A 57,293-nucleotide genomic window follows, 5' to 3' on the forward strand; every position below is an offset into this window, starting at 1 on the left:
GCCCCACCGTATAGACCGTACCCGAAACCGACACAGGTGGTCAGGTAGAGTATACCAAGGCGCTTGAGAGAAGTGTCCTGAAGGAACTCGGCAAATTGCCTCCGTACCTTCGGAAGAAGGAGGCCCTCACTATGCGCAAGCACTTTGAGGGGGCACAGGCCAGGGGGTAGCGACTGTTTAGCAAAAACACAGGGCTCTGCTAAGTCGGCTTCAAGACGACGTATAGGGCCTGACGCCTGCCCGGTGCCTGAAGGTTAAGTGGAGGGGTGCAAGCTCTGAAATGAAGCCCAGGTAAACGGCGGCCGTAACTATAACGGTCCTAAGGTAGCGAAATTCCTTGTCGGGTAAGTTCCGACCTGCACGAATGGCGTAACGACTTCCCCACTGTCTCCAGGACATGCTCAGCGAAATTGAATTCTCCGTGAAGATGCGGAGTACCCGCGGTTAGACGGAAAGACCCCGTGCACCTTTACTGCAGCTTCAGAGTGGCATTAGGAAGAAACTGTGTAGCATAGGTGGGAGGCTTTGAAGCATCGGCGCCAGCTGATGTGGAGCCATAGGTGAAATACCACCCTGTTTGTTTCTGATGTCTAACCTCGTTCCGTAAGCCGGAACAGGGACCCTCTGTGGCGGGTAGTTTGACTGGGGCGGTCGCCTCCTAAAGAGTAACGGAGGCGCGCAATGGTGGGCTCAGGACGGTCGGAAACCGTCTGTTAGAGTGCAATGGCATAAGCCCGCCTGACTGCGAGACTGACAAGTCGAGCAGAGACGAAAGTCGGTCATAGTGATCCGGTGGTCCCTCGTGGAAGGGCCATCGCTCAACGGATAAAAGGTACGCCGGGGATAACAGGCTGATAACCCCCAAGAGCTCATATCGACGGGGTTGTTTGGCACCTCGATGTCGGCTCATCACATCCTGGGGCTGGAGCAGGTCCCAAGGGTTTGGCTGTTCGCCAATTAAAGTGGTACGTGAGCTGGGTTCAGAACGTCGCGAGACAGTTTGGTCCCTATCTGCCGTGGGCGTCGAAATTTGAGAGGAGTTGACCCTAGTACGAGAGGACCGGGTTGAACATACCTCTGGTGTACCAGTCGTTCCGCCAGGAGCGCAGCTGGGTAGCTATGTATGGACGGGATAACCGCTGAAAGCATCTAAGCGGGAAGCCTCCCTCGAGATAAGATTTCATAGAGCCGTCGGAGACCACGACGTTGATAGATCGGATGTAGAAGTGCGGTAACGCATGGAGCTAACCGATACTAATTGCTCTATTCGCGCTTGAGAGTCTCACACCATCAATGACAACACTGGGCCTAGCCCAACGCGTCTGATGCGTGCGGATGATTAAGACGACGCCAGATTGCCAATCCCCTCGCCGTCGAGGGATTGGTCCAAATACCAATACACCAGCACTCGGTGTTCCGAGAAGTTGGTCTACAAAATGCACGGTATCGATTTTAAAACCCTCAGGCTTTGCAGTAATGCGAAACCCGAGGGACCCAGATATTCACAGTCACGCATGTCGCACCGGCTTCATTGCCTGGTGGCTATAGCGTCGGTGTCCCACCCGATCCCATTCCGAACTCGGCCGTGAAACCCGACTGCGCCAATGGTACTATCGCTCAAGCGATGGAAGAGTAGGTCGTCGCCAGGCATTGAAGCCCGTGCGACATGCAACGCACAACACAATATCAAAACCCATTCACACACGTCTCATACCCCTTCGCTAACGCGAATGTCGCGGGGTGGAGCAGCCCGGTAGCTCGTCAGGCTCATAACCTGAAGGTCACAGGTTCAAATCCTGTCCCCGCAACCAACCTTACACAACGCCTCCTCGGTCCTTCTCGTGGGGTCTTTCTGCGTTTCCGCTCCAGCACATAGCGATAGCATCGACGCAAGCTCGCCGCGCAACTCGATTTGGCGCATGTGCCGTAGACTCCTGATCGGCGACGATTGATCTCATCCCGGGATTGGTCACCACTCTAACACATCCGGCGGTTGCCCTACGCTTTGATAGGCCGCGCAGGCGACGCAAAATACCTGTTTGTCACGCATCCGTGATGGCGACAGGGTTTTCCGTCATCTCTAGGGTCGGCGCATCGTCGAAGAGCTAGTCGGCAATGCCGGCTCTGGCCGCGAACACTTCCTTGGCTGAAAAAAATCCGTTGAGTGCGGCAGGGAACCCGGCATAGACCGCCATCTGCATCAGGATTTCCGTAATTTCGTCGCGGGTCAGACCGACGTTCAATCCCGCCTCAATGTGCACTTTGAACTGTTGAGCGGCGTTTCCCATGACTGCCAGTGCGGCGATCGTCGCGATCTCCCGATCACGCGGGCCCAGGCCGGGCCGCGAGTAGATGTCGCCGAATGGAAACTCGATCAGATAGGTTGCAAAATCCGGCGCAATATCCGCGAGGGCCGCAACGACATTCTGACCGGTCTCACCATCGATGGCGGCAAGTGCGCGCTTCCTGCGTTCCAACCGGCTTGAGCTACTGCCGGTCCCATGGACACGAAGTTAGGCTACATGCGCTTGCCGCTCGAAGTCCATGGGGCTGAGATAGCCCAGCGTCGAGTGCCGGCGTGTCGGGTTGTACAAGCGCTCGATATAATCGAGCACGTCCGCCTTCGCGTGATTGCGCGTTCGATATGTCTTCCGGCCGATCCGTTCGGTCTTCATCGACGAGAAGAAGCTCTCCATTGCCGCGTTGTCCCAGACGTTGCCCGACCGGCTCATCGAGCAGGTAACGCCATTGTTGGCCATCAGTCGCTGGAACTGCTCACTCGTATATTGGCTGCTCTGGTCCGAGTGGTGCAGCAGTGCGTCGGGCTTTCCGCGTCGCCAGATCGCCATCATCAGCGCATCGGTCACGAGCTGAGCGGTCATGGTGTCGCTCATCCGTGTCCTGAGCGAAGTCGAAGGGGACCATCAGACCACGCAGCGCGAGAACAGGTCGATGACGACAGCGATGTAGAGCCACCCTTCGGCGGTCCAGATGTAGGTGAAGTCGGCGATCCACCTCTGGTTAGGCGCCTCGGCGGTGAACTGGCGGTCGAGGATGTTGTCGGCGATGACCGACCGCAGGCGTCGTCCTTGGGCAGGCCACGACGTCGCGGACGGGCCCTCAGGCCATGGACACGCATCAGCCGTTCGATGCGATGCAGACCACATGAAAGGCCTTTGGCCAGAACGTCGTGCCAGACGCGCCGCGCGCCGTAGGTGCGATAGCTGGAGATGAAGCTCGCGCGGACTCTGGCGCCGAACTCCTCATCGCTACGGGCGCGCTTGCTGGGCGCCCGAACTAGCCAGGCTTGAAAGCCGCTTCGCGAACCACCGAGCGCTTCTCAGATCCACGACACCGGCCAGATCCCTCGGTGCTTCGCGATGAACTCGAACCTCCTATCGAGTCCCTGGCGAAGTAGGCCGCCGCTTTTTTTAGGATGTCGCGCTCTAGCCAAGCTAGGAGCGTCTTCCTGGCAGGCTCCACCCGTTCGGAGTGCACAGGCCGCTTCGTTTTCTGTTGTACGACGATAGCACGGTTGCGGACGCGTCCACCGGCGACAAGATCGCCGATCCTGACTTTGACCACGTCACACCCGCGAAGCGTACTATCTATCGCGAAGTCGAACAGGGCCCGGTCGCGCAGACGTCGGTGCTGATCGCGCCAAAAACGTATGGCCCAAACTTGCTGGGCCTTCAGCGCCAGTTTGGCGCCAAGCACGCAGCCCTCGTTCCAGGGGCGCAGTTGCTGGAAAGCGGGATCCAGCGAAGAATGTCCCATCGCTCGCCTCCATCGCGTCGGGTCGTACTCAAAGGTACATGAATAAGATGAAGTGTTGGTTTATCTTTGTGATCTGCGGTGGCGAAAGAATGAAGCTGATTGTCTGATTAGGGCTGCATGAAGCACCATCCCGTACCGGACAGAGATTTCGGTTAATTCAGGTTCGGTGCAGGCCTCAAGTTCTGTTGGTAGGCCACATCGCCAATACTAGTTCAGCAAAACGGCATACAGTTTGGCAGGAGTAGGCGGCCACTGGCCAACAGTGAGAGGGCGGCCTTGCATCTTACTCCAGGGAACCAATCAATGCCCGCGTCACATTCCCCATGATTTGCATCCGCGCAACGATGGGACGGCGCGTGCTGCCGATCATGACTGCTACCGCATAGGTGTGGCCGTCCGGCGCCTTCAGCAATCCGACATCATTATACCCGGTCGACAAATTGCCGAGATCCTGTCCGGTCCCCGTCTTGTGCGCAAAGGTCCAGCCGGGGCGAAGTCCGGATTTCAATCGCAACGGGCCCGTCTTGCTCGCGGCCATCAGCGTCAGGAGGTGCACGGTCGAGCGGTTGCTGAGCAGTTCGCCACGCTGAAGACGGGAGAGCCCAAGCGTGATGCCGTTCGCCGACGCGCCGTCATAAGGCGCGGCGAGATATCGGGTCAGCGCCTTGTTGCGATCCTCGAAGCTCATCGTCGCCCGCGCCTGGAGGAACCCCCAGCCGCCGACCCATTCCGGTTTCCAGTCCAGACCTGCGGTTTTAGCCTGCAAAATCCGCTCACCGGGGCCGAAACCGACGCCAGCGATGCCCTTTTGCGCGAGCATTCGGCGGATTGCCGGTGGACCGCCGACTTTCCACAGCAACACGTCGTTGCAAGTGTTGTCGCTGCGCGTCATCGCGCCTTCCAACAGCGCAGCGACCGTGGTCCGATATCCATCGACGCCCACCAGCGGACGGATAGGCTGGTGGAAGACCGTCAAGTCCGATCGGCGAACCGTGACGACGTCGGACAGCGAGAGCGTTCCACGATCGACCGCGTCCATCACTGCGATCGCGACCCATAGCTTGCTGACGCTCTGCTGTGGCAACAAGGTGTCGGCGTTGTAGCCGACAACCCACCCTTCCGTGACATCGCGTATCGCGATGCCGACCTTGCCCTGAAATCCGGCGCCTAGCGCTTGCATCGCGTTGAGGAGGTCCGCGGGCGGTTGATCACGACGCTTGCCGGGCAGCGCCGGGGATGTCGCGACGGACAATCGCGTCGGCGCAGACGGAGTCGGTCTGCCGGGTGCGGAAAGGCGGGGTGGCGCTCCGGCTGGAACACATCCAGCCACGCCGACACTTGCACCGAGCATTAAAACCGCTGCTCGGCGTATCAGGAAATTACGCAACATCACATTCTCGCACCGTCGTCGAATCTTGAGCCGGCAGCGTCGAGTTGCACCGGCGTATGTCAATCATCCTGTCCCTTATGGCACCGGAGCGATCGTTTGTCTTAAGCCGTGCGGTCAATCGGCTGCGTCGACGACAATGGCGCATTGCGCCCTGGCAGGATCAGAACGGGAAAAAGGTGTGCGTCGCGGTGATCGCGACGACCGCGGTGATCAGGTTTAGCGGGAGTCCCACGCGCAGGAAGTCGGTGTAGCGATAGCGGCCGAGTTGATAGACGATGACGTTGGTCTGGTAGCCGAACGGGGTCGCGAACGAGGCGCTGCCGGCGATCATGACCACGACGATGAAGGGACGCGGGCTGACCCCGAGGCTTTCGGCCAACGCTACCGCGACCGGCGTGACCAGTACCGCGACGGTTGCGTTCGACAGCAACTCCGTCAGCACCATCGTCAGGCCGTAGAGCACGATGAGGGCGGTCAGCGGACTGACCCCTTCAAGCGACGATATCAGCGTGGTCGTAGCGGCGCTTGCCAACCCGCTTTGCGCCATCGCGATGCCGAGCACCACCATCCCGGCAATCAGGATCAGGATCTGCGGACGAAGGCCCCCATAGGCTTGGTCGGCCGAGATGACGCGCAGGAGGATCAGCAGCACCGCGCCCGCGAACGCCGTCGCGGCGATCGGCGCGACGTTGAGCGCGGCCAGCAGGATCGCGCCCACGAACGTCGCCAGCGCGATGGCCGCCTTTACCGGCTGCAACGGACGGCGTTCGGCGAACACTTCGGCATCCCCGACCTGTCCGCCGGCGACGGCGATGGTCGCCTCCGGACGCCCATCGTCGGGATCGAGCATCCGCGTTCCCATCAACTTGCCGCTGAACAGCAGCAGATAGAGACCGCCGACCAAGGCGACGGGCAAGCCTACCGGCGTGATCTCGAAGATGCCGAAGCGGCTTTGCCCGGCAATCCGCGCCATGTCGTCGACCAGCAGGTTGGTCGACGTTCCGAGCAACGTGCAGCACCCGCCGAGGATGGTGATGTACGACAACGGCATCAGATAGCGCTTGGCCGATAGCTGCAAGCTCGCGGCGACGTCCTTGACGACGGGGGCGGTCAGCACGACGATCGGGGTGCTATTCAACACGCTGGAAAAGAGCCCGGCGATCCCCAGCAACAGCCAGACCCCCGTCCCGCCGAGGCGGCGGCACATTGCGACGGCGGCCTCGATCGCGCGATCGAGCAATCCGGACAGTTCTAGCGCGTAGGAAATGACGAAAAGCGAGGCGAGCGCGATGATCGCGGGGCTGGCGAAGGCACCCTGGACATCGACCGGTCGAACCACGCCGGTCATCAGCAATATGGCTGCCCCTGCGAGAGCGACGACGTCGGCGCGAACCTTGTCCCAGATCAGCGCGGCCACCACGCAACCCAGCACGATTAGTGTAATGATCTGGTCGAATGTCATAAACGCCTCATCGGCAACCAGAAAACGACGCTTCTCATTCGGACTCCCATGCCACGCGGTATGGAGCATCGCGAGAATTTTGCTACAGTTCGCTTATGCATGAGCCATCCCCCCGCACCAGTCGCCTTGTCGTCGCCGGCTCGGCCGCCGCGATTATTCTCTTGGGCGGTGGCGGATTCCTGTTCGGGCGCAGCACCGCGCCGTCTCCTCCGCCGTTAGCCGTAACCCCGGCGGCGGCGCCGGTCTCAGCACCCGTGGTCGTGCCCGAGTCGCCTGTCGCCCGCGTTCTTGCTCGCGCCGATATCATCGAGATCGCCAACGCCGCTGCGGATGCGACCTCTTCGGGCGCGAAGATGCCCGAGCGAGTGGGTGCCGCGGAGGGCGCGCAATTCGAGGTCGACCTGCCGTTCGGTTGCGACGGCCCGGCCGCTGAAAACAGCCGTGAGCCGTTCAGATGGCGGTATGATTCCGAATCGTCGTCGCTCAAGATTTCCGTCACACCTGCCGTGTTCGATCCGGGCGAATGGCTGGGCAAGCCGTCATCGGAAAGCGCTGGCACCACGCCGGCGGCCGCAAGCGAAGAGGCTATCGAGGGCTTCTGGATTGCGAGGCCGTGGTCGTCGCGAGGCACGTGTGAAGCTGGGTCGCCCACGACCGTTCCGCTCGGCATCGACGCCGTGACGCTTCCCGGTCAGACGCTTGGGCTCGCGCAGATTTTTACCGACGAGGGCTCGAAAAACGCCAGACGAGGCGGCAAGCCTTATGAAAGCGTAAGCCGGATCGGCGAGAACGATCTGAAGATCGATCAGGGATTGTGGGTCCGGCTTCGCGGGCGCGTCGCCCGTTTCCCCGATGGATCGACGGTTCGGTGTCGTCAGCCCGCCGGCAAGGAGCAACGTCCGATTTGCCTGGTTGCCGTGAGCTTCGACGATGTCAGAATCGGGAATCCTTCGACGCAGGACACGATCGCGACCTGGGCATCGGCGAGCCGGACGTGACGCCGATGACAATCATCGCGAAGCCCGCTGCCGCATGAGCGGCGCCGAAGAGACCGGTCCGAACGCGCGAACCGCCGTCTCCGAAGTCGAGAAGAGTCCCGAGACCCGTATCTTGGCCGCGGTCAGCGGGTCGGGGAGCGGACAGCGCGTGGTGGAGATCGCAGCCGATCTGGCCACCGCGCTGGACGCGAGTTGGCACGCCGTCTTTATCGAGACGCCCAAGTCGGCCCGCGATCCGGCGGTTGCACGGCGGGCGGCAGACGCGCTGTCCTTTGCGGTTCGTCATGGTGCCACGGTTAGCAACGAACCCGACGATGACGTCGTCAGCGGCCTTGTCGCGCATCTCACGGCCATGCCAGCGGACCATCTGGTGATCGGAACCCCGTCTGCGGCAAGGCCCGATCGCTGGCTCCGGCGATCGGTGATGGCCTCCGTCCAAAAGCGATTTCCAGCGCTCAGCCTCCACATCGCTCCCGTTGCGGTCTTGCCGACGAAGAGCGCCGATGTGCCGGACGCTGCCCCAAAGCCAAAGCCCGACCTGCGGCAGCATCTCTGGGCGCTGGGTCTCGTGGCGATCACGCTTGGCCTTGCCGAGCTGGTCAGCATGCTCCTCGGCGGACGGCCGCTGAACCTGTTGTTCCTGTTTCCGGTGATCGCCGCCGCCGCACGCTTCGGGTTGGCTCCGGCACTGACCGCGACGGTCGCCTCGGTGCTCGGTTTTGATTTTTTCCTGCTCCAGCCACGGTTTCATCTGGAGCCGGCGGCGCCGATCATGGTGGTAACGCTGGTCGCGCTGCTCGCTGTTGCGGTCTATACGAGCCTCGTGACCCAAGCGCTTCGCGACCGGGTAGCGCTCAGCGATCGCAGCGCGAAGGAAAATGCGCGGATCGCAACCTTCTCGCAGATCCTCGCCCGCGCGGCGAACTGGGAAGAAACCGCTGGCGCGATCTGCGAGGAGTTTGCCGGCGTGTTGAAAGCCGAGGTGGCGGTCTTTCGCGAAAACGGCGGCAAGCTGGAGCGTGTCGGTGCGACGATGGAGCCTTTGGTGTGGGGACCGATCGATCAGGCGGCGCTCGAATGGTGCTGGGAACGGGGAGAGGCCGCGGGGCGCGGAACGACTGCGGTCGCGTCCGCGGAATGGCGGCTCGAACCTTTGCGCACGTCGCTCGGCACGCTGGCTGTCGTGGCGTTCGCGCGTCCCGATGGCCGCGATCCGATCAGGGCCGATCGGGGCGTGTTGTTCAACACCATGGTCAGCCAGGCAGCGCTGGCGCACGAACGGCTGATCCTCGAGGATCGTCTGCGACTTACGTGATCCTGCTCAATCGCCGAGACCAATATCCGATAACGCCATACCGAGCGGCGGCTTGCGGGAACGATCTGCGGGCAACCGACATCCGGTGCCGGTCGTTGGCTGTGATGTGCTCCGTCGTCTTGGTCGAATTCGGGTGAAATATCTGGCAGCAATCGGTCTGCTGGCGTGCTCGACGGGGTGCGCGACGCTGCCGCCGGCGCTGATGCAAAAATGCGTGCCGTCTTCGGGGGAGCCGGTGTCGGTCTCAACAGACGGCGTTCGTGCCAGCACGACATTCGATGTCTTGACGTTCAATATCGAGGGTCTGGGTTGGCCGGCACGCGGGAAGCGTGGTCCGGCGCTCGAGCAGATAAGCGCCGCTCTCAGGCGGATGGAGGCGCGGGGCGACGCGCCGGATATCGTCATGGTGCAGGAGATGTTCAGCAAGGCCGCGGTCCGTGCCGTCACGGGCATCGGCTATCCCAACATGGTTTCGGGGCCGTCGCGCACGCAATCCAAGAGCTTGCCGAGCGCGGATCGGATGCCGGGGCCGTACCGATGGAAGAAGGGCGAACTGGGCCTGCACATGGTCGGCTCGGGCCTGGCCATCCTGAGCCGGTATCCGATTCTGGAGACGCGATCGGAGCCGTTCGGGCGCCGGCGGTGCGCCGGTCTGGACTGCCTCAGCAACAAGGGTGTGCTGTACGCGCGGGTGGCGATCCCCGGCGTTCCCGGCGCGATCAACCTCTTCAACACCCACCTCAACTCGCAACGCTCGTCGCGCGTGTCGCCCCGGCGTCATGCCCGCGCGCATCGTCTGCAGGTCGAAGAACTCGGCGCCTTCATCTCGGCGGTGGGCGACCAGAATGTTCCGACCATCCTTGGTGGTGACTTCAACATGAAGGATTCGGCCATCCGGTTCGAACGGTTCCGGAATGTGACGGAGCCGTTCGAGATCGTGCAGGAATGGTGCACGGCCAATCCGCTGCCCTGCGATACGCGCATCTCATGGGACGGCGACGAGCCCTGGATGGACACCCAGGATCTCCAGCTTTTCGAGAGCGGCTCGACCGTCGTGGTGACCCCGATCCGCGTCGAAGCGGTCTTCGACGGTTCGGCCGACAGCCCCCAACTGTCGGATCACGACGGTTTCCGGGTCACCTACCGGGTGACTTGGCCGGCGCGCCTTTCGCCAGGGACGGGCGGCCTGGGTGCTTTGCCGAAGTGCAACTGAGGGGACAAAGCGGGCATGGCCGGGGTTGCTGGGTTGCGACGACAGGCGGACCCGCTATTCTTGGAGCGGTTCCGTTGACGGCGCCGTTTGCTGCCCCGGCATAGGGTGAAAGCGCAGATCGCGCTGGGGCACCGGCATCGTGACGCCGTGTTCCTTGAACAGATCCCAGATCCGGAAAAACACGTCGCTGGTGACATTGCCGACGCCTGCCTCGGGGCTGTCGATCCAGATCCGCAGATCGAACTCGACGCCATTGTCGCCGAATTCCTTGATCCAGCAGACCGGGGCGGGTTCGGTGAGCACGCGCGGCGAGATGGTCGCGGCCTCGACGGCGAGCCGTTGCGCCAGCCGCAGATCACAATCGAACGACACCCGAAACCCGACATGAACCCTCACGTCACGGCTCGAGAAGGACCAGTTCTCGACTTCGTCGGTCATCAGTCGTTCGTTCGGGATCAGATGCTCCTTGCCGTCCCGCGTCAGCACCGACACCGCGCGGACACCGATCTTGTTGACCCAGCCGAAGGTATCCCCGACCGCGATGACGTCGCCGGGCTTGATCGATCGGTCGAGCAGCAGGATCAGGCCAGCGATCAGATTGCCGAGCGTCTTCTGCAACCCGAAGCCGATCGCCAGACCGAACGCACCCGAGAACACGGCCAGCGCCGTAAGGTCGATACCGAGAAGGTCGATCCCGACGAAGATCGCGACCGTGACGACCGCGATCTGGGCAAGCTTCTGGAACAGCACGCGCTGCGCTGCATCGAGGAGGCGGGACTGTCCGATCCACCGCAGGATCGAGGCGAGCAGCGCGCGGGCGGCGAGGAACAGCACGAGCGACAAGCCGACCGCGTTGACGATGTCGAGCAGCGAGATGCGGCGGGTCCCGAAGCCCATGCTGGCGCGATCCAGCCCTTCGATCAGCGGGGTAAGGCCGCCCAGTCGGCTTGCGAGCACGATAACGAGTAGCGCGAGCGCGATCAGCGACGCCGCCCTGCTTTGCAGACCAAGCGATCGGGCAATCTCATAGGCTAGCGCCGCAACCGCGATGCCGAGGCCGGCGGCCAAGACGAGATCTGCGCCGGGGTCCAGTCCGCGGATGCCGAGGAAGGCGGTCAGCACCAATGCCGTCACGCCGGACCGTGTCAGCGCCATCAGTCGCGGCGATATCACGCTGGCATGCCTCGGCGCCAAGGCAGGAATGAGGTATCGGCAGGCAAGACGCCCCGCGGCGACGCCCAGCAGCAGCGCAACGCTCAGGATCGCGACGGCCGCGATCAGGTCGTGGAATGGCAATGCCGTCCATCGATCCAGAAAGGGCTGCCACCAAGCGTCGTGTTTCAATCGATCCTCCACTGCGCGCTATTCAGCGCCGTTCGCCGGAGTATTACGACGCCCGGCGAGTCTGTTAGCAGACTCGGCGCTCCGGTCAGCCCCTGTCCCAAACTTGACGGTTTGGTAGGCGCGCGTTCTCTGGGTCGGTTCAGGGTAGCGCGTCTGCCTGTTCCGGGGCGGAGCTCACGCTGCGAAGCAAAGCGTAGCCAAGCAGTCCCGAGAGGAAGGAACCGGCAAGCACGCCGAGCTTTGCCTCCGCCTGCAAAATCTGGTTGCCGGGGAACGCGAGCAAGGTGATGAAGATGCTCATGGTAAAGCCGATCCCGCACAACAATGCGAGACCGAGCAACTGCCGCTTCCCTGCGTGAGCCGGCATATCCGCCAGACCGAAACGAACGGCCAGCATGGAAAAGCCGAATACGCCTGTGACTTTGCCGAGCAACAGCCCAAGCGCAACGCCAAGCGTGACGGGCGCAACCAGTGCCTCGGCGGGCAGGGTGAGGACGGCTACGCCGGCATTGGCCAACCCGAAGATCGGCACGACGAGGAAGCCGACCGGAAGGTGCAGGGCATGCTCGAGCGTGTGCAACGGGCTGTCCGAATCCCAGTCTGGGCGACTGGGTGTGCACTGCATGGGGATGGTGAAGGCGAGGATCACCCCGGCAAGCGTGGCGTGGATACCCGAACGGAACACGAGCACCCAAAGGATCGCACCCACCAGCAGATAGGGCGTCAGGCGGCGTACACCGAAGCGATTGAAGCCGATCAGGACCATGACCGCGGCGGCCGCTCCTGCCAGGTCTGGTATCGATAGCTTCGCTGTATAAAAGATCGCGATGATCATTACTGCGCCGAGGTCGTCGAGGATTGCCAGCGCAGCCAGAAATATTCTCAGCGACGCAGGAACGCGGTTGCCGAGCAGCGCGATCACGCCGAGCGCGAACGCTATGTCCGTGGCCGCGGGAATAGCCCAACCGGCAGCAGTGGGACCCGTGTTCAGGGCGAGATACACCAGGGCGGGTACCATCATGCCGCCAGCCGCCGCGATCCCCGGCAGTACACGCCTGGGCCAGGACGAAAGCTGGCCGTCGAGGACTTCGCGCTTGATCTCCAAACCGACGAGCAGGAAAAAGATCGCCATCAGCGCGTCGTTGATCCAATGCGCGACCGACAGCGGCCCTACATACGCGTGAAGGATGGTTTCGTAGTCCGGCCCGAGCGGGGAGTTGGCGATGACGAGCGCAGACGCTGCCGCCGCCATCAATACCAGACCTGCGGAGGACTGACTTTCGAGAAAGCGGCGTATGGCACTTGGGTTTACGCGGCGTATCAGGCCCATAATGTAGTCTCCGGACGCAGATTTTTCGCTGGCGGCCCGACCAACGCACAAACCTGTCCGCAGCATTAACGAACACCCATCCGATGCTATGGCATTTCGGTCCTGATCGAACAACCCGATTTGGCTAGCGTGCGCTCTTGCGCATGGCCTGCCGGTCGCCATCGAAGGCAAGGGCCTCTGCCGCGCGAAGTCTTGCCGCGTCTGCATTGCGGCGAGCGGTTTCGCCCAACACGCCCGGGGCATGGGTTGCGAGACCGTTCAGGGTCGCCAGCAGACGCAACTGCACCTCGATGATCGACGCCCCGTCCCGTGCGATCGGGCGAAAGAAGTCGTCGAACATATCATCGACCTCAAGGGCAGGCGCGTGCACGCGAAGATGCTCCACCTTTGCTCGCCGTTTGGTATCGACCAAATCGGACAGGACCCGCTGCCCCGCGCCCAATACGCGAATGGCGGTTCCCGGATCGTTGACAGCGGGGGACAAGGCGCGGGACGCGATCTCGGACAGGACGATCAGACCAAAGCGGGGATCCTGTTCGAATTCCCTGTCGGTTAGAATCGAGAACGTCTTTTCGATGGCCGCTCGAACCTTGTCGTCGATCACACCGGCGACGTGCGCCAAGGGCCGTTCGGTGAAGACGAACGCGCCCGGGAGTTCGGCGATGTGGATCGTCAGCGTATGCCGGTCTGCGATCCGCGCGAGCCCGGCCACGTCGATGTGCGCGACATAGCCGATTTCCGCCGGATATACCGGCGACGTTTCGGGCGGGATGGCGACGGGTGCTTGCGCGCCGAGATGCGGTGCTTCTGCCCAGGCCTGCATTGCCCGGCGCGCGACCGTTTCGACCCGCTCGATCGTATCGCGAACCCGGCCGAAACTCGAGAGGTGTTGGATCCAGCGCAACAGCGTGATGGCGATTATCGCGACGATCACGATCGTTGCGAAGAAAAGCACGACGCGTCCTTGCGCGCCGTACAGGCCGGTCGTCAGTGCGATGATGCCGACGATGCTGAACAGGAACGCGCCGACGAACGTCGACAGCGCGTTCTGCGTGAAGCGATCGTCGACCAGCAACTGGGTCGCGCGCGGCGTCACAGCGCTTGTCGCGGATCCGTAGGCAGTAACCGAGGCGGACAGCGCGAAGGTGGTGACGGCCAGCATGCTCGATGCCAGGATCGTCAGAATGTTGTCGACCGCCTTGCCGCCCACCCGCAGGCTGAGTTCGTAGGGAATGAGGGGCGCTATCCAGGCGGCGACCAAAGCCGTCACGATTGCCGCGACGCTGAACAGCGACGCGCGAAACCAGATGCGCTTGGTGACCTGGCGCAGGATATAGATACCGCGGCTCGCCAGATAATCGCCTGCCATGCCGTCGGTCCTTCTTGAAGCGCGCAGGTGTTGCCGTGGTCAGACGAAGCGGAAGTCTTATCGATCCATGGTCGGGGCGGATGTGGGGGCGTTGCGGGGGACCACTTCGACGATCAGGTCGTCCGCTTCCAGGCGCTGTGCTTCGGGTTCCCAGAAGCCGAAGTCCTGGTGCCCACGATAGATGCGGTGGCCGAGGCCGGTCGCAATCCCGGCGAGCGGCTTGCCGACCTCGTCCGCGGTCACTGTGCGCTCGCGCAGCGCCACCCGGCCGCCCGTCGCGGCAAGGTCGGCCATGTAATCCGCAATGTGCGGACCATGCGTCGAACCCGCGAGCAGGAGCCCGGCGAAACTGGCCGGATTGATGACCACGGTAGCGCCCGCCTGATGCGCGATCGCTTCGTTGTCCTCGGACCGGATGACCACGCTGATCGGCAGGTCGGGCGCAATCCGGCGCGCCGTCAGCACGATCAGGATCGAGGTGTCGTCGCGCCCTGCGGAGACGATCAGCGCCCGTGCACTCGCGATCCGGGCAGCCTCCAGCGCGGCATTACGCGTCGCGTTGCCTTCCATCACGGTCGTTCCGCAAGCCTCAGCCGTGCGCAGCGCAGCGGCATTCGCGTCGACCACGACGATCATCCCCGGATCCGCGCCGCGCCGGACGAGTTCGCTGACCGCCTCGGACCCGCTCGTCCCGAAACCCGCGACCACGACATGGCCCTCGAGGTGCCGCTGGATCACCGACATACGCCATTTCTCCCAAACGCCCTTGAGCAGGAAATCATACGCCGTCCCCAGAAAGATGAGCCATACGAACAGCCGGATCGGCGTGACCACGAAGGTATCGAACATCCGCGCCTGCTGCGTCACCGGCACGATGTCGCCGTATCCGACCGTCGTCACGGTGATCATCGTAAAATACAGGATGTCCGCGAACGTCACCGGCGCGCCCGAGTTCTGGCGCAGGCCGTCCCGATCGAACCAGTGGACCGCCAGCGCGATCCCGATCAGCCCCAGGGCGACCAGCGCGCGCCACGACAAGGCTAGCCACGCCGGAGTTCGGCTCTGGCGACGTAGGCGGTAGTGCACGGTGTCAGCATCATCGTAGTGCATGCGGTGCTTGTGCTACGCGAAGGGAGCGATGTGAAGGCGTTCAACGGTTCACCGATGAAATCTGGGTGTCCGTCTTCGACGATGTCGAATGCCGCCGCCGCCAGCCGGACTCTCTGCCAAGCGCTCGCTGGCTGTGATGCACTGCATCGACCGGACGGCAGTCATTCTGCGTCGATCGCGAAGTTGACCCTGAACGGATGGCCGAAGTTGGGAAGCCAAAAACAGTCCGCCAATGTCGCTTTATGAGGTAGAAGCCGGGCCCCGTCGTTGCCCAGTCGGTTAGTACCAGACGCAGGTTGCCATCGGCGACATGCTTTGCAAACAGTGGCTCAAGCCCGAACGTCAGACCTGCACCGTTGAGGGCCATTGCGAGGGTCGATCGGCTGTCGTCGGCGGTCATCGCGCTTTTGATGGGCACATCGAAGTCACCGTCCGGCCGCTCGAACTCCCAGCGGTAGATACTGTCGTCACCGAGCCGAACCCCGAAGCAGCGGTGGTGCTTCAACTCATCCGGATGGGTCGGCGTACCATGTTCGTCCAGATAACGCGGGGATGCCGCGACGACCCATCTGAGGTCGGCGGAAAGACGCTGCGCGATCATGTCTTCGGGAACGGTGCCGCCATAGCGCATGCCTGCGTCGAACCCTTCACCGACGACATCGACGATACGGTTTCTGGACACGAGGTCGACCTCGATATCGGGGTGGCGGCGAGACAGCTCGGCGAGCACGGGGCCAAGGACTAGCGTTACCGCATCGACGACGGCGTTGATGCGGATCTTCCCACCCGGCGTGGTGCGAAGCTGATCAAGCCCCTCAAGTGCAGCACCGCTGAGGTCGACCATCAAGGTAACTTCTCCAACGTAATTTACTGCCGAGAAGATCGGTCATGTTGTGAAGCTGCAGCATGAAAGGGTGAGGCAGGCCGAGCGGGTAAGGCAGGGTGCGATCCAGCCACCGAATGCAGCTATCGCTACACTACCGCATGCCTATAGTAACCGATCGAACAAGATGGCGACGAAAGCTCCACGGAATTGACTGTCAAAGGGCGGCACATCGCCATCATCGCGCCGCCGACCGCGGGGCACATTAATCCGCTCGCAGCGTTGGGAACAGCGCTCGTCGAATCGGGCCGTAGAGTCACGGTCATTCACATGGCTGACGTCGCCGCGCTGGTACCCGATTGCGGCGTGGGTTTTGCGGCGCTCGACCACCCCGCGGACCGCCAGGGCTTGTTGGCAGACTATTACCGTAAACTGGCACAGCCATCGGGACCTATCGGACTACCCAGGATGATCCGCGGGACCGCATCGATGACGGAATTGCTGCTGAAGGCTCTTCCAGCGGCGCTAACCAGGCTGGGCGTCGATGCGGTGCTCGCGGACTCGGTCGAGCCGGCTGGTGCGCTGGTGGCACGACATCTCCGTTTGCCGTTCGTGACCGCCGTTACGGGTCTGCCCTTGCTCAGGGAGCCAACGGTACCGCCGCCTTTTCTCGGCTGGACATATCGTCCAGACGCCGTGGGGCGGAATCGCAACAGCGGCGGGTATGCGGTCAGCGACCTGTTGATGCGGCCGATTACGACGATGGTGTCGACCTATGCCCGTCATTGGGGGCTTGATCCCGACCCCCGGCAGCTATGGTCTGACCGCCTGCAGATCGCGCAATGCCCGGCGGGCCTGGATTTCCCACGCTTGGCGTTACCCGAAAGCTTTCGGTACGGTGGGCCGTGGCGGCTGGACGAGCGCGAGCAACACCTTCCAGAGAGTGACGGCCGCCCTCTCATATTCTGCTCGCTCGGATCGTTGCAGGGGGCGCGCCGATCGCTGTTCGCGGCGATGACGGCGGCCTGTGCGGCGGTCGGTGCGCGTGCGGTGGTGGCGCATGGTGGCGGGCTGAGCGACCGCGAGGCTAATTCGCTCCCCGGAAACCCGCTGGTACGGGCATTCTGGTGTCAGACCCGCATCCTGCCGTTCTGTTCCGCCGCGATCCTGCATGGCGGGTTCAACACGGTGCTGGACGCGCTGGCTGCCGGCGTTCCGATCGTCGCCGTGCCATTGGCGTTCGAGCAACCGGCAACCGCGGCGCGCCTGAAACGGATCGGCGCTGCCCGCATCGTCTCTGCAGCCGATGCGGGCAGGGGTGGCCTCGAACCGGCGTTGCGGCTTGTGCTGGACGATCCGCAATACAGACATGCGGCGCGGCTGCTGGCGACGGATATGGCTGGGGCAGGGGGCGCGGTCGAGGCGGCGGCGCTGGTCGATGCGGCGCTGTACGACGATAGCGACGTCAGGCCGGCATGGCCGACCCCGTCGGATGGGACGGCTGCCTGCGCCGCGTGAGGTGGCGCGCTGCGATGATGGCAGGCGGGGCTAGGATGATCCCCATGATGACGTCGACGCCGTAGTGACCGCCAAAGACCGGCGTCGCGACGATCGTGAGGATCGCCCATGCCCGCCCCGGCAGCGCAAGACGCGGCAACGCGCCGAACGCCCATATGAAGATGGCGGCGAGCGTCGCATGGAAACTGGGAAAGCTCACGATTCCCATGAGCATGGTGAGATCGAGCACGCGTAGCGATCCGTCTCGAAGCCCGGATATCAGCCCTTGTTCCAACCATGCTATGGACGGCCAAAGATGCACGTAGCGGGCTGGGTCGAAGAGATTGCCCATCGCCGGGGTCAGGCCCGAAATTAATATCGTGAAGAAGCCGGACAGGATCGCGGCACACACCATCGTCCTGAGCGTGTTGAATCTCCCCATGCCGCTCAACGCCACGATGACGACGATCATCTGCACGGTGAGGCTGTGATAGGCGAGCCCCAGTAGCCAGATCACCGGAGGGCATGTGTCCAGCAAGGCGAGCACGACCGGCCAGTCGAAGCCGATCGCGCGATCGGCAGCCGCCAGGCGGGCATCCCACAAAGGTCCGGAATTCGCGGCTAGCGCATAGGCCAGCACGACTCCGAACAGCGTGAAGAGCGTCATCTGAAGAAAGGCGGTCGCACCGGCTGCCAGGCGGGGACGCGCGGTGTACCGACCGATCGCCAGCGCGCCGCCGAGCGTCATCAGCGACGCGATCGCAGGCGCCGCGCGGATCGGATCGACCGTGAAACGGTGATGATATTGGGCCGCGAGAAAACTCAGCAGCATGGCTGCGAGCAACAGCCATGACGGCGTGTCTCGGTGGTCGGCGCGGAGCACTGGGGCGATCATTGCGGTCGAACGCAGCGTACCACCCCGCGGTGCCCAAGGTGATGGTTTTGGCGCGTTTTAGTTGTGCATCTCCTTGCAAATGTCCCGCGGCGCGTCTCGGCCGGTGGCGGGACACATCAAACACTGAGCGGCCCAAAGGCGATGCGGCACGAAAACGGCACGACCGTAACCTTTATCGGCCGAGATTTTGCAGCGGAGCGCCCTCGCATCGGCCGCTGGTAAGGGTTATATATGCAGGATGTTGAATTCGTTGCACCCGATCATCGTCACTTCGTGCGATCGCGCTACGTGACCTGGTTCGAGAAACTCGCAATCGTCGTCTTCATGGTTTTGTTCATGGAGTGCTTCGCTTGGGCGGCGCATCGCTACGTCATGCACGGCTGGGGGTGGGGCTGGCACAAGTCGCATCACGAGGATCATGACGGCTGGTTCGAAAAGAACGATCTGTATGCGGTCGTCTTCGCCATCGTGCCGATGGTGATGTTCGTCGTCGGGCTCTGGTGGGCACCGCTGTGGTGGGCGGCGCTGGGCATCACCGTGTACGGCGGCATCTATGCGTTCGTTCACGACATGCTCGTGCACCAACGTGGCGGCTTCCGCTGGGTGCCCAAGCGAGGATATTTCAAGCGCCTGTTGCAAGCGCATCGCCTGCACCATGCGGTCGAAGGCAAGGACGGTACCGTCAGCCACGGCTTCCTGTTCGCACGCAAGCCCGCGGTGCTGAAGGCGCAGTTGCGGGCGAACGCTAATCCGCAGCGGCGTGCGGTACGTCCCGATGAAACCGGAAACCTCATGTCGGCAGATGCGCGCAAGTGAGCGTGACGGTCCCCCGATCGGAGGCTCTCACGCGCCAGACGCGGATCGGCGTGGCGCTGTCGGCCGCGATCGTCCTGGCGTGGCTTGCGATCCACGTCACCGGCATCTTTTTCTGGCGTTGGAGCCTCGATACACTTCCCTTGGCCATCATGATGGTCATCGTCCAGACGTGGCTGAGCACGGGGCTGTTCATCGTCGCGCACGATTCGATGCATGGTGCGCTGGCGCCTGATCACCCACGGCTGAACCGAGCGATCGGAGCGACCTGTCTCTCTCTCTATGCCTGCCTGTCCTATGCCGCACTGCTGCCGCAGCATCATCTGCATCACAAGGAAACGGGGCGCGCCGGCGACCCGGATTTCCATGGCGGCGATCCCAGCCTGCTCGGTTGGTTCCTGCAGTTCTTCAAGACCTATTATTCCCACGGACAGATCGTCCGGATCACCGTGATGGCGCTGATCTACACGATGCTGCTTGGCGCGCCACTCGTCAACATCGTCATCTTCTGGGCACTGCCGGCCTTGGGCGCCGTGGCGCAGCTGTTCGTTTTCGGGACGTGGTTGCCGCACCGGGAGCGCGAGGCGCCCTTCGCGGATTCCCACCGCGCGCACAGCCTCGAAATAGGTCCGGTATTGTCACTGCTGACCTGCTTCCATTTTGGCGGCTATCATCACGAGCACCATCTGTCGCCCGGAACGCCGTGGTGGGGGCTTCCCTCGCGACGACGTGCCCTCGCCGTGCGTGCCATCGATCGCAAGGCGGCCGATCGCAGTGTCGCCGAGGATCCCGCATGACGCTCGCCATCATTCTGTCCGCGGTCGCGATGACCGTCATCGTCGGCGTTCGCTATCTCCTGGTTTCGGGCGCGTTCGCCTGGATCACGGTACGCAAGCATCCGGGACTGTATCTCGGGCTGGACCCGCAGGTCCGTCGCGAGATCATCTGGAGCCTCGCGTCAGCAGCGCTCTATGGCATCCCGGCCGGCGTCGTCGCCTGGGGGTGGCAGCATCATGGCTGGACACAGGTCTATGCCGACATCCATGCCTATCCGCTCTGGTATTTGCCGGTTTCGGTGTTCCTGTATCTGCTGCTGCACGATGCCTGGTTCTACTGGACGCACCGCTGGATGCATCGACCCAAACCGTTCAAGCTGGCGCATGCGCTGCATCATGCCAGCCGTCCTCCGACGGCATGGGCGGCGATGGCGTTCCATCCGATCGAGGCGTTGACCGGCGCGGTGGTCATTCCCCTGCTGGTCTTCGCCGTTCCGATCCATATCGCCGGTCTGGGCGTCGTGCTGACGATCATGACGGTAATGGGGGTCACCAATCATATGGGATGGGAGATCTTCCCGCGCTTCATGTGGACGGGCCCGCTGGGCGGGTGGCTGATCACGGCCAGCCATCATCAGCGCCATCACGAACTCTATGGCTGCAATTACGGCCTGTATTTCCGGCATTGGGATCGACTGTGTCACACGGACCGCGGCGTCGGCGATTTCACGCGTGAGCACGCCCGCGCTGCGCGCCGGGCTGATTTGGCAGAGTCTTAAGGCCGGCGCTCTTCGATCAGAGCCCGTGGACGCGACCGTGACAAAGATCCGGTTGGGCATCGATAGAGTGAGCGAGGTCGCGCGCATTACCCGATCGCAACGCGCTCACTCACCCGCGTGCGGCAACGCTTGAAGCCATATCGAGCAGGCCTCAAGCGCGCCGTCGCCCCGGGCCGATCCTCAGGCGGCCTTTGCCGCCAATCGTGCAGCGAGTTTCTCTTCCTCGGTCCAAACCTTGCGGACGCGCTCCTTGGGCGCCTTGACCTGCTTGACCGGGCCACCGCCGAGCACGGGCGCGCGCTTGGTCGAGTGTCGCGCGACTTCGCAGTGCCATTCGTGGTCGTCCTGAACGGTCAGCGTGCGACCGATCTCGCGCTCGACATCGTGCAGCCAGGCGCGCTGCTCGGCATCGCACAAGGTGATGGCGAAGCCGCTGCGCCCGGCGCGACCGGTCCGGCCGATCCGGTGGACATAGCTTTCGGGCAGGCTCGGCAAATCATGATTGAACACATGCGTCACCGTGTCGACATCGATGCCGCGCGCCGCGATATCCGTCGCGACGAGGACCTGGACGGTGCCGGCGCGGAAGGCGTCGAGTGCACGCTCGCGCTGTCCCTGCGACTTGTTGCCGTGCAGCGCCTCGGCCGTGATGCCTGCCTCGCCGATAAACGCGCAGACATCGTTGGCGATGTTCTTCTGCAGCGTGAAGACGACCGCCTGGCCCATATCCGGCGTCCGGAGCAAGGCCAGCAGCGCTGCCTTCTTGTCGGCGGCGTCGAGGAACATCACCGACTGGTCGATCCGATCGACGGTGGTGGACGGTGGGGCGATCTCGACCTTGGCCGGATCGCGCAGCAGGCTGTCCGCCAGCGTGGCGATCGACTTCGGCATCGTCGCCGAAAACAGCAGCGTGTGCCGATCCTTCGGGAGCGTCGCGACGATCTGCTCGATCGGCTTGGCAAAGCCCATGTCGAGCATCTGATCCGCCTCGTCGAGCACCAGCGCCTCGAGCTGCGACAGGTCGCACAGGCCCTGCTCGATCAGGTCCAGCAGACGTCCGGGGGCCGCGACGATGATGTCGACACCCGCTTCGAGCGCCTTGACCTGGTGGAACTGGCTGACGCCACCGAAGATCGTCATGACGCGTGGCTTCTGGTGGCGGCCGAAGCTTTCGAACCCGGCGGCGATCTGCGAGACGAGTTCACGCGTCGGCGCGAGGACCAGGATGCGGGCGCCGCCCTTGGGCGCCGGGCGCGGGTTCGCGGCAAGGCGGTGCAGCAGCGGCAGCGCGAAGGCTGCGGTCTTGCCGGTACCGGTCTGCGCCATGCCGAGCATGTCGCGACCTTCGAGCAGCATCGGGATCGAGCGTGCCTGGATCGGCGTCGGGTTGGTATAGCCCTCCTCGGAGAGCGCCTGCAGCAGGGATGGCGCCAGCGAAAGATCGGCGAAAGTCATGGTCATCGGTACGCGGCGCCTCCAGCGCTGAGCGAGGCTGCGCCTGGTCGGGCTTAGCGTTATCGGAAGCGCCGGCTGTTAGGTAAAATGCTGCACTGCGTCAACGTGTGATCCAGTGTCTAGCCCAGCGATAGGCCGCCGGCGTAGTGACGCGACGCTCTGCCCGCAAAGGCATAACCGGCGCTTATCGCTGGCCGATCACAACACGGGGATCGGCGGACGATAGAGCATCGCGACGTTGCACCGCGCATAGCGCTTGCCGAATTCCTCCATGATCGCTTCGCCAAGCGCGATTATCAAGTTCCGCGGTGCGATAGCCTTGAACTGTCGCCAGCGTGGCAAAAATCATGGGATGACAATTGAATTTTGGTGCACCCGACTGGATTCGAACCAGTGGCCTCTGCCTTCGGAGGGCAGCGCTCTATCCAGCTGAGCTACGGGTGCCGGACGGTCCGCCTAGCAAAGCGAGGCGGGGTGCGCCAGACGTTTTCGCGCAGGGGACGCGCTTACTTGGTCGGGTCACCGGCGGGAACGTGCCGAGGCGGCACCTCGGGCCGCAACTCGGGCCGGGTCCGGTCGTCACTAATTCGATCGTGCGGCCATCACGTATCAACGATTGCCGACTCTGCGTCTGCCTCCGGCGGAGTATGTGGACCCGATCGTCCCTTCGGCGGCGGGGTCTTGGGCTTGAACGCGCAGAGATCGCTGACGATGCAGCGCCAGCATTCGGGCGTCCGTGCCTTGCAGACATAGCGACCGTGCAGGATCAGCCAGTGATGCGCGTGCAGGCGGAACGGCTGCGGGGTGGCCTTGTCGAGCTTCAGTTCGACCGCGAGCGGGGTCTTGCCGTGCGCCAGGCCGGTGCGGTTGCCGACGCGGAAGATATGCGTGTCGACGGCGAACGTCTCCGCGCCGAACGCGACGTTCAGCACGACATTGGCGGTCTTGCGACCGACGCCGGGCAGGCGTTCGAGCGCGGCGCGGTCGTTGGGAACCTCGCCGCCATATTCGTCGATCAGCATCTGCGAGAGCGCGATGACGTTCTTTGCCTTGGTGTTGTAGAGCCCGATCGTCCTGATGTGGCGCTTGAGGTCGTCGAGCCCCAGCGCGACCATCTTTTCGGGCGTGTCCACCGCGCGGAACAGCGCGCGCGTCGCCTTGTTGACGCCGACGTCGGTGGCCTGCGCCGACAAGGCGACCGCGACGACCAGGGTGTAGGGATTGACGAATTCGAGTTCGGTCTCGGGGTGCGGGTCCGCCTCGGCCAGGCGCGCGTAGAACGCGATGACGTCGGCCTTCTTCACAGCCCGAGCACGTCGCCCATCCGGTACCGTCCGGCCGGCTGCCCCGCGAGCCAGATCGCCGCGCGCACCGCACCGCGTGCGAAGATCGAGCGATCGTCGCCGCGGTGGTTGAGTTCGATCCGTTCGCCTTCGCCTGCGAAGATCACGCTGTGGTCGCCGACCACCGAGCCACCGCGCAGCGATGCGAAGCCGATCGTCCCCTCGGTCCGCGCGCCGACCAGCCCTGCGCGGCTGTCGACGCGCAGTTCGGCGAGCGACGATCCGCGCCCCTTGGCGGCAGCGTCGCCGAGCAGCAGCGCGGTGCCCGACGGTGCGTCGACCTTGTGCCGGTGATGCATCTCGACGATCTCGACGTCCCAGTCGGAGCCGAGGCGCGCGGCGGCTTCGCGGACGAGGATGCCGAGCAGCGTGACACCGAGCGAGGTGTTGCCGGTCTGGAGGATCGCAATGTCCGTCGCGGCATCGTCGATCATCGACTGGTGCTGCGGCGACAGGCCGGTCGTGCCGATCACGATAGCGGTACCGGCGGCACGGGCCGCCGCCAGATGGGCTTCGACGGCGGAGGCGGTCGAGAAATCGACCAGCACGTCGGCGATCCGGGCGATCGGGTTCGGGTCCTCACGCGCATCGATGCCGCCGGCATGCATCGCACCGGCCGCCTCGATCGCGTCGATGATCGCACGGCCCATGCGTCCAGCGCTACCATAGATACCGATCGAGGGCATGTTCATGGCGGGCGGGGCGGGTTGGGGGGCAAGCGTATGCATGCGCCGCGCTTTGCACCAAACCGGCCTTTCGGGACAGGGGCGAACGGGCTGGGCAGACGGATTTCTTCGCGGAATCGACCCCCGCGGCTGCGCCGATCCGGCTGCCGCCCTTGTGGATCAGCCGTTTGCGACCAGTGTCCGAACCAGATCGAGATCGGCGGGTTTGTCGACGTCCACCGCGGCCAGGCCGAACGGGCTCGCGACCGCCGCCGCGTCCAGGCCAGCGCGGCGACCGAGGTGCGCGATCGCATCGACCAGCGTCAGGCGACCCGACAGGTATCGGAGCAGCGTGCCGATCCCCAGCCGACGGACGATCCGCCACGGCCGCTTGCGATCCGCCTCAACCCTTGCCCAGAGATCGAGCGCGGCGACCGAGCGGGGGGTGGCGAAGTAGAACAGGTTGCAGCCCGACCATCCGCCATCGGCGAACCGGAGATAGGTGCGGCGCGTGCCGGGGGCAGCCGCCTCGATCACGTCCTTTCGCGCCAGCAAGGCGCCGACATCGGCGTGCGGGGGGACGTCGGCGAGAAAGCGGGACACCCATTCGGGCTCGAGCAGCGCGTGGTCGGCGGTCGTGACCAGCAAGGGCGTGCCGAGCGCTTCGATGCCGTCGCGAACGCTGCGGCTGGGACCGGAGGCTGCGTCGAGCACGGTGAGGCCGAGCGCGGTGGCCGCGGCGCGGACCGCGTCGTCAGAGACCGATACGGCGATCGTGCGCGCGCCTGCGTCCCGCAACGCCTGTGCGACCCGGGCCAGCAACGTCTGGCCGTCGAGCAGGATCAGTGCTTTGTGCGACACGCCCGCATAGGCCGCGACCGGATCGACGCCGCCGCGCGAGCCGGCGAGGATCAGCGCGCCGAAGCCTTGTCCAGCAGCCGCGCTCATACCGCTTTCGGCCCGGTTTGCGCGCGGGCACGCCACACCCGCCAGAACACGCCCGGCGCGGCCAGGATCGGATGCTTCTCGCGCCACGGGGTCAGCGGAACCGCGATGCCCGTATGCCGTTCCACCTTCCAGATGCCGTAGCGTGCCGCACCTTCGAAGGTGAACGCAGCCCGGACCAGCCTCGCGACGTTGAGCGGCTTGCCGGCACGCCGACGACGGCTCCACGCGCGCAGCAAGGAACGCCGTCGCGCCGCAGGCAGGTCGGGCTTCAGCGTGCCTGCCTCGTCGCGGTAAGCGATCCCGTCGGCGGTCCAGGCGAGCGGCAGGAGTTCGGCGTAGCGACCCGGATCGAAGCCGAGGATCTGGCCTTCGCGGCCCTTGCGCTCGACGCGGAGTTCGGCGGCATAGGTCTGGCGGAACAGCGCCCGCCAATAGTCGTCGGCCGTACCCGTTTCCGGGCCGAGCGCGACGGCAAAGCGCGCGGCGGACTTCGCCGCATCGCCGATCGCCACGGCCACCGTGTTCGAGGTCGCCGAATCTCGCACCCAGACGAGCGCGGAGGGTTGGACGAAGCGTGTCCAGATCGTCGTGTCGAGCGTCTGCGCGGCAGCCGCCTTCGCAAACGTCGCCACCCGCATCGTCGCGATCTTCGCGCGCACCGTCTCGCCGCGCAGATCGAACTCGCGGTAGCTGACGGTCGGCCACAAGCCGCGCTCGGGCACGCCTTCGGTCAGCACGTAGAAATCGAGCACGCCTTCGGTCAGCCCGGTGCGGAGGTTCGACCCGTAGAACAGCACCGCAACGGTCCCAGCCGCACCCTCCGCCAGTATCGCCGCGACGTGGCGGACGGCGGGGATGGTCGGGACGTGCAACTGGCGGCGGACGACGTCGCCGAGCGTGATCACGGAACGACGAAACGCAGTGCGCGCGCCTCACGGACGGTGAGGTCGCCACCGGGATAGACTTCGCCGTCGAGAATGAAGCCCGAGTCCATCGCCAGATCGAAGCTGGGTGAATCGATCCGGTGATACCCGGCGCGATCGAGCCACGCGGCAGGCGAGCCCGCGACGATCAGCGGGGTCGCGGCGGCCAGCCAGCGTGGAGGCGCATCAACCAGCAGGGTCTTCAACCCGGCGCGCGGCGTGCCGAACGGTCGAATGCCGATCGGCATCCGCTTCAACGTCGAGGCCAGCAGGATATAGCGTGCGCGGTCGCTGTCGGTATTCTCGCCGGCGGCATGAACGCCCTCGTTACCGCGGGATTCGAAGCGGATCCGCATCCGGTTGCCTGCGCGCCACGAACTGTTCGCACCGCCGAACAAGGTCTGAAGGATCGCCCAGCACAGCGCCAGCCCGACCGCGACACCATTGAAGGCACCAGCGCGGTGCGTCCGCTGCGCCAGCGCGGTAGCATCGACGAACGCGCCCGCGCCGAGCAGGAAGCCGTGCAGGCGCGTGCCGGTGTCCTTGCGCACGACCTCGATCGGATGGCGGATCTTGACGTTGCCGTCCCGTGCCGCGCTGAGCGCCTGGTCCAGCGTCCAGTCGTCGGGGATGCCGAGATCGAGCGCGAGTGCGTTGGTCTTTCCCGATGGCACGATCGCGACTCGCGGCGCGGCGCCAGTCCAGACGCGCGCTGCGGCCGTCATCACGTCGCGGATCGTGCCGTCGCCGCCGTCGATCACCAGCAATTCGATATTGTGGCGCGCGAAATCGGTCAGCACTTCGGCAAGCTCGGCCTGCGTGCGCGGGGTTACCGCCAGCACGGTTCCCGACAGGAACGGCTTGGTCGCCTCGACGCTACTGCGGTTGCGGTGGCTCTTGGGATTGCAGATGATCCCGGTACGTATCCGCGCGGCCGCATCACGCGGGCTGACGCCAGCCTTTTCGAACCCAGCCAAGTCGCTCACGCCTTCGGGCAGCCAGGCCGGCGGCGCCGGCGGCGAAAGGGGATGCCCAGCAAAGGCGTTAAAGTTCGAAACAGCATCGGCCACGATATAAGATACCCGTCGCGGCAGATAACCGCTACAAATTTGTGTCAGAAAGATTTCCGTTCCGCTTCGAACAGCGGATTTCGGATCATCGGCGGTACCGCATCCTCATGCGGATGACCGTTCCCGACGGCGGCAATACAGTGCGAACCGCCTCGAACGCGGGCAGCCCGATCGAGGTCGGGGCGTCGTTGGAAAAGCCAAAGCCTTCTTTCGGCGCGAACAGCGTCCGGTTGAAATCGTGGTCGCCATTCTCGTCGTGATATTGCGCGATCCCGTAATGTCCGGGCTTCAGCCAGAAGCACGCGCGCGGGCTGGCGGAGGACACGCGCGCGCGCGCCAGCTTGCCGCCCTTGGCCAAGAACCGTCTTTTATCGTCAGGATAGACGGTAAATGCGACTTCGCCGACCGCGTTGCGCAGCGCCGTCGCCTCGACGATCAGCTTGGCGTTGCCGTTACCGGGCGCGCCTTCGCATTTTTCGGCGGCATAGGCCGGCAGGGTGGCAAGCAGCGCCGCCGCGCCTGCCCTCAGGAAAACTACACGCTTCATGCGCCGACCTAGGCGCGGAAAAGATGGCCTAAGCACGGCGCGCACATGACATTTGCGACGCGATAGAGGCGTTCGTCCCGCGCGCGTATCTCGTGGTCGATGGCGCGTGCCGTACGCGACACGGCGGCGCCTAGGCCAGCCAGCTTACCAGCGCCTCGCCCTTGGCCTTGCGCGCGACCGCCTGCAGCAGTCGCACCATGTGCACCACCAGCGAGATCGCGGTCCAGGCCGCCACCCCGATGATTCCCCAGTCCGGCCGCGTGACGAGCAATCCGGCGAACAGGACCACCATGTTCGGATTGCGGCGTGCCGTGATCAGCCGGAACCAGCTGTCGAACCGCTCCCACACATGAATGTGCATGCCGAACCGAACGATGAACGCGCCCTCGATCAGGCGTTGTGCGATGTACCCGAACAGCATCGTCCCGATCACGGCCCAGAACATGCCGTCCTCGAGCGGTCGACCATAGGGTGCGCAGCCTGCCGCCCAGGCCCACCACCAGAAGGGCGGATGGACGAGGTCGACGCCGTGGTCCCATGCGTTCCCCAGCTTCGACGCGGTGATCGTGCACCGCGCCAGCTTTCCGTCGACGGTGTCCAGCACCATGAAGAACAGGCCCGTCGCGAGCCCGGTCCAGAACCAGCCATGCCAGAACGCCACCGTCGCGACGATGCACAGTACCGAGCCGAGTGCGGTCACCTGGTTCGGGGTGATCCCGGCACGCGCGCAGACCCGCGTGATCGCGAGCGCCCATTCCGGCCAAAGATACTTGGTCAGCAGGTCGGTGACGCCCTTGTACGCGCCGACATAGCTCGCGCGCTCGATCGCCGGGACGGCGGCCGGGGTCAGCAACTCAGCAAACGGGCGCTCGCGCTTGCGCAACGCCTCGTTGAGGATGCCCTCCTCGGCCTCCGCGGCGATCACCGTCAGTCCCGTCACCAGCGGCGCCTCACCCAGCATCGCGGCGGTCATGCGTGCGCGTTCGTCGCGATCGCGAACATGCGCCAGAACGGGGACGCCGGTCCGCGTGACGACCGTGCCGGGCCGCGTCTTCAGATACGCGATCCACATCGGATCGAACGCATACGCCAGATTGGCCAGGATCGCCGGGCCGGCATCGTCCGTATCGGTGGCCAGCCCCTGCGCGACGCCGATCCGGCGGACGCGTTCGGCATTGGTCATGCCCCATAACAAGGTGGCGTTGCTGCGCACCGGAACGATAGCTGGCGTGTCTTGCATGCGCTGCCGATAGCCGATCGTGCACGAATTGCGAACGCCGGCGTGTCCGGGTCAGCGTCGCAGTGCCGCGACCACCACGCGCGCGGCACGATCCGGGGCGTCACCGGACACGTCGCCCAGGGCTTCGCGGACGAATCGGTCCTGGAACGGAATGTAGTCGGCATGCCGGGTCGGCGCGCGCTCGATCGCAGGGATCAGCGTCGCAAGCGTCTCCACCACCTCGCCTGCCTCCCACATCGCGTAGGATGCGTCGCCCTGCCAGTCGGCGTCGAGCGCATTCAGGAACACGCAGGGTCGCGGCCGCATCAGATATTCGACGACCTGGCTCGACGTATCGCCGAGATACAGGTCGGCGGCGGCGGTATAGCTGCCGTCGACCATCGCGAAGCTGTCGAGATCGCAGTGCACGCCGCTACGGCCCTCGAGGCTGGCGACGAACGCGGACACGGCGGGCGCGCGCTCCACGAGTCGCTGGTGCGGGGCGAAGATCAGGTTGAAGCGACCGTCCGCCAGGATGCGCTCGACGATCTCCGGCCCCCAGCGCCACCAGGACGAACGATGGGCCTGCCAATGCGGGTTGTAGACGATGATCGGCTTGGCATCCGCGAACAGCCGGGCAGGCGGGGTCCGCTGGCGAAAGCCCGCCTTCACATAGCCGGTCGTGATGATCCGCGCAGGGTCGTCTCCGCCTTCGATCAGCGCACCACGATCGCGTTCGGCTGCAACCAGCGTCCGCCATCCCGCGCGCCGCCGCCAATGTCCGCGCGCCATCATCGATCCCGCCCCGTGGAAGGTGTCGATGAACCGCGTCCGCAGCGGCAGCATCGCCGGCAGCCACAGGCTCGTCTGTTCGGCGCAGACGACCACCGCGGTCCGCGCAAGATACGGCGCGAGGCGAATCAGCATCGGCAGCTTGGCGGGCAGGGGGGGATTGCGGCCGTCGGCATAGCCGGCAACGCTGCGGAAGCCGGGTGCGCGTCGGATGCGGACCGTCGTCATCTCCGCATCGCGAACCCAGGCGCCCAGCAAAGCCTCGTGCATCGAGGTGCTCACCCACAGCTCCACCGGCAGGTCCGGCGCGATCGCGACCAGCGCCTCGACGATCGGATAGAGATGCGGGATCAGCAGCGTCTCGCCGAGAAACAGGAACGCGACCTTCCGTGTCACGATCGCGAAAGGCCGTCCGCGAGCGCGCGATGGTCATGTTGCCAGAGTGCGATGTCCTCCGGGCGGTCGATTTCCTGCCAGCGGACATCGCCCGCGATCCGAACCGCGCGGACGCCGACGGTCTCCGCGAGACGGCGGACGACGGCGTGATGATAGGCATGGATGCCCTCGTCCTCGCCGATCACCGCGCGCAACGCCTCTGCATATGCGCCGCCGCCGGTCGAGACGATCAACCCGAGCGATCGGTCGGTGGCCTGATGCCCGACCAGATGCTTGCCGACCGCGACGACGCGGTCACCCTTCGCCTCGACCAGCATGTCGTCGAGGCCCGGCTCGTCCAGCGGCTCGATCACCAGCGTAACGCCGCGGACCGGATCGGCGACAGCAGCGCGCAGGATCGGCGCATCGAACAGCGTGTCGCCGTTCATCAACGCAAACGGTGCTTCGAGATACGCGCGCGCCGCCCAGACGCTGCCGATGCTGTTGGCGATCGACCAGAACGGGTTGAAGACGAGTTCGGTGGGCACGCCGCCATCGCGCGCCGCCAGATGCGCCGCGACCTGATCGATCCGATAGCCACCGACGATCACCGCGCCATCGAAGCCGGCTTCTGCCATCGCATCGAGCTGATGATCGAGGATTGCGCGGCCTCCGACCTGCACGAGGCATTTCGGCGTCGTCAGCGTCAACGGCAGGAGCCGCGATCCGTGGCCCGCGGCAAGGATGATGGCCTTCATGGGTCACGGCTGTACGCAATAAGTGTGGCAGGAAGAAAGCCGGTAACGCGCCAAACTGTTTATGCTGCAGTGCAGCGGAACATCGGCGACGTTCCGCCGTTGCGCTTCCATGCGCATGTTCAGATCGCTCCACATACCCCCCGAATGGGTCTGGCTGGAGAGTGTCGCGGTCGTCTCGGCCGCCGTCCTCGTCGCGCTGCTCGCGCATTGGCTGACGATGCGGATCGGTAGCCACGCCCAGCGCCGCTCGACCGCCAAGACCGACGGCCTCGTGCTTGCCCGCGTCCGCCGCCCGTTGCGCGCGGTGTTCGTCTCGGTGTCCGTCGCGTTCGTCGCGCGGATCCTGCCGATGGACAACGACATCGAGGATCTGTGGAAGCAGTTGCTCGGCTTCCTCGTCCCCGCGTTGCTCGGGTGGCTCGCGGTCGCGGCACTCCGTGCGTTCCAGGACGTGATCGAGATCCGCGCCGATGTCTCGGTCGAGGACAATTTGCGCGCTCGCCGCAAACGCACGCGCGCTGCTATTCTCGGGCGGATCGGCACGTTCTTCATCATCTTCATCAGCGTCTGCCTGATGCTGCTGAGCGTGCCCGGCATCCGGTCGATCGGCGTCACGCTGATGGCGTCGGCGGGTATCGCCGGCCTCGTCGTCGGTGCCGCCGCGCAGCCTGCGCTGAAGAACCTGATCGCTGGCGTGCAGATGGCGTTCACCGAGCCGATCCGGCTCGACGACGTGCTGATCGTCGACGGCGAATGGGGCCGCGTCGAGCAGATCAACCTGACCTTCGTGGTCATCAAGATCTGGGACGAGCGCCGTCTCGTCGTGCCGGTCTCGAAGTTCCTCGAACAGAGTTTCCAGAACTGGACGCGCGAGACGAGCCAGTTGATGGGCTCGGTGTTCTGGTATCTCGATCCGTCCGCCGACGTGCCGCGGCTGCGCGAGAAACTGGGGGAGATCATCACGTCGAACCCGCGGTGGGACAAGCGATTCTACAATCTTCAGGTCACCGACGTTAAGACGGACTGCATCGAACTGCGTGGGCTGATGACCGCCAAGGACGCGGCGATCGCGTTCGATCTGCGGTGTGATGTGCGCGAAGCGCTGCTGCGGTATATTCGCGACGAGATGCCGGAGGCACTGCCGCGCGGACGCCTGTTGATGGCGGCGGATCCGGTGAGTGCCCGTCCCAACTAGCGCCGTCATCCTGATACTTTACCGTCATCCTGACGAAAGTCAGGATCCAGAGCCGCAAGGACGCCGCCCGTTACTCTGGATCCTGACTTTCGTCAGGATGACGGACTTGGGTCGGCGAGCGGACCCTTAGGCCACCGCGTTCTCCGGTACCGCCTCCAACGCGGTGATGAACAGCTCGCACCACCACATCACGTCTTCCTTCCGCACATTGTCGATCAGTTTTTCCCAGCGCGCCTTGCGCTCGGCAAGCGGCATCGCCAGCGCCTTGCCGATCGCGTCGGACATCTCTTCGGGGCTGTACGGATTGACCAGCACCGCGTCTTTCAATTGCGTGGCGGCGCCCGCGAAGTGCGACAGGATCAGAACGCCCGGATCCTCCGGGTCCTGCGCCGCGACATATTCCTTCGCGACCAGGTTCATGCCGTCCCTGAGTGGCGTCACCAGCCCTACGCGGGCGGCGCGGTAGATTCCCGCCAGCACGTCGCGCGGGAAGCCGCGGTTGACGTAGCGGATCGGTGTCCAGTCGATATCCGAATATTCGCCGTTGATCCGCCCCGACATCGAATCGAGGTTCGCGCGGATCTCCTGATACGTATCGACCTTTTCGCGGCTCGGCGGCGCGATCTGGAGCATGTAGACCAGCCCCGCGCGGTCGGGATTGGCGCTCAGGAAGCGCTCATACCCCGCGAACCGCTCGGCCAAGCCCTTCGAATAATCGAGCCGGTCGACGCCCACGATCAGGCTGCGCCCGGTCGCGGACATGTACATGCGTTCCTTGGCATGGCGCGCGGTGTCGCTGTTCGCGGACTTCTCGAAATCCGCGGTCTCGATCCCGATCGGCGTGGTGATCGCCTTGATCGTGCGATCGCCGACCGTCACCCAGCCATCCTTGCCGACCACGCCGTCGAGCTGGCTGGTGACATAGTGCAGGAAGCTGTCGAGCCAGTCCTGCGTCTGGAAGCCGATCACGTCGTACGCGAACATCGATTCGACCAGCGCGCGGTGGCTCGGCAGCGACAACAGCATCGCCATCGGCGGCCACGGGATGTGGAGGAAGAAGCCGATCTTGTTCTCGACGCCAAGCTTGCGCAGTTCCTGGCCGAGCGGGACGTGGTGGTAATCATGTACCCAGACGAGATCGTCGGGCTCGATCAACGGCAACACCGTCTCCGCGAACCGCTTGTTCACCCGCGCATAACCGCTGGAGAAATCGCGCTCGAACTCGGTCAGGTCGATCCGGTAATGGAACAGCGGCCACAGCGTGCGGTTCGCATAGCCGTTATAATATTCGTCGAAATCCTGTTCCTCCAGGTCGATCGTCGCGGTGGTGACGCCCTTGCCCTGCTGGAAATTGATATGGCCGGTGAAGGTCTCGGTGGTCGCACCCGACCATCCGAACCACACGCCGCCCTTTTCGCGCAGCGCCGCGAGTAACGCGACCGCGAGGCCGCCCTGGTTGCCCGACGGGGCGTCGACCGACTGGACACGATTCGAGATGACGACGAGGCGGCTCATCGTACGGCACTCCAGGGCTTGCTGAGCAGGACGGCACAGTTGATCAGCCCCACCAGCGAATAGGTTTGCGGATAATTCCCCCACAGCTCGCCGGTCGCAGGATCGATATCCTCCGACAACAGCCCTGCAGGGGTACGGCGCGCAACCATCTCGGCGAACAGCGCGCACGCATCGGCGGTGCGGCCGGTCGCATGCAGCGCCTCGATCAGCCAGAACGTGCAGACGTTGAACGCGGTATGCGGCAGGCCGAAATCGTCCTCGGTCGCATAGCGCAGCATGTGGCTGCCGCGCCGCAGGCCTTCCTCGACCGCCTTCAGCGTCGACTGGAAGCGCGGATCATCGGGCGCGAAAAAGCGCAGGTCGAGCAGCTGGATCAGGCTCGCGTCGAGATCGTCGCCGCCGAACGTCGCAGAGATACGCTGCGTATCCTCGCGCCAGGCCGACGTCTCGATCTTGGTGCGGATCGTGTCCGCGCGCGCGTTCCAGAACGTCCGGCGACCTTCCAGCCCGAGCACGCCCGCCGCGTTGGCGAGCCGGTCGCACGCCGCCCAGCACATCGCCGCCGAATAGGTGTGGACATGCGCCTTGGTGCGCAGCTCCCACAGCCCCGCATCGGGCTTGTCATAGGTTTCCCACGCACGGTCGCCGACCAGCTCCAGGCTCTTGAAATCCTCCTCGCTCGACATGCGGAACAGCCGCTGGTCGAAGAACGCCTGGACGTCGGACAGGATGATCTGGCCATAAGCGTCGTGCTGGATCTGCTCGTACGCCTGGTTCCCGACGCGGACCGGGCCCATGCCGCGATAGCCGGGCAGGGTGGTCTCGGTGCGCTCGATCAGGGTCGCTTCGCCACCGACCCCGTAGAGCGGCTGGACATGGCCGCCCTTCGATGCATCGACGATGTTGCGCAAATATTCGAGATACCCCTCCAGCACGTCGAGCGCGCCAAGCCGGTTGAGCGCCTGCACCGTATAATAGGCGTCGCGGATCCAGCAGTAGCGATAATCCCAGTTACGCTCCGATCCCTCATGCTCGGGGATCGAGGTGGTGAGCGCGGCGACGATCGCGCCGGTCTCCTCGTGCTGGCACAGCTTCAGCGTGATCGCCGCGCGGATGACGACGTCCTGCCACTCGACCGGCGTCGCGAGCCCACGAACCCAGTGGCGCCACTCGTCCTTCGTGCGCATCAGCATCGCCTCGGCGGCCTCGTGCAGCACCCCCGCGAAACTCTCGTCGGGCCCGAGGAACAGGTGCATCTGGCGTTCGAGCCGGAACCAGTTCTCGCCGACGATATGCCCGACCGGCGCATCGGTCGTCAGCCGCAGCGTCTGATCGTCCATCAGGAAGCGGATGTGGTTCGACCCTTGCGTATGCTCGGTCGGCTTTCCCCAGTTCGTCGCGACGCGCATCCGGATCCGGATGCGCGGCGAGCCGGCGACCGGCTTGATGATCCGCACGAAACTCGTCGGTCGATAGGTGCGGCCTTCGCGCACGAACCGCGGGCAGAAGTCGATCACCTCGACCGCATTGCCCGCCTCGTCCTCATGGCGCGTGACCAGGATCGGCGTGTTGCGGATATAGGCCTGCGTGGTCTTCGCGCTGCCTTCGAGCTCGATCGCCCAGAACCCGGTCTTGGGCGCATCGCCGCCTAGCAAGGCGCAGAACGCCGGGTCGCCATCGACGCGGGGGACGCAGCCCCAGACGAACGTGCCGGTCTTGTCGATCAGCGCGGAAACCTGGCAATTGCCGATCGGCCACAGGTTCATGTCGGCGGTTTGAATAGGTGCAGTCATCGTGTTTCCAATATGGCAGCAATCCAGTCGCGAAGTGCGGCAACGTCGTTGAGGCGGTAGGTGGCAGCGGTAGGGCGTTTCGCGCCGATCAGCACACCCGCCCCGCCCAGATCGCGCGCGGCCTCGAACCCGTCCTCGTCGGTGACGTCGTCGCCAAAGAAATACGGCACGCTGCCTGCCATCGCCGGCGCGGCGATCAGGTCGCGCAGTGCTGCGCCCTTGTCGCCGGGGCTGCGCAGTTCGACCATCATCTTGCCGCGCTGGAGCGTGAGCCCATGGGCGGCGGCGAGGTCTTCGGCGAGGCGGACGGCTTGCGGTTCGAACGCCGGCGCCATCCGATAATGCAGCCCGGCACCAAGGCTCTTGGCTTCGTAGACGAGGTCGTTGGCGTCGGCGAAGCGTCGGAACGCGTCGGCTGCGGCTTCGAGCGAGGCGGGGCGTTCGGCGGCAATATGCCCGTCATCCGGCGTACGCGTCTCCGCGCCGTGACTGCCTGCGACTGCGAACAGGTGCGCGTGGCGGCCGAGCATCGCGTCGAGCTGCGCGATGGATCGGCCGCTGATGATCGCGACGCGCCCGGGGAAGCGGTCCGCGAGCGTTTCCAGAGTATCGAGCAGGATCTGGTCGACGACTACCGCATCCGGCGTCGCCGCAAGGTCGACCAGCGTCCCGTCGAAATCGAAGAACAGGCTCACTGCGTCGGGCACGACAAGGGGCGGCGCGAGGTCATCAGTCGCGGGCTGGCGTTCGGCTAGCATCATGGCTGAACCCATAGCGCCGCCGCTACGTTCCGCTGCACTGCAAAATTGGAACGGGTCCGGTTCGATTCTAGGACCGGGACGTTTGGGCAGCCCCACCGCCCCTCATGCTCTCCCCCGCGTTCACGAGGGAACAGCACGAGACCATGATCGACGCCCACTCGCCACCCCACCCCGGCGAAGGCCGGGGCCCAGTTGGCATGTCCCCCGTGATAGACCGCAGTCGCCCGTCATCATCGTTCGCCCAACTGGACCCCGGCCTCCGCCGGGGAGGCGCGTTTCGGTAAGGGGTAGAGTGTTTGTCACGCATGGTGCGTGAGGCATCGAGTCCCCAAATGGGCAGCGGAACGGCATTCCCCTGCATAGCCGAACGGTATCGCACACGCTCCGGACCGTCCGCCCACCACCACCCCGGCGAAGGCCGGGACCTAGCTGGCATGTCCCCCGTGATAGACCGCAGTCGCCCGTCATCACCGTTCGCCCAACTGGACCCCGGCCTCCGCCGGGGAGGCGCGTTTGGGGAAGGGGTCGGGTGTTTGTCACGCATGTTGCGTGAGGCATCGAGTCCCAAATGGGCAGCGGAACGGCATTCTCCTGCGCAGCCGAACGGTTTCGCACACGCCCCGGACCGTCCGCCCACCACCCCGGCGAAGGCCGGGGCCCAATTGGAAAGGTGGCAGTAATCAAGGACCGCGCCTCGCCAATGCCGTTCACCCAATTGGGCTACGGCTTTCGCGGGAGAACACCGCAGCGGGGGTGACGCACGTAAGAAAGCGCGTACACGTCCCATTGGGATAGCGGCCGAACACGTCCAAGGTGACGCGGCAAGTTGAAGCTGCCCCGCAACCCCTCCAGTCCGTCCCACCTGCGACACCTCGCGACACAAAACCGCTGGACTAGCAAACGCCCCTTGGTCATGCCTGCCGTCCATGTCCCGCGTCCGCGTTTTCCTCTTCGCCCCCGTCGTGTCCGCGGGCGTCTTGTCCGCGGGCGTCTTGTCCGCGGGCGTCCTGCTAGCCGGCTGCACCGTCGGCCCGGACTATCATCCCAAGGCTGCGGCGGAACTCGGCGTCCCGGATACCTATTCGGTCACCCCCGCGACCAGCCCCGAAGACCTCACGCGCTGGTGGCAGAAGTTCGACGACCCCGTCCTCGGCCAGCTGGTCGAGCAGGCCGCCGCCACCAATCTCGATCTCGCCCAGTCCGTCGCCCGCCTCCGCCAGGCGCGCGAGAGCCTGATCCAGAACCGCGCCTCGCTGCTCCCCACGCTGAGCGGGTCGGGTGGGTATCAGCGCAACGAGAACGTCCGTGGCGGCGGGCGCGCGTTCACTTTGCCCGACGGCACCGTCGTCGATACCGGCGGCGGCGGCGCCAACAGCTTCACCGTCGGCGCCAGCGCCAGCTACCAGGTCGGCGTGTTCGGCGAGATCCGCCGCACCGTCGAGGCGAGCCGCGCGGACTATGCCGCATCGGGCTATGATTACGCCACTGTCCTGATCTCGGTCGAGAGCGAGGTCGCGCGCAACTATGTCCTCGCCCGGCTGTACCAGCAACAGCTCGCCAATGCCCGCGCCTCGCTTGCGATCCAGGACGACAATCTCGAAATCGCCGGCTTCCGCGTCCAGGCCGGCCTCGTCTCCAGCGTCGACGCCGAACAGGCCCGCGCCCAGCGTGCGCAGACCGCCGCGACGATCCCGAGCCTCGACCAGCAATATGCCGCCGCCGTCGCGCGGATCGGCATTCTCACCGGCGAGGCCCCCGGCGCGCTCCGTCCGCTGATGGCGCCGGTCAAGGCGATCCCGACCGGCCCCGCAGCGGTCGGCGTCGGCATCCCCGGCGACACGCTGCGCCAGCGTCCCGACATCCGCTCAGCCGAACGCGCGCTCGCCGCCGCCACCGCGCGGATCGGCGTCGCGAAGGCGCAGCTCTATCCGGCGTTCGCGATCACCGGCAACCTCAACACCAACGCGACCTCGCTCGGCAGCATCGGCGACGCGATCACGGGCAGCCTGTTCGCCGGCCTGACGCAGGCGATCTTCAACGGCGGGCGTCTTCGCTCACAGGTCCGCACTAGCGAAGCCGCCACTGACGGCGCGCTTGCACTCTACAAATCGACCGTCCTGACCGCGCTGGAGGATGTCGAGAACGCCGTCGTCGCGCTGCAGACCGCGCAGGAACGCGAGCGCCAGTTCGCGATCGCGCTCGACGCGTCGAACAATTCCGCGATCCTGAGCCGCAGCCAGTACCGCACCGGGCTCACCGATTTCACCACGCTCAACCAGCAGGAAACCGCGCTGCTGTCCGCGCGCAACGGTGCGACGCAGGCGCGCGCCGACGCCGCGACCGCGCTGATCGCGCTGTACGCGGCGCTCGGCGGCGGCTGGGATTCGACCGTTATTCCAGAAGCGCCCCCGTCGTCTCAGGCGGCCAGCGCGCCAACCAATTCAGAGGCACGCTGATGGCCGACGCATCGATCGACGACTTCCTCGGCGTGAAGCCGCAGGCCCCCTGGAGACGCTATGTAAAGTGGGTCGCGATCGCGATCGGCGTGGTCCTGCTCTGCCTGCTGCTCACGCGCTGCTTCGGCGCAAAGGAGCAGACGCAATATTCGACGCAGGCCGCGGCGCGCGGCAACCTGACGGTCACCGTCTCGGCGACCGGCAAGCTCGCCCCGACGACTCAGGTCACGGTCGGCTCGCAGCTGTCGGGTCTCGTCACCAAGGTCGTGGTCGACGTCAACGACCGCGTGACGGCAGGCCAGCCGCTCGCGCTGATCGATCCCGAACAGCTCGACGACCAGATTCGCCAGACGAGCGCACAGCTTGCCGCCAACCAGGCGCAGGTCGCGCAGGCACAGGCCACCGTCGCCGAATCGAAAGCCCAGCTGAACCGCCTCGAAGAGGTCTCGCGTCTGTCGGGTGGCCGCGTGCCGTCGAAGACCGAGCTCCAGACCGGTCGCGCCGACTACGCGCGCGCGGTCGCCGCGCAGAAGGTCGCGGAGGCCAACGTCGTCGCCAGCCGCGCCGCGCTCGCACAGAACCAGACGCAGCGCGCGCGTGCGATCATCCGCTCGCCGGTAACGGGCGTCGTGCTCGCGCGCCAGATCGATCCCGGCCAGACCGTCGCGGCGTCGTTCAACACGCCGACCTTGTTCGTGATCGCCGAAGACCTCACCAAGATGAAGCTCGAGGTCGCGATCGACGAGGCGGACGTTGGCGAGGTCAAGATCGGCCAGAAGGCCAGCTTCACCGTTGACGCGTTCCCCGGCCAGACCTTCCCCGCGACCATCACGCGCGTCGATCTCGGCTCGAACCTGACGGTCAGCTCGGCGACCTCGTCCACGACGACCACGACCACCTCCACCGGCCAGGTCGTGTCCTATGCCGCCGACCTGACCGTCGCCAATCCGTCGCTGACGCTGCGCCCCGGCATGACCGCGACCGCGGACATCGTCACCTCGGACAAGCGCAACGTCATGCTCGTCCCCAACGCCGCGCTGCGCTTCAAGCCGAGCGCGGACGGCGCCAAGGATTCGGGCGGCGGCATCGCCGGCTCGCTGACCTTCCGGCCGAAGCGCGGCGGCGCGACCCGCACCGCGACGCTCGATCGCGGTTCGCAGCAGACGATCTACATCAAGGGCGCCGACGGCACGCCGCAGCCGGTGCAGATCACCACCGGCGACACCAACGGCACGATGACCGAAGTCCTGTCGGGCAACCTCCAGCCCGGCGCGCAGATCATCATCGGCCAGCTCGCCACCGGCACCGACACCAGCAAGACCCCCGCACGCCGGTCGGGCGGCGCCAGCAAGGGTGGGGGCAGTGGCCAGTAATCCGCCCCCGCTGATTTCGCCTCCGCTCATCTCCCTGCGCGGCGTCACCAAGACGTACGGCGCGGGCGCGACGATGTTCCAGGCGCTGAAAGGCGTCGACCTCGATATCGAGGCGGGCGATTTCGTCGCAGTGATGGGGCCGTCGGGGTCGGGCAAGTCGACGACGATGAACATCCTCGGCTGCCTCGACGTGCCGAGCGCGGGGACGTTCACCTTCCGAGGGCATCACGTCGAGACACTCGACCGCGACCAGCGCGCGCTGCTGCGCCGCAATTATCTCGGCTTCGTGTTCCAGGGCTTCAATCTCCTGTCGCGCACCTCCGCGCTTGAGAATGTCGAATTGCCCTTGCTCTACCGCGGCGACGACAAGCGCACGCGGCGCGATGCGGCGATGGCGAGTCTCGACACGGTCGGCCTCGCGGACTGGTGGGACCACACACCCGCCGAACTATCCGGCGGCCAGCAACAGCGCGTCGCGATCGCGCGCGCGCTGGTGACCAGCCCCGACGTGCTGCTGGCGGACGAACCGACCGGCAACCTCGACAGCGAACGCTCGATCGAGATCATGCAACTCCTCACGCGGCTGAACGCGGAGAAGAACATCACCGTGCTGATGGTCACGCACGAATCTGACATGGCCGCGTTCGCCAGGACGGTGGTTCACTTCAAGGACGGCCTGGTCGAACGCATCGAAAGCCAGCACCGCCAAGGCGAGAGGGTGGAGTCGTGATGGCCACCGTCGCCGTAGCCCATCGTCTCCCCTCCCGCCTGCGGGAGGGGTCGGGGGAGGGGCGTGCCTCAATGACCGGACGCCAGTACGTACTTCAGGCCCTCCCCCGACCCCTCCCGCAAGCGGAAGGGGAGCAGCAAGGCAGCGTCCTCGATAGCGGAGCGGCCCTCTAATGTTCGGCACCACGCTCGTCCTCGCGCTCCGCTCGATCCGCCGCCACCTGCTGCGCTCGTTCCTGACCATCCTCGGCATCGTCATCGGCGTCGGTGCGGTGGTGACGATGGTCACGCTCGGCAAGGCGACCACCGCTGCGGTCCAGCAGTCGATCTCGTCGCTCGGCACCAACATCCTCCAGATCCGTCCCGGCCAGGGCTTCGGCCGTGGCGGCGGCGGACCGCCGCCGCCGCCGCTCAAGATGGACGACATCGATCCGATCGCGCGCCAAATCGCCGGCGTCACCGCGGTCGCGCCGACCGAACAGCGCAGCGCCACCGCGATCTACAACGGCGCGAACTGGACGACCTCGATCAACGGCACCACGGGCGCCTATTTCGAGGTCCAGCCCTGGCCGCTCGCGGGCGGCCGCGTGTTCACCTCCCAGGAGGAAGCCGCGGGCAAGGCGGTCTGCATCATCGGCAACACCGTCATCCAGAACTTGTTCCGCGGCGTCGATCCGATCGGCCGGCGGATCCGTCTCAACGACATCTCGTGCGACGTGATCGGCACGCTCAGCACGCGCGGGCAGGCGGGGTTCGGCGGCGATCAGGACGATGTCGTGGTCATGCCGATCAAGACCGTCCAGCGCCGATTCACCGGCAACCAGAACGTCGCGGCGATCCTTGTCGGCGTCGACCAGGGTTACGACACGCAACAGGTCCAGGCCTCGCTGACCGACCTGCTGCGCGAGCGCCGCCATCTCGCGGCCGGCCAAGACAACAATTTCAACATCTTCGATACCAAGCAGATCTCGGACACGCTGACCGGCACCACCACTTTGCTCACCGGCATCGTCGCCGCGGTCGCCGGGATCAGCCTCGTCGTCGGCGGAATCGGCATCATGAACATCATGCTGGTCTCGGTGACCGAACGCACGCGCGAGATCGGCATTCGCCTCGCGATCGGCGCGGTCGCGCGCGAAGTGCTGATGCAGTTCCTCGTCGAGGCGATCGCGCTGTCGTGCCTCGGCGGGGTCATCGGCCTCGTCATCGCCCAGCTCGCGATCGCGATCATCGCCCCGCTGATCAAGGTTCAGTGGCTGTTCGTGCCCGAAATCAATATCTTCGCGTTCGTCATTTCGGCGGTGATCGGCGTGGTGTTCGGCTATTTCCCCGCGCGCCGCGCCGCCGCGATGAACCCTATCGACGCGTTAAGGCACGAGTGATCGCGGCCTTTGGATCGTGGACGAGCGCCTGCAGCCTCTCCAGATCCTCGGGCGTGTCGATATCGATCAGCTCGGCGGGTGCGGTCACGACGTGGCGCCCCGCCTTCACCAGATCGCGCGCACCCGCATCGCCGTCGAGCGATAACAAGAAATCGAACCGCTCGCGCCCGAACAGGGCAGGGGGCGACGGCTTCTCGCCATCGCTCGACGCCACCACCGCGTCGGCACTGTCGGCGGCATCGAGCATCCGGTAGATGTGCGCGGCGGTCACGCGCGGCATGTCGGCCAGCGCGATCAGCACCGCCTCAGCGCCCTCGTCCTTGGCGCATTGCACGCCGAGCTTCACCGACTGCGACATGCCCGACGACGGATCGTCGTTATGCACGACCTCGAAATGGTGGCTGAGGAAGTCGAGCTTGCAGCCGTCGGTGACGACCAGCCGCCGCTTGAACGGGATGTTCTCGAACGCGGTGACAACGTGCAGGCCCAGCGGCTTGTTGAGGAACGGCACCTCGAGCTTGTTGGGAATGCCGAACCGCTCCGAGCGACCCGCCGCGAGAAGGATGAGAAAGACGTTTTCAGCGGCGATCATTGAACGCTCCTATCATCGCCGCCGCGACCGACAGCGCAATCTCGGATGGTCCGATCGCGCCGATATCGAGCCCGACCGGCGCATCGATCCGGTCGATATTCTCGGGCGTAACGCCCTCGCTGGCAAGCCGCTCGCGCCGTGCCGCATGGCTCTTGCGACTGCCTAGCGCGCCGACATAGGCGGCGTCCGTGGCAAGCGCAGCGATCAGCGCAGGGTCGTCGATCTTGATATCGTGGCTGAGCGTCACGACCGCGGTCGACGGGCCGGGGCGCAGCGCGGCGATTGCCTCGTCGGGCCAGCGATCGTCGAGCGTGACCCCGGGGAAGCGCTCCTCGGTCAGGAACCGCGCACGCGGATCGATCACGATCGTCTCGATCCCGAGCTCGCGTGCCAAGCCGGCGAGCGCCTGCGCGATCTGTACCGCGCCCACGATCAGCAGCCGTCGCGGCGGGTCGTATCGATTGACGAACACCTCCCCCGTCTCGAGTGGCCGCGCGTCGCTGTGCCCGGTCTTGAGGTCGGTGGTCACCGTCAGCGCATCGCCTTGGTCGCGCGCGTCGGCGATCCGGTCGAACAGTTCGGGATCGAACCCTTCGGCCGACACCGGCTGCACCATCACCGCGATCTCGCCGCCGCACGGCAGCCCGACTTCCCACGCCGCCGCATCCGCCACGCCATAATTGCGCACCTGGAACGGCGCGCCCGCGATCACCTCCGCGGCGGTCGCGAGGATATCGCTCTCGACGCACCCGCCCGACACCGATCCCTCGAACCGGCCATCGGCGTGGACGAGCATGTGGCTCCCCTTGGGCCGCGGCGCCGAGCCCCAGGTCGAGACGACCGTGGCGATTGCCATAGTCTCGCCCTTCCACGCCTTGGCGGCGGCAATCACGCTATCGTTCTCGGCCATCTTCTACCTCGTTCGTTTTCCCGCGAACGCGGGAACCCAGGAGCCACCAACGCTCCGCCTGAAACCCTGGACCCCCGCCTGCGCGGGGGAACCGATTTTATACGGCCGGCAAGCCCGCTAGCAGCTTGTCGAGCGTCACCGGGAAGTCGCGCACCCGCACCCCGGTCGCGTTGTAGATCGCGTTCGCCACTGCGGCACCCGCACCCGAAATACCCAACTCGCCGACCCCCTTCGCGCCCGCCGGATTGGCGGAATCGTCGATCTCCTCGATGAAATGCACCTCGAGTTGCGGAATGTCGGCGTTCACCGCGACGTGATATTCGCCGAAATCGGGGTTCACGAACGCGCCCGTCCGCGTGTCGACGATCGCCTCCTCGCTCAGCGCATAGGCGATCCCCCACGCCATGCCGCCGGTGATCTGGCTCGTCGCGGTCTTGCGATTGAGCACGCGGCCGACATCGAACACGCCGAGCATCCGCCGGACGCGCGTCTCGCCCGTCACCGCGTTGACCGCGACCTCGACGAAGTGTGCGCCGTGGCTCGCCTGGCTCGTCCGCTTGCTCTCCTTGCCCGGCCCGGTCTTGCCCATCGCCACGATCGGTTCGCCGCGAACGAGGTCCGCCAGCGCTACCTGTCGCCCGCCCGCGCTGACGCAGCCGTCGTGCAGGCTCAGTTCTTCGGGCGCCGCATTCATCCGCAGCGCGAGTTCGCCTAGGATATCCTCGCAGGCGAGCATCACCGCGGACGCGGCACTGCCCGCGCCGAACGACCCACCCGAGCCCGCGCTCGGCGGGAAATCGGTATCGCCCAGCCGCACAGTCACGTCGGCCACCGGCAACCCGAGCATCTCGCCCGCGGTCTGCGCGAGGATCGTGTACGTCCCCGTGCCGATATCGGTCATGTCGCATTCAACCGTCGCGCGACCATCCGCCTCCAGCCGCACGCGCGCCTGCGCCTCGACGGTGAAGTTGCCGCGCAGGCTCGCCGCCATGCCGATCCCGACCAGCCATTCGCCCTCACGCACCGATCCCGGCGCGGGCAGCGTGGCGGGCCAGCCGAACCGCCTGGCACCCTGGTCATAGCAATCGAGCATCCGCCGCGTGGAGAAGGGCTTGCCGCTGACCGGATCGGTCTCGGGCTCGTTGCGCCGCCGCAACTCGACCGGATCGAGCCCGAGCTGCTCGGCCAGCTCATCCATTGCGCACTCGACCCCGAACGTGCCGACAGCCTCGCCCGGCGCACGCACCGCGCCCGTCGCGGGCAGGTCGACGCGCACGAGCCCGGTCTTGAACCGCCGCGCCTCGCCCCGGTACAGCGGCAGCGTCCCGAACGGCACCGGCTCTAGGAATTCGCCATCGTCGTTCTGCGCGACGACGCTTTCATGCCCCATGCCGAGGATCACGCCATCCTTGTCCGCCGCGATCCGGATACGCTGCGTGGTGTGCGAGCGGTGATGGACCATGTACGCGGTCTGGCGGCGGGGCAGCGCGATCTTCACCGGCCGCCCGACGACCTCGGCCGCGATCGCCGCGAGGATCGCCTCGGCACCGACGCCGGTCTTCCCACCAAACCCGCCGCCGACATAGGGCGCAAGCACGCGTACCGAGTCCGCGTCGATCTTGAGCGCCTTGGCGATCGTCTTGCGCGCGCCGCCGATCACCTGATTGCTGGTGCGCACGGTCAGCTTGCCGTCCTCCCACCACGCCGTGGTCGCATGCGGTTCGAGCGCAGCGGGGAAATGCACTGGTGTCGTGTAAATCTGGTCGAACGTCACCGCCGCACCGGCCATCACCGCATCCAGATCGCCAATATCGACCGGAGGGAGGAAACCGATCTCCGGCTTGGCATCGACCGGCTGCGCGTCGACGTCAAACCGACCCTCGCCGGCTTCGGTTTCGACCACCACCAGCGCTGCAGCCTCGCGCGCGATAGCCTGATCCTCGGCCACGACGATCGCGACCGGCTGGCCGAGATGGAGGATCGTGTCAGTATCGAACAGCGGCATCGCGCGCGAGTTGGCCTCGCCGGCCGGCATCCGCGGGTCACCGTGAAGAACGGCGATCACGCCGGGCAGCGCTTCGGCAGCTTTGATGTCGATGCTTAAAATACGCCCGCTACCAACGGGCGTTCCGACGATCGCAGCATAAGCGATCCCATCTGGCGTGCCCTCATAGGCATAGTCCGCAACGCCCGTAACCTTTGCCGGCCCCTCGATCCGATCGAGCCCCAGCCCGAGCAAGCCCTGCTTGGCGCGGTCGAGGGCAGCCGGCCGGAACGCCGTATCCATCACATGCTCGTTCATTCAACGGTCCTCGCGTGGGGCATCGGAGATGGGTACGGCCCATACCAACCACCACCCCGGCGAAGGCCGGGGCCCAATTGGAAAGACTTTTGTAACAGCACGCTGCACCCGGTTATTCCAGTTCCCCAATTGGGCCCCGGCCTTCGCCGGGGTGGAGTTCCTTCGCGATGCTCCGCGACCTATCCCGTTTCCCCGCGAAGGCGGGGATCCAGGGTCACAGGCGGTAGCGCTCGTGACCCTGGCCCCCCGCGTTCGCAGGGGGCCAGGCCCAACCTCAAACCGCCGGCAACTGATCCAGCAGCTTGTCGAGCGTGATCGGGAACTCCCGCACCCGGATCCCGGTGGCGTTATACACCGCGTTCGCCACCGCGGCGCCAGCGCCAGAGATCCCCAGCTCGCCGATCCCCTTGGCGTGGATCGGGTTCGCATGGATGTCGCGCTCGTCGACGAAATGCACGTCCATCTGCGGAATGTCGGCGTTCACCGGCACGTGATATTCGGCCAGATCGTGGTTCACGAGCTTGCCCGTCCGAATATCGTGGATCAGGTCCTCGGTCAGCGCCGCGCCGATCCCGAACGTCATCCCCCCCAGGCACTGCGACCGTGCCGTTTTGGCATTGAGCACGCGCCCAGCCGCGAACGACCCGAGCATACGCCGCACGCGCGTCTCGCCGGTGATCACGTTGACCGCAACCTCCGCGAAATGCGCCCCGAAGCCTGCCTGAGTCGTCTCCTTCTCCTGCTTGCCCGGCTTCACGTGCCCGGTCACCTCGAGACCCTTGCCGACCAGCTCGCCGATCGGCGTCGAGCGGTTGTCGCCGATCGCCTTGCCGTCCTTCAGCGTCAGGCCGTCCTCGTCGACGCCCATCGCCTCAGCAAGCTTCCCGCGCAGCATCTCGCACGCAAGATACACCGCGGTCCCCGAAGACGTCGCGCCCCACGAACCGCCCGAACCTGCGGCGGGGGGATCGTTGGTATCGCCCAACGCCATCGTGATGTTCTCGACCGGAATCCCCAGGATCTCCGACGCGATCTGCGCCAGGATCGTGTAGCTGCCGGTGCCGATATCGGTCATCGCCGACGACACGGTCGCCGAGCCATCGGGATGGATCTCGACCTTGGCGGACGATTCCTGCATCATGTTGCCGCGCACCGCGCCCGCGACGCCCATGCCGATCAGCCACTCGCCCTCGCGCCGCGTGCCGGCCTTCTTGCGCTGGTCCCAGCCGAACTTGGCTGCACCCTCGTCGAGCGCGCGCGTCAGGTTGCGCGACGAATAGGGCACGTCCTTCTCGGGATCGATCTTGGGATCGTTGCGCTTGCGCAGCTCGATCGGATCCATCTCGAGCTTCGCGGCCAGCTCGTCCATCGCACCCTCGAGCGCGAGCATCCCGACCGCTTCGCCCGGCGCGCGCATCGATCCCGAGACGACGAAGTTCACGTCGACCACGTCATGCGTGATCAGCCGGTTCTCGCCCCCGTACATCATGTGCGTGCCGATCCCGGCCGGCTCGAAATAATCCTCGGTCGGCTGGTTGGACGTCAGCGTCTCGTGACCGATCGCGGTCAGCGTACCATCGGCCTTGGCGGCGAGGCGGACACGCTGTTCGGTGTTCGACCGACGTACGGTCGCCTCGAAGACCTGCGGGCGCGACATCACCGCCTTGACCGGACGGCCAAGCTGCTTGGCCGCGATCGCCGCCGCCACGCTCTCGGGCGCGATACCGAGCTTCGACCCGAACCCGCCGCCGATATAGCGCGCGATGATCCGCACCTTCTTCTCGGCCACGCCAAGCGATTTTGCGAGCTGCTGCGCATCCGAAGTCGGCATCTGGTACGCTCCGTACAGCGACAGCGAGCCGTCCTCGTCCCAGACCGCGGTCGAGGCATGCGGCTCCATCGCCGCCGAATTCTGGCTCGGCGTGACATAGGTCGAATCGATTGTCACATCCGCTTCGGCCATCGCCGTGTCGACATCACCCTGCTTGAAATGCGCCTGGGTCGCGTCGTCGGCCGGCTTGCGGGTCTCGCCCTTGTTCGCCTCGAAATCATACTGCCCCTCGCTCGCCTCATATTCGATCGGCAACCGCGCCGCCGCATCGCGCGCGACCTCGAAGCTCTCGGCGAGCACGATCGCGACGATCTGGCCGAAGAACGCGATGTCCTTCACGCCCTGCGTCGGTGCATCGGTCGCGCCGCCCTGCGCGGACACACGGATGAACTGGTCGAAATCGGTGACGACATCGATCACGCCAGGCATCGACTTCACCGCATCGATATCGATCGAGACGACCTTGCCCGCCGAAATCTTCGTCCCGACCAGCACGCCATACGCCATATTGTCGAACTGATATTCGGCAGCATAGGTCGCGGTGCCCGTGACCTTTAGCGGACCGTCGATCCGGTCGAGCGGCTTGCCGATGACGCCCTGGACGCCGGTATCCAGAAGGCTGTCCGGATGCGGCTTGTCCATCGTCAGGCTGTTGGTGGTTCTTAAACCGAACATGCTTATGCTCCCGTTACGGTGCGCAGCGTCGCGATCAGCGTGCGACGGGCGAGGGGGATCTTGAAGTCGTTCGAGCCATAGCCCTTGGCATCGGCGAGCAGCGCGGTGGCCGCAGCCTCGAACGCCTCGTTGGTAGGCGCCTTGCCGACCAAAGCGGCCTCGACCGCCGGATTGCGCCACGGCATCGGCCCGAGCCCGCCGAACGCGAGCGAGGCGGACGCGATCACGCCGTCCTGCACGTCGACCACGGCCGCGACCGACACGAGTGCGAACGCATAGGACGCACGGTCGCGCACCTTGCGATATTCCTGCTTGCCCTTCGGCGGCGCTGGCAGCTCGACATGCGTGATCAACTCACCCGCCTCGAGCGCATTCTCAATCTGCGGCGTATCGCCCGGCAGGCGATAGAAGTCGTGGATCGAGATCCGTCGCCGGTCGCCATCCGCCTTGAGCGTCACGATCGTCGCGTCGAGCGCGCGCATCGCCACCGCCATGTCGCTCGGGTGCGTCGCGATGCAGTGCTCGCTGGTCCCGAGGATCGCGAGGATGCGGTTGAAGCCGCCGATCGCCGAACAGCCGCTACCGGGCTCGCGCTTGTTGCATGCGGCGGCGGTGTCGTAGAAATAATAGCAGCGCGTCCGCTGGAGCAGATTGCCCCCGGTCGACGCCTTGTTGCGCAGCTGCCCAGACGCACCCGCCAGCAACGCGCGGCTCAGCACTTCGTACTTCGCGACGATACGGCGGTCGGCGGCCAGATCGCTGTTCGGCACGAGCGCACCGATCGTCAGCCCACCATCCTCACGCTCCTCGATCTTCGCGAGATCGAGGCGGCTGATGTCGACTAGCTTGTCCGGCGTCTCGACCTGCAGCTTCATCAGGTCGAGCAGGTTGGTCCCGCCCGCGATGAACTTCGCATCACGCGTATCGATGTCTTTGACGGCAGCCTCGGGCGTAGCGGGCTTTTCGTAGGCGAAGGTCTTCATGCCACCAGCTCCCCGCGCGCGTTCGCTTCCATCGCGGCATCCTTCTCGTCGGCGGAGCGCCCCTTGGGTGCCGTATCGCCGACTTCGCGGATCGCATCGACGATGTTCGGATAGGCGGCGCAACGGCACAGATTGCCGCTCATCCGCTCCGAAATCTCGGCATCGTCGAACTTCGGATCGGTCAGGTCGCCCGACGCATGGCTGGCCCAGCCCTTCTTGACCTCGTCGAGCATGCCGACCGCCGAACAGATCTGCCCGGGCGTGCAATAACCGCACTGATAGCCGTCATGCCGCACGAACGCGTCCTGCAACGGGTGCAGGTTGCCCGGCTGGCCGATGCCCTCGATCGTCGTGATCTCGTCGTCCTGGTGCATGACGGCGAGCGTCAGGCAGGAATTGACGCGGCGCCCGTTGATCAGGACGGTGCACGCCCCGCACTGGCCATGGTCGCAACCCTTTTTCGAGCCCGTCAGCCCGAGATATTCGCGACATAGATCAAGCACCGACGTACGAATATCGGGCTCTGCGTCATATGATTGACCATTGATCGTGAAATGCATGGGAGTGCCCCTCGTTGAATGCGCTGGGAATTTTGGAATACGAGGACTGAACGCCGATGCGACCGATGGTTTCCTATTGCGACAAGCTCTCACACATTGGCGCGCTGGCGCTCGTCGCGGCGAGCGGGCAAGCTGTCGCGATGACGCCAGCTTCGCCCCGTTTGTCGCCCGTAATCGTCATCGCGCACCGCGGTGCGAGCGGGCTCCGCCCCGAACACACGTTGGCCGCCTATTCGCTCGCGATCGACCAGGGCGCGGACTTCATCGAGCCCGACCTGGTGCCGACCAAGGACGACGTGCTCGTCGCGCGCCACGAGAACAATATCGCCGAGACGACCAACGTCGCCGACCATCCCGAATTCGCCGCCCGGAAAACCACCAAGACGATCGACGGCCAGACGATGACCGGCTGGTTCGTCGAGGACTTCACGCTCGCCGAACTGAAAACCCTGCGCGCAAAGGAACGCCTGCCCAAGCTGCGGCCCGCGAACACCGCCTATGACGGCCAGTTCGCAATCCCGACGCTCGCGGAGATCATCGCGCTCGCCAAGCGCCGCACGACCGAGACGGGCCGGACGATCGGCATCTATCCCGAGACCAAGCACCCAACCTATTTCGCGAGCATCGGCCATCCGACCGACGCCAAGCTCGTCGCCGAACTCCGCGAAGCGGGCTGGGATTCGGCCAAGGCGCCGGTCTTCATCCAGTCGTTCGAGGTCGCCAATCTCCAGCGCCTCCACAAGATCACCAAAATCCGCCTGATCCAGCTGATGGACGGGGAGGGCGGTCCTGCCGACGGCGCACAGCCCAGCTACAAGGCGATGATCACGCCCGAAGGCCTCAAAGCCGTCGCCGCCTACGCCTACGGCATCGGCCCGAACAAGGGCATGCTCTGGACCGACGCGACGCCGACGACGCTGGTCGCCGACGCGCATGCGGCGGGCCTGCGCGTCCATCCCTGGACCTACCGCGCCGAAAACTACTTCGAACCCACACGCTTTCGCCGCGGCAGCGACCCGGCCGCACACGGCGATATCGCCGCGGAGATCGACGCCGGCCTTGCCCAAGGTATCGACGGTTTCTTCACCGACTTTCCGCTATACGGTGCCCAAGCGCGCGATCGAGCCACTGTAACCGGGCGCGCAGGAGTGAAGTAGATGCGTAAAGTCCTCCCCGTAATCGCGGTACTGCCGTTTCTCGTCAGCGGCTGCATCAGCACCGCCACCTCGATAGTGAAGGCGCCGTTCCAGGTCGCCGGCAAGGCGGTCGACTGGACCACGACCAGCCAGGAAGAATCGGACCGCAACTACGGCAAGAAGATGCGCAAGCAGGAGGCCGAAGAGGGCAAGCAGCGCAAGGACCTCGCCAAGCGCTGCAAGCGCGACCCACAGCGCTCGGAATGCGCGCAGTACCAGGGGTATCGCGCCGGGAATTGAGCCGAGCGCCCATCGGTAAAATACCACCCCGGCGAAGGCCGGGGCCCAATTGGGGGACCTTGTTGACGACGAGCTGCGGGCTGTTACCGCTGTTTCCCAATTGGGCCCCGGCCTCCGCCGGGGTGGTACAATGTTCAGCGTTGAATCTTCTGTTCTCCCGCGCTGGCGGTTGGGCAGGCACCTAGAACGACCCCATCGCCGCAACCGGAAATCGCGGCCGAACTCTGACCTTCGCGCTCGAAACCCCCCCGGTCCAGCCATCGCACCTTCAGGCCGCGCTACCCGGCCAGCGTCTTTGCCACCGCGATCAGCACCTCCGGTTTCAGCTGCACCCCAAGATGCCCGCTCCGTACCTCTACCGCATGTCCTGCCGCGTCGTGGCAGATCAGCCCGTTCACCAGCCCGTCCGAGCGGCTCCAGATCGCGGTCGACGGCACCGGCAACGGCCCGGCGATCGCATCGCTCCGCAAGACGACCGCCGGATCGTCAAGCCTCTCGCCGGTCAGCCATTCGAACGCGCGCCACACGTTGGTGGCCTTGGGTGATCCCGCATAGGGCGAACTGACCGTGATCACCGCGCGGACGAGGTCGGGCCGCCGGTGCGCGACCAACCGCGCCATGATCCCGCCGAGACTTACCCCGATCAACGTCACCGGCCCCGCTGCTGCCAGCGACTCTACGCGCGCGATCAGACGTTCCGCCTCCACGCCGACGGTCCGCACGCCGCGGTTACGTCCGAGACCCCAGCCGCTCGTGCGGTAGCCGATCCGATTCAGATAGCCGCGCATCACCGCCGTCGATCGATCGGTGTTGAACAACCCGGGCACTATCATCACCGTGCGGCCATCGCCGCGCGGTGCCGCCGCCAGCGCGGGCCGATGCCGCCACCACGTCGCGACCGTCCACGCCGCGCGGGGCAGTTCGGCTGCCCAGAGTGCCTTGGACGGCGGCGTCAGAACCATGTCATCACCGTCACCGGAAACGGTGTCCACGCGCCGACCCTCACGCCGGCATAGCGCAGCGCATCCCCGGTCCAGCTGTTGCAGGTGTGGATCGCGCTATACCGCCCGTTTGCGTCGTAGAACGCGTCATAGGGCCCATAGCCTGCATAATGTGCGCCGTTGGCCCGGAAGCTCGCGGTCATGTAGGCGGACAGCCGGCGATATTGCTGCGGCGTCACGACGATCTCGCGGACATCGTCGCGTGCGGACGGCAACGGGACGTGATCGACATGCATCAGCGTCCGCGTGCTTCCGGTCGCCGCCGCCGCGACGGTCCGCAGCTTCACGTCCGCCCAGGTCGGCGTCTCGAGATAGAAGGTCTTCTCGCCCCAGCCGATCGACAGGTGATCATACCCGGCATAGCGGGGGTCGCTGAGGTCCGCCGCGCGCGCGATGGTCCGCCAGTCGACCCCCGCCGCGATCTTCGGCACCACGATCCCGGTGTGCACGCCGTTGCTCTCGACGAAGATATGCACCCCCTCGGCAGGTGCCCGCCAGGCGCGATTGCTAGCGATGGACCCACCGATCAGCCCCGCCACGGCATAGCTCGCAACCAGCCCGAACACTGCTGCGGCGCACCATAAAATCCACCGCATGCAGCGCGTTTCCGTCTTCATTCCGTCATGCTAGACCAAGCGCATGGCCAATGACACGCATGTACTGAGCACCCCGCCCGAAGGCGCCCCCGACTGGACGATCCCGCAGAACTGGTCGGCCTATACCGCGGAGGACCACGCGACCTGGGACACGCTGTTCGCGCGCCAGTCGAAGCTGCTACCCGGCCGCGCGTCGAACGCCTGGCTGCGCGGGCTCGACGTGCTCAAGCTCTCCAAACCCGGCATCCCCGATTTCGAGGAGCTGTCCGAACGCCTGATGAAGCTCACCGGCTGGTCGGTCGTCGCGGTGCCGGGGCTCGTTCCCGACGACGTGTTCTTCGACCACATGGCCAATCGCCGTTTCGTCGCGGGCAACTTCATCCGCCGCCCCGACCAGCTCGATTATCTGCAGGAGCCCGACGTCTTCCACGACGTGTTCGGCCACGTGCCGATGCTCGCCGACCCCGTCTTCGCCGACTACCTCGCCGCCTATGGCCGCGGCGGCCAGCGCGCGCTTGGGCTCGACGCGTTGAAATATCTCGGGCGGCTCTATTGGTACACGGTCGAGTTCGGCCTGATCGCCGAACCCGAAGGCCTGCGCATCTACGGCTCGGGGATCGTCTCCAGCTATGCCGAAACCCGCTTCGCGCTCGACGACCCGAGCCCCAACCGCATCGCGCTTGACCTCGCGCGCGTGATGCGGACCGAATACCGGATCGACGACTTCCAGCAGAACTATTTCGTGATCCCGAGCTTCGACGAACTGCTCCGGCTGACGGTCGAGACCGACTTCGCGCCGTTGTACGAAGAGCTGAAGGCGCTGCCGGATATCCCGGTGGCGCAGATCGAGCCCGAGGACGTGGTGCTGACCAAGGGCACACAGGACTACGCCAACGCCAAGCTCGCCGCCTGAATACCACCCAAACGCAACCCAAAAACCACCCCGGCGAAGGCCGGGGCCCAATTGGGATAGCGGTGCGGCTCCATCTCGGAAGTTCGCCCAATTGGGCCCCGGCCTCCGCCGGGGAGGGGCTAGTTTTAGGGTGGGCGTTGCCACCCCAACCCTGTTCCCCCGCGAAGGCGGGGGCCCAGACTGGACCCCCGCCTTCGCGGGGGAACATTCTTCTACCGGGCCGGCAAGCTCAAATATCCAGCGCCCACCCATCGCGCCCCTTCGGATCGAACGGCCCCGCCGCCACGAACCGCACGTCACCAGCCCGCAACCGCAACACAGACCAGTCCCCGCGCCGGTCGACCGCCTCGAGCGAACACCCGCAAGCCTCATACGCCGCCACGACTCCAGCCCGCTGGGTCTCCAGCAACCCCGCCAGCACCACCGTCGCCCCCGCATCGGCAATCGACGCAATTTCCGGCGCCATCGACACCAGCGGCCCCGCCAGAATATTCGCGATCACCAGATCATACGGCGCCTTCGCCACGATCGCATCGTCGAGCGTGCCATCCGCCACGATCAATTCGATCCCGGAAACCCCGTTGAGCTCAGCGTTCTCCCGCGTAACGTCGATCGAGACCGGATCGATATCCGTCCCCATCACCGCCGCCTCGGGCCAAAGATGCGCCGCCGCGAACGCGAGCAACCCGGTCCCCGTCCCGATATCGATGACGTTCGCAAAGCCGGCGTCCGCCATCCCATCGAGCATCGCCAGGCACCCACTCGTCGTCTCGTGATGCCCCGTCCCGAACGCGCGGCTCGCCTCGATCAGGAACGCGCGCCTGTCCGCCGGCACCGCGCCCGCATGCGCGCCAGTATGCACGAAGAACCGCCCGACCGACAAAGGCTCGAGCCCCGCTTGGCTCATCGTCACCCAATCGGCATCGCCCAACCGCTCGACCGCGATCTCGGCGCCCGCCGCGCTCGGCACCAGCGCGCGCACCGCCGCGACCGTGTCGGCCGCCGGCTCATGCTCGAAATACGCGTCGAGGCGCCATGATTCGACGTCGTCCTCGATCTCCTCGGTCGTCATCAGCACGGCGTCGCCCGGGATCGCGTGACCCAGGTCGTCGCTCGCATCGATCGCCTCGGCCTCCGCGCGCGTGCAGGGCAGGGTGAGTTTCCAACTATCGGACATAGCTCGCTCCGTTCACGTCGATCACCGAACCCGTCATCGACGCCGGTGCCTCCAGCGCGCAATAGCGTGCGACCGAGGCGATCTCGGCGGGCTCCGCGACCTTGCCGAGCGGAATGTCCGCCAGCAGCGCATCGCCGCCGCGGCTTGCCAGATAGTCCTCCGCCATTCCGGTCATCGTGAATCCCGGACACACCGCAAAGGCGAGGATCCCCTCCCGCGCGTACCCGCGCGCAATCGTCTTGGTCATCGCCACCATCCCTGCCTTCGACGCGGCATAATGCCAGTGCGCCGGCGAATCCCCGCGATACGCCGCGCGGCTGGCAATGTTGACGATCCGGCCACCTACGCCCCGCGCCTGCCAGTGCAGCACCGCCAACCGGCACAGCTCGGCGGATGCGGTCAGGTTGATTCGCATCGTCCGCTCCCACTGCGCGGTCCAGTCGTCGTCTCCCAACGGACTCGCCTCGAACACCCCCGCATTGTTGATCAGCACGTCGATCGCCCCGCCGGCCTGCTCCAGCGCAGCGTGCCACAACGCCGTCGGCGCCGCAGGGTCGCTGAAGTCGGCCGCGATGCCGCTCGCGGTCCCATGCCCGATCACGGCAGCGCCCGCATCGGTCAGCGCCGCCTGAATAGCCGCGCCGATACCGCGACTGGAACCTGTAAGAAGAATGGTCATGGGCAGGCTCTAGCGCCGTAGGGTGTATCCGTCACCCGAGCCCGTCTTCCGCGCGTGCGTTACCGACTTCACCGTCCGTCAGGGCCTGGCCGTGGACGCGGTTATCATCTCCGCGGGGCTCTGTCCTTACGCTCGTCCGGCCCTCACGCCACGCTCGCCGAAAACCCGTCCGCCGCGCCGCGCAGCACGCCGAGCTGGTCGTCCACCTCGCCGAACGCGTGGCCGAGCCGGTCGATCTCGGTCGCGACCGCTTCGGTCTCCGCGCGGATCGTCGCGATCGTCGACGACATCGCATCCGCCGCCAGCGCGGTCTCGTCGACGGCCGCGGTAATCGCGGTCACGGTGTGCGCCTGCGCCTCCATGGCGTGCCGGATGCGGTCGGCGCTGTCCTTCACCTCGCCCACGGTCGCCTTGATCCCGGCGTTGGTCGCGACCGTCGCCGCGGTTGCCGCCTGGATCGCGGCGATCTTCGCGGCGATGTCGTCGGTCGCGCGTGCGGTCTGGCTGGCAAGCGACTTCACCTCCTGCGCCACCACCGCGAAGCCGCGCCCGGCATCGCCCGCTCGCGCCGCCTCGATCGTCGCGTTCAGCGCGAGCAGGTTGGTCTGCCCGGCGATACTGCGGATCAGCCCGAGGATCGATTCGATCGATTTGGCGTGCTCGCTGAGCGTTTCGGACATGGCGACCGCCTCGCCGGTCTGCGCACAGGCGCGATCGGCGATCCCGGCCGCCACCTCGACCTCGCTGCGCGCGGTCTCGATCGCGCGGATCAGCCCCGCCGAGGTCCGCGCCGCGTCGCGCATCGCCAGCGCGGATTGCTCCGCCGCCGCCGCGACCTCGCTCGCCTTGCCGAGGATGCCGCGAGTCGATGCCGATGCGCCCGCCGCCTGCACGTGGATCCGCGCACCCAGTGCGGCGGTATGCTCGATCGACGCGGCGATGCTGCCGCGAAAGTCCGACGCGCGCGTCCGCCGCTCGCTTTGCGCCGCGGCGGCATCGATCGCGCCGAGATGCGACACCATGATATCCGCTTCGATCAGCGCGATCCGCTGCACCACGTCGGCGACGATCCGCATCGTCGCCGCATCCGTGCCGGACCGATCGACGATCAGGTTGAGCGTGGCGCTATGCGCGAACGCCGCCGCGGACAGCAAGGCGGGCAGCGGTATGCCCGACCGCCGCGATTCGTCGGCATAGCCGATCGCCATCGCTTCCCACGCCTGGTCATAGGGGGAATGATACCGCATCCGCGCATAGGTCGCGCTCTGCGTGATCCGCTGCTGCAGCCGCTCCGCCGTGATCTGCGATGCGACATGGCGCACCGCATCGAGCGACAGATAGTGCTGCCAGAACATTGCGCCGATCCACCGATGATCATTCTCGTCGAGCAGCGCGCTCAGCGTCGCGCACGCCGGCGCGATCAGCCCGTCCCAGTCATAGTCGCGGAC

At 65.5% G+C, this 57,293-nt stretch carries 49 protein-coding genes, 2 tRNA genes, 2 rRNA genes and 1 pseudogene (2 of these 54 only partly in view); 19 read left to right on the plus strand and 35 right to left on the minus strand.

The genetic code is table 11. The features are described 5' to 3' along the window. From HMP09_RS16355 to HMP09_RS16365, 3 genes are all read left to right on the plus strand, one after another. Positions 1 to 1,278: ribosomal RNA gene (locus HMP09_RS16355) — 23S ribosomal RNA — on the plus strand (it extends 1,519 nt beyond the left edge of the window). Between the two features lie 256 nt (positions 1,279 to 1,534). After that, positions 1,535 to 1,649: ribosomal RNA gene (gene rrf / locus HMP09_RS16360) — 5S ribosomal RNA — on the plus strand. An 85-nt stretch (positions 1,650 to 1,734) separates the two neighbouring features. Continuing rightward, positions 1,735 to 1,811, plus strand: a tRNA-Met gene (locus tag HMP09_RS16365). 294 nt (positions 1,812 to 2,105) lie between these two features. Here HMP09_RS16365 and HMP09_RS16370 read toward each other — a convergent pair. Continuing rightward, a complete protein-coding gene (locus tag HMP09_RS16370) occupies positions 2,106 to 2,477 on the minus strand; it encodes a carboxymuconolactone decarboxylase family protein (protein ID WP_176501227.1) in 372 nt (123 codons plus the stop codon). A 36-nt stretch (positions 2,478 to 2,513) separates the two neighbouring features. Then, positions 2,514 to 3,447, minus strand: a pseudogene (locus tag HMP09_RS16375) (IS3 family transposase); the annotation flags it as partial. A 69-nt stretch (positions 3,448 to 3,516) separates the two neighbouring features. Here HMP09_RS16375 and HMP09_RS18615 point away from each other — a divergent pair. Next, positions 3,517 to 3,819, plus strand: a complete 303-nt coding sequence (locus HMP09_RS18615) for a hypothetical protein (protein WP_176498640.1) — start codon at positions 3,517 to 3,519, stop codon at positions 3,817 to 3,819. A gap of 241 nt (positions 3,820 to 4,060) precedes the next feature. Here HMP09_RS18615 and HMP09_RS16385 read toward each other — a convergent pair whose 3' ends face one another. Both HMP09_RS16385 and HMP09_RS16390 read right to left on the minus strand, forming a co-directional pair. After that, positions 4,061 to 4,957, minus strand: coding sequence for a serine hydrolase (locus tag HMP09_RS16385; RefSeq protein WP_232090415.1), 897 nt, complete (start codon positions 4,955 to 4,957; stop codon positions 4,061 to 4,063). A gap of 370 nt (positions 4,958 to 5,327) precedes the next feature. Next, positions 5,328 to 6,629: an SLC13 family permease gene (locus HMP09_RS16390; RefSeq protein WP_176501229.1), complete on the minus strand. Its 1,302-nt coding sequence runs from the start codon at positions 6,627 to 6,629 to the stop codon at positions 5,328 to 5,330. 95 nt (positions 6,630 to 6,724) lie between these two features. Between HMP09_RS16390 and HMP09_RS16395 the strand changes: the two genes are divergently transcribed. The 3 genes from HMP09_RS16395 (at position 6,725) to HMP09_RS16405 (ending at position 10,155) form a co-directional block, all read left to right on the plus strand. Beyond that, a complete protein-coding gene (locus HMP09_RS16395; protein ID WP_176501230.1) occupies positions 6,725 to 7,627 on the plus strand; it encodes a hypothetical protein in 903 nt (300 codons plus the stop codon). Positions 7,628 to 7,661: 34 nt separating this feature from the next. Beyond that, on the plus strand, positions 7,662 to 8,942 hold the full coding sequence (locus HMP09_RS16400) for a DUF4118 domain-containing protein (RefSeq protein WP_176501231.1): 1,281 nt from the start codon (positions 7,662 to 7,664) through the stop codon (positions 8,940 to 8,942). 133 nt (positions 8,943 to 9,075) lie between these two features. Further along, positions 9,076 to 10,155 (plus strand): endonuclease/exonuclease/phosphatase family protein, encoded by a 1,080-nt coding sequence (locus HMP09_RS16405; protein WP_232090419.1) that lies wholly within the window; start codon positions 9,076 to 9,078, stop codon positions 10,153 to 10,155. A gap of 54 nt (positions 10,156 to 10,209) precedes the next feature. Here HMP09_RS16405 and HMP09_RS16410 read toward each other — a convergent pair whose 3' ends face one another. The 5 genes from HMP09_RS16410 to HMP09_RS16430 all read right to left on the minus strand — a co-directional run bounded on the left by HMP09_RS16410 (position 10,210) and on the right by HMP09_RS16430 (position 16,152). Continuing rightward, entirely contained in the window at positions 10,210 to 11,499 is a 1,290-nt protein-coding gene (locus HMP09_RS16410) for a mechanosensitive ion channel family protein (protein ID WP_232090428.1), read from the minus strand. 139 nt (positions 11,500 to 11,638) lie between these two features. Further along, positions 11,639 to 12,829, minus strand: coding sequence for a Na+/H+ antiporter NhaA (gene nhaA, locus HMP09_RS16415; RefSeq protein WP_176501232.1), 1,191 nt, complete (start codon positions 12,827 to 12,829; stop codon positions 11,639 to 11,641). A gap of 124 nt (positions 12,830 to 12,953) precedes the next feature. Further along, positions 12,954 to 14,198, minus strand: coding sequence for a DUF2254 domain-containing protein (locus HMP09_RS16420; RefSeq protein ID WP_197942441.1), 1,245 nt, complete (start codon positions 14,196 to 14,198; stop codon positions 12,954 to 12,956). A gap of 57 nt (positions 14,199 to 14,255) precedes the next feature. Then, positions 14,256 to 15,308: a potassium channel family protein gene (locus HMP09_RS16425; RefSeq protein WP_176501233.1), complete on the minus strand. Its 1,053-nt coding sequence runs from the start codon at positions 15,306 to 15,308 to the stop codon at positions 14,256 to 14,258. Between the two features lie 40 nt (positions 15,309 to 15,348). Continuing rightward, positions 15,349 to 16,152: a LysR substrate-binding domain-containing protein gene (locus HMP09_RS16430; protein WP_232090898.1), complete on the minus strand. Its 804-nt coding sequence runs from the start codon at positions 16,150 to 16,152 to the stop codon at positions 15,349 to 15,351. A 309-nt stretch (positions 16,153 to 16,461) separates the two neighbouring features. Here HMP09_RS16430 and HMP09_RS16435 point away from each other — a divergent pair, with 309 nt between their 5' ends. Then, positions 16,462 to 17,649 carry a glycosyltransferase gene (locus tag HMP09_RS16435; protein ID WP_332103227.1) on the plus strand — a complete coding sequence of 396 codons (1,188 nt, stop codon included), beginning with the start codon at positions 16,462 to 16,464 and terminating at the stop codon, positions 17,647 to 17,649. On the opposite strand, the gene HMP09_RS16440 is transcribed toward HMP09_RS16435, so the two are convergent. Next, positions 17,597 to 18,511 carry a phosphatase PAP2 family protein gene (locus HMP09_RS16440; protein WP_176501235.1) on the minus strand — a complete coding sequence of 305 codons (915 nt, stop codon included), beginning with the start codon at positions 18,509 to 18,511 and terminating at the stop codon, positions 17,597 to 17,599. The two genes, HMP09_RS16435 and HMP09_RS16440, sit on opposite strands and share 53 nt — an antisense overlap. A gap of 336 nt (positions 18,512 to 18,847) precedes the next feature. Between HMP09_RS16440 and HMP09_RS16445 the strand changes: the two genes are divergently transcribed. From HMP09_RS16445 to HMP09_RS16455, 3 genes are read left to right on the plus strand one after another with little or no spacing between them, the layout of a single operon-like run. Continuing rightward, a complete protein-coding gene (locus HMP09_RS16445; RefSeq protein ID WP_176501846.1) occupies positions 18,848 to 19,339 on the plus strand; it encodes a sterol desaturase family protein in 492 nt (163 codons plus the stop codon). A gap of 50 nt (positions 19,340 to 19,389) precedes the next feature. Beyond that, a complete protein-coding gene (locus tag HMP09_RS16450) occupies positions 19,390 to 20,133 on the plus strand; it encodes a fatty acid desaturase (RefSeq protein ID WP_232090430.1) in 744 nt (247 codons plus the stop codon). Further along, positions 20,130 to 20,891, plus strand: coding sequence for a sterol desaturase family protein (locus tag HMP09_RS16455; protein ID WP_176501236.1), 762 nt, complete (start codon positions 20,130 to 20,132; stop codon positions 20,889 to 20,891). Before HMP09_RS16450 ends, HMP09_RS16455 begins: the two co-directional genes overlap by 4 nt. A gap of 180 nt (positions 20,892 to 21,071) precedes the next feature. Here HMP09_RS16455 and HMP09_RS16460 read toward each other — a convergent pair whose 3' ends face one another. From HMP09_RS16460 to HMP09_RS16510, 11 genes are all read right to left on the minus strand, one after another. After that, positions 21,072 to 22,352, minus strand: a complete 1,281-nt coding sequence (locus tag HMP09_RS16460) for a DEAD/DEAH box helicase (RefSeq protein WP_176501237.1) — start codon at positions 22,350 to 22,352, stop codon at positions 21,072 to 21,074. Positions 22,353 to 22,713: 361 nt separating this feature from the next. Next, positions 22,714 to 22,790 (minus strand) — tRNA-Arg (locus tag HMP09_RS16465). Positions 22,791 to 22,948: 158 nt separating this feature from the next. Next, complete coding sequence (gene nth, locus HMP09_RS16470) at positions 22,949 to 23,650, minus strand: endonuclease III (RefSeq protein WP_176501238.1); 702 nt, start codon at positions 23,648 to 23,650, stop codon at positions 22,949 to 22,951. Continuing rightward, positions 23,647 to 24,375 (minus strand): 4-hydroxy-tetrahydrodipicolinate reductase, encoded by a 729-nt coding sequence (gene dapB, locus HMP09_RS16475; protein ID WP_176501848.1) that lies wholly within the window; start codon positions 24,373 to 24,375, stop codon positions 23,647 to 23,649. The genes nth and dapB overlap by 4 nt, the downstream gene beginning before the upstream one ends. 159 nt (positions 24,376 to 24,534) lie before the next feature. Next, on the minus strand, positions 24,535 to 25,302 hold the full coding sequence (locus HMP09_RS16480) for a nucleotidyltransferase family protein (RefSeq protein WP_176501239.1): 768 nt from the start codon (positions 25,300 to 25,302) through the stop codon (positions 24,535 to 24,537). Continuing rightward, positions 25,299 to 26,207 (minus strand): hypothetical protein, encoded by a 909-nt coding sequence (locus HMP09_RS16485; RefSeq protein WP_176501240.1) that lies wholly within the window; start codon positions 26,205 to 26,207, stop codon positions 25,299 to 25,301. The genes HMP09_RS16480 and HMP09_RS16485 overlap by 4 nt, the downstream gene beginning before the upstream one ends. Beyond that, positions 26,204 to 27,202, minus strand: coding sequence for a diacylglycerol/lipid kinase family protein (locus HMP09_RS16490; protein ID WP_176501241.1), 999 nt, complete (start codon positions 27,200 to 27,202; stop codon positions 26,204 to 26,206). The genes HMP09_RS16485 and HMP09_RS16490 overlap by 4 nt, the downstream gene beginning before the upstream one ends. A 178-nt stretch (positions 27,203 to 27,380) precedes the next feature. After that, positions 27,381 to 27,842 (minus strand): DUF2141 domain-containing protein, encoded by a 462-nt coding sequence (locus tag HMP09_RS16495; protein WP_176501242.1) that lies wholly within the window; start codon positions 27,840 to 27,842, stop codon positions 27,381 to 27,383. Positions 27,843 to 27,972: 130 nt separating this feature from the next. Next, positions 27,973 to 29,082, minus strand: a complete 1,110-nt coding sequence (locus HMP09_RS16500) for a CDP-alcohol phosphatidyltransferase family protein (protein WP_176501243.1) — start codon at positions 29,080 to 29,082, stop codon at positions 27,973 to 27,975. A 51-nt stretch (positions 29,083 to 29,133) separates the two neighbouring features. After that, entirely contained in the window at positions 29,134 to 30,249 is a 1,116-nt protein-coding gene (locus HMP09_RS16505; protein WP_176501244.1) for a hypothetical protein, read from the minus strand. Further along, positions 30,246 to 30,986: a phosphocholine cytidylyltransferase family protein gene (locus HMP09_RS16510; protein ID WP_176501245.1), complete on the minus strand. Its 741-nt coding sequence runs from the start codon at positions 30,984 to 30,986 to the stop codon at positions 30,246 to 30,248. The genes HMP09_RS16505 and HMP09_RS16510 overlap by 4 nt, the downstream gene beginning before the upstream one ends. Before the next feature lie 109 nt (positions 30,987 to 31,095). Between HMP09_RS16510 and HMP09_RS16515 the strand changes: the two genes are divergently transcribed. Then, positions 31,096 to 32,181: a mechanosensitive ion channel family protein gene (locus tag HMP09_RS16515; RefSeq protein WP_332103228.1), complete on the plus strand. Its 1,086-nt coding sequence runs from the start codon at positions 31,096 to 31,098 to the stop codon at positions 32,179 to 32,181. 126 nt (positions 32,182 to 32,307) lie between these two features. On the opposite strand, the gene HMP09_RS16520 is transcribed toward HMP09_RS16515, so the two are convergent. Genes HMP09_RS16520 through otsB form a run of 3 tightly spaced genes read right to left on the minus strand, consistent with a single transcriptional unit; the run spans position 32,308 to position 36,250 of the window. Then, complete coding sequence (locus tag HMP09_RS16520) at positions 32,308 to 33,696, minus strand: alpha,alpha-trehalose-phosphate synthase (UDP-forming) (RefSeq protein ID WP_176501246.1); 1,389 nt, start codon at positions 33,694 to 33,696, stop codon at positions 32,308 to 32,310. Beyond that, positions 33,693 to 35,489 (minus strand): glycoside hydrolase family 15 protein, encoded by a 1,797-nt coding sequence (locus HMP09_RS16525; RefSeq protein ID WP_176501247.1) that lies wholly within the window; start codon positions 35,487 to 35,489, stop codon positions 33,693 to 33,695. Before HMP09_RS16525 ends, HMP09_RS16520 begins: the two co-directional genes overlap by 4 nt. Further along, positions 35,486 to 36,250 carry a trehalose-phosphatase gene (gene otsB / locus HMP09_RS16530; RefSeq protein WP_232090436.1) on the minus strand — a complete coding sequence of 255 codons (765 nt, stop codon included), beginning with the start codon at positions 36,248 to 36,250 and terminating at the stop codon, positions 35,486 to 35,488. Before otsB ends, HMP09_RS16525 begins: the two co-directional genes overlap by 4 nt. Before the next feature lie 926 nt (positions 36,251 to 37,176). Here otsB and HMP09_RS16535 point away from each other — a divergent pair. The 4 genes from HMP09_RS16535 to HMP09_RS16550 all read left to right on the plus strand — a co-directional run bounded on the left by HMP09_RS16535 (position 37,177) and on the right by HMP09_RS16550 (position 42,190). Next, entirely contained in the window at positions 37,177 to 38,706 is a 1,530-nt protein-coding gene (locus HMP09_RS16535; RefSeq protein WP_176501248.1) for an efflux transporter outer membrane subunit, read from the plus strand. Next, a complete protein-coding gene (locus HMP09_RS16540) occupies positions 38,706 to 40,079 on the plus strand; it encodes an efflux RND transporter periplasmic adaptor subunit (RefSeq protein ID WP_176501249.1) in 1,374 nt (457 codons plus the stop codon). The genes HMP09_RS16535 and HMP09_RS16540 overlap by 1 nt, the downstream gene beginning before the upstream one ends. Positions 40,080 to 40,152: 73 nt before the next feature. Beyond that, a complete protein-coding gene (locus HMP09_RS16545; RefSeq protein ID WP_443026472.1) occupies positions 40,153 to 40,809 on the plus strand; it encodes an ABC transporter ATP-binding protein in 657 nt (218 codons plus the stop codon). Positions 40,810 to 40,981: 172 nt separating this feature from the next. Beyond that, a complete protein-coding gene (locus HMP09_RS16550; protein WP_176501250.1) occupies positions 40,982 to 42,190 on the plus strand; it encodes an ABC transporter permease in 1,209 nt (402 codons plus the stop codon). On the opposite strand, the gene HMP09_RS16555 is transcribed toward HMP09_RS16550, so the two are convergent. The 6 genes from HMP09_RS16555 to HMP09_RS16580 all read right to left on the minus strand — a co-directional run bounded on the left by HMP09_RS16555 (position 42,165) and on the right by HMP09_RS16580 (position 50,043). After that, on the minus strand, positions 42,165 to 42,782 hold the full coding sequence (locus HMP09_RS16555; RefSeq protein WP_176501251.1) for a nucleotidyltransferase family protein: 618 nt from the start codon (positions 42,780 to 42,782) through the stop codon (positions 42,165 to 42,167). The two genes, HMP09_RS16550 and HMP09_RS16555, sit on opposite strands and share 26 nt — an antisense overlap. Then, positions 42,769 to 43,692: an XdhC family protein gene (locus HMP09_RS16560; RefSeq protein WP_176501252.1), complete on the minus strand. Its 924-nt coding sequence runs from the start codon at positions 43,690 to 43,692 to the stop codon at positions 42,769 to 42,771. The genes HMP09_RS16555 and HMP09_RS16560 overlap by 14 nt, the downstream gene beginning before the upstream one ends. Before the next feature lie 97 nt (positions 43,693 to 43,789). Further along, positions 43,790 to 45,994 (minus strand): xanthine dehydrogenase family protein molybdopterin-binding subunit, encoded by a 2,205-nt coding sequence (locus HMP09_RS16565; protein ID WP_176501253.1) that lies wholly within the window; start codon positions 45,992 to 45,994, stop codon positions 43,790 to 43,792. Between the two features lie 274 nt (positions 45,995 to 46,268). Then, complete coding sequence (locus tag HMP09_RS16570) at positions 46,269 to 48,500, minus strand: xanthine dehydrogenase family protein molybdopterin-binding subunit (protein ID WP_176501254.1); 2,232 nt, start codon at positions 48,498 to 48,500, stop codon at positions 46,269 to 46,271. A 2-nt stretch (positions 48,501 to 48,502) separates the two neighbouring features. Next, positions 48,503 to 49,483 carry an FAD binding domain-containing protein gene (locus tag HMP09_RS16575; RefSeq protein WP_176501255.1) on the minus strand — a complete coding sequence of 327 codons (981 nt, stop codon included), beginning with the start codon at positions 49,481 to 49,483 and terminating at the stop codon, positions 48,503 to 48,505. Further along, positions 49,480 to 50,043, minus strand: a complete 564-nt coding sequence (locus HMP09_RS16580; RefSeq protein ID WP_176501256.1) for a 2Fe-2S iron-sulfur cluster-binding protein — start codon at positions 50,041 to 50,043, stop codon at positions 49,480 to 49,482. The genes HMP09_RS16575 and HMP09_RS16580 overlap by 4 nt, the downstream gene beginning before the upstream one ends. Before the next feature lie 140 nt (positions 50,044 to 50,183). Here HMP09_RS16580 and HMP09_RS16585 point away from each other — a divergent pair, with 140 nt between their 5' ends. Further along, complete coding sequence (locus HMP09_RS16585) at positions 50,184 to 51,200, plus strand: glycerophosphodiester phosphodiesterase (RefSeq protein ID WP_176501852.1); 1,017 nt, start codon at positions 50,184 to 50,186, stop codon at positions 51,198 to 51,200. Then, on the plus strand, positions 51,201 to 51,479 hold the full coding sequence (locus tag HMP09_RS16590) for a hypothetical protein (protein WP_176501257.1): 279 nt from the start codon (positions 51,201 to 51,203) through the stop codon (positions 51,477 to 51,479). Between the two features lie 278 nt (positions 51,480 to 51,757). Here HMP09_RS16590 and HMP09_RS16595 read toward each other — a convergent pair whose 3' ends face one another. Both HMP09_RS16595 and HMP09_RS16600 read right to left on the minus strand, forming a co-directional pair. Beyond that, a complete protein-coding gene (locus tag HMP09_RS16595; RefSeq protein ID WP_232090438.1) occupies positions 51,758 to 52,471 on the minus strand; it encodes an alpha/beta fold hydrolase in 714 nt (237 codons plus the stop codon). Beyond that, the gene (locus tag HMP09_RS16600; protein ID WP_176501258.1) at positions 52,432 to 53,076 is read right to left on the minus strand and encodes a TIGR02117 family protein; all 645 of its coding nucleotides are present in this window, start codon (positions 53,074 to 53,076) and stop codon (positions 52,432 to 52,434) included. Before HMP09_RS16600 ends, HMP09_RS16595 begins: the two co-directional genes overlap by 40 nt. Positions 53,077 to 53,119: 43 nt before the next feature. On the opposite strand from HMP09_RS16600, the gene phhA reads away from it, so the two are divergent. Continuing rightward, positions 53,120 to 53,989: a phenylalanine 4-monooxygenase gene (gene phhA / locus HMP09_RS16605; protein WP_176501259.1), complete on the plus strand. Its 870-nt coding sequence runs from the start codon at positions 53,120 to 53,122 to the stop codon at positions 53,987 to 53,989. A 229-nt stretch (positions 53,990 to 54,218) separates the two neighbouring features. Here the strand turns inward: phhA and HMP09_RS16610 are convergent, their stop codons facing one another. The 3 genes from HMP09_RS16610 to HMP09_RS16620 form a co-directional block, all read right to left on the minus strand. Further along, a complete protein-coding gene (locus tag HMP09_RS16610; protein WP_176501260.1) occupies positions 54,219 to 55,166 on the minus strand; it encodes a 50S ribosomal protein L11 methyltransferase in 948 nt (315 codons plus the stop codon). Beyond that, on the minus strand, positions 55,156 to 55,845 hold the full coding sequence (locus tag HMP09_RS16615; protein ID WP_176501261.1) for an SDR family NAD(P)-dependent oxidoreductase: 690 nt from the start codon (positions 55,843 to 55,845) through the stop codon (positions 55,156 to 55,158). Before HMP09_RS16615 ends, HMP09_RS16610 begins: the two co-directional genes overlap by 11 nt. A 143-nt stretch (positions 55,846 to 55,988) precedes the next feature. After that, on the minus strand, positions 55,989 to 57,293 hold the 3' portion of the coding sequence (locus HMP09_RS16620; protein ID WP_232090440.1) for a methyl-accepting chemotaxis protein. 63 nt of this gene lie beyond the right edge of the window; 1,305 of the gene's 1,368 nt are visible here — the last part of the coding sequence; its start codon lies beyond the right edge, outside the window; its stop codon occupies positions 55,989 to 55,991.

Source organism: Sphingomonas sp. HMP9, from assembly GCF_013374115.1.
In the GTDB taxonomy this organism is placed as follows: Bacteria; Pseudomonadota; Alphaproteobacteria; order Sphingomonadales; family Sphingomonadaceae; genus Sphingomonas.

Bases quoted from the DNA above. Each gene is read 5' to 3' on its own strand.
- HMP09_RS16385 (WP_232090415.1), bottom strand. From the start codon at position 4,957: ATGCAAGCGCTAGGCGCCGGATTTCAGGGCAAGGTCGGCATCGCGATA.
- HMP09_RS16390 (WP_176501229.1), bottom strand. From the start codon at position 6,629: ATGACATTCGACCAGATCATTACACTAATCGTGCTGGGTTGCGTGGTG.
- HMP09_RS16395 (WP_176501230.1), top strand. From the start codon at position 6,725: ATGCATGAGCCATCCCCCCGCACCAGTCGCCTTGTCGTCGCCGGCTCG.
- HMP09_RS16400 (WP_176501231.1), top strand. From the start codon at position 7,662: ATGAGCGGCGCCGAAGAGACCGGTCCGAACGCGCGAACCGCCGTCTCC.
- nhaA (WP_176501232.1), bottom strand. From the start codon at position 12,829: ATGGGCCTGATACGCCGCGTAAACCCAAGTGCCATACGCCGCTTTCTC.
- HMP09_RS16420 (WP_197942441.1), bottom strand. From the start codon at position 14,198: ATGGCAGGCGATTATCTGGCGAGCCGCGGTATCTATATCCTGCGCCAG.
- HMP09_RS16425 (WP_176501233.1), bottom strand. From the start codon at position 15,308: ATGCACTACGATGATGCTGACACCGTGCACTACCGCCTACGTCGCCAG.
- HMP09_RS16430 (WP_232090898.1), bottom strand. From the start codon at position 16,152: ATGGTCGACCTCAGCGGTGCTGCACTTGAGGGGCTTGATCAGCTTCGC.
- HMP09_RS16435 (WP_332103227.1), top strand. From the start codon at position 16,462: ATGGCTGACGTCGCCGCGCTGGTACCCGATTGCGGCGTGGGTTTTGCG.
- HMP09_RS16445 (WP_176501846.1), top strand. From the start codon at position 18,848: ATGGTTTTGTTCATGGAGTGCTTCGCTTGGGCGGCGCATCGCTACGTC.
- HMP09_RS16455 (WP_176501236.1), top strand. From the start codon at position 20,130: ATGACGCTCGCCATCATTCTGTCCGCGGTCGCGATGACCGTCATCGTC.
- HMP09_RS16460 (WP_176501237.1), bottom strand. From the start codon at position 22,352: ATGACCATGACTTTCGCCGATCTTTCGCTGGCGCCATCCCTGCTGCAG.
- dapB (WP_176501848.1), bottom strand. From the start codon at position 24,375: ATGCCCTCGATCGGTATCTATGGTAGCGCTGGACGCATGGGCCGTGCG.
- HMP09_RS16480 (WP_176501239.1), bottom strand. From the start codon at position 25,302: ATGAGCGCGGCTGCTGGACAAGGCTTCGGCGCGCTGATCCTCGCCGGC.
- HMP09_RS16495 (WP_176501242.1), bottom strand. From the start codon at position 27,842: ATGAAGCGTGTAGTTTTCCTGAGGGCAGGCGCGGCGGCGCTGCTTGCC.
- HMP09_RS16500 (WP_176501243.1), bottom strand. From the start codon at position 29,082: ATGCAAGACACGCCAGCTATCGTTCCGGTGCGCAGCAACGCCACCTTG.
- HMP09_RS16510 (WP_176501245.1), bottom strand. From the start codon at position 30,986: ATGAAGGCCATCATCCTTGCCGCGGGCCACGGATCGCGGCTCCTGCCG.
- HMP09_RS16515 (WP_332103228.1), top strand. From the start codon at position 31,096: ATGCGCATGTTCAGATCGCTCCACATACCCCCCGAATGGGTCTGGCTG.
- HMP09_RS16520 (WP_176501246.1), bottom strand. From the start codon at position 33,696: ATGAGCCGCCTCGTCGTCATCTCGAATCGTGTCCAGTCGGTCGACGCC.
- HMP09_RS16525 (WP_176501247.1), bottom strand. From the start codon at position 35,489: ATGACTGCACCTATTCAAACCGCCGACATGAACCTGTGGCCGATCGGC.
- otsB (WP_232090436.1), bottom strand. From the start codon at position 36,250: ATGATGCTAGCCGAACGCCAGCCCGCGACTGATGACCTCGCGCCGCCC.
- HMP09_RS16535 (WP_176501248.1), top strand. From the start codon at position 37,177: ATGTCCCGCGTCCGCGTTTTCCTCTTCGCCCCCGTCGTGTCCGCGGGC.
- HMP09_RS16540 (WP_176501249.1), top strand. From the start codon at position 38,706: ATGGCCGACGCATCGATCGACGACTTCCTCGGCGTGAAGCCGCAGGCC.
- HMP09_RS16545 (WP_443026472.1), top strand. From the start codon at position 40,153: ATGTTCCAGGCGCTGAAAGGCGTCGACCTCGATATCGAGGCGGGCGAT.
- HMP09_RS16550 (WP_176501250.1), top strand. From the start codon at position 40,982: ATGTTCGGCACCACGCTCGTCCTCGCGCTCCGCTCGATCCGCCGCCAC.
- HMP09_RS16555 (WP_176501251.1), bottom strand. From the start codon at position 42,782: ATGATCGCCGCTGAAAACGTCTTTCTCATCCTTCTCGCGGCGGGTCGC.
- HMP09_RS16560 (WP_176501252.1), bottom strand. From the start codon at position 43,692: ATGGCCGAGAACGATAGCGTGATTGCCGCCGCCAAGGCGTGGAAGGGC.
- HMP09_RS16565 (WP_176501253.1), bottom strand. From the start codon at position 45,994: ATGAACGAGCATGTGATGGATACGGCGTTCCGGCCGGCTGCCCTCGAC.
- HMP09_RS16570 (WP_176501254.1), bottom strand. From the start codon at position 48,500: ATGTTCGGTTTAAGAACCACCAACAGCCTGACGATGGACAAGCCGCAT.
- HMP09_RS16575 (WP_176501255.1), bottom strand. From the start codon at position 49,483: ATGAAGACCTTCGCCTACGAAAAGCCCGCTACGCCCGAGGCTGCCGTC.
- HMP09_RS16580 (WP_176501256.1), bottom strand. From the start codon at position 50,043: ATGCATTTCACGATCAATGGTCAATCATATGACGCAGAGCCCGATATT.
- HMP09_RS16585 (WP_176501852.1), top strand. From the start codon at position 50,184: ATGACGCCAGCTTCGCCCCGTTTGTCGCCCGTAATCGTCATCGCGCAC.
- HMP09_RS16590 (WP_176501257.1), top strand. From the start codon at position 51,201: ATGCGTAAAGTCCTCCCCGTAATCGCGGTACTGCCGTTTCTCGTCAGC.
- HMP09_RS16600 (WP_176501258.1), bottom strand. From the start codon at position 53,076: ATGCGGTGGATTTTATGGTGCGCCGCAGCAGTGTTCGGGCTGGTTGCG.
- phhA (WP_176501259.1), top strand. From the start codon at position 53,120: ATGGCCAATGACACGCATGTACTGAGCACCCCGCCCGAAGGCGCCCCC.
- HMP09_RS16610 (WP_176501260.1), bottom strand. From the start codon at position 55,166: ATGTCCGATAGTTGGAAACTCACCCTGCCCTGCACGCGCGCGGAGGCC.
- HMP09_RS16615 (WP_176501261.1), bottom strand. From the start codon at position 55,845: ATGACCATTCTTCTTACAGGTTCCAGTCGCGGTATCGGCGCGGCTATT.